The 56,196-nt window shown below is 71.0% G+C and carries 53 protein-coding genes (1 of these 53 only partly in view); 31 read left to right on the forward strand and 22 right to left on the reverse strand.

What is annotated here, in order from left to right; translation table 11 throughout:
* The first annotated feature begins 316 nt into the window (after positions 1-316).
* Positions 317-1,318, forward strand: coding sequence for a proline racemase family protein (locus CA984_RS04155; RefSeq protein WP_086568434.1), 1,002 nt, complete (start codon positions 317-319; stop codon positions 1,316-1,318).
* A 220-nt stretch (positions 1,319-1,538) separates the two neighbouring features.
* Here CA984_RS04155 and CA984_RS04160 read toward each other — a convergent pair whose 3' ends face one another.
* The 3 genes from CA984_RS04160 to CA984_RS04170 all read right to left on the reverse strand — a co-directional run bounded on the left by CA984_RS04160 (position 1,539) and on the right by CA984_RS04170 (position 7,590).
* Positions 1,539-2,018: a hypothetical protein gene (locus CA984_RS04160; RefSeq protein ID WP_086568296.1), complete on the reverse strand. Its 480-nt coding sequence runs from the start codon at positions 2,016-2,018 to the stop codon at positions 1,539-1,541.
* Between the two features lie 368 nt (positions 2,019-2,386).
* Entirely contained in the window at positions 2,387-5,896 is a 3,510-nt protein-coding gene (locus CA984_RS04165) for a S8 family serine peptidase (protein WP_086568298.1), read from the reverse strand.
* A 539-nt stretch (positions 5,897-6,435) separates the two neighbouring features.
* Complete coding sequence (locus tag CA984_RS04170) at positions 6,436-7,590, reverse strand: methyltransferase (protein ID WP_086568300.1); 1,155 nt, start codon at positions 7,588-7,590, stop codon at positions 6,436-6,438.
* Between the two features lie 76 nt (positions 7,591-7,666).
* Here CA984_RS04170 and CA984_RS04175 point away from each other — a divergent pair, with 76 nt between their 5' ends.
* A complete protein-coding gene (locus CA984_RS04175; protein WP_086568304.1) occupies positions 7,667-8,323 on the forward strand; it encodes a hypothetical protein in 657 nt (218 codons plus the stop codon).
* A 72-nt stretch (positions 8,324-8,395) separates the two neighbouring features.
* On the opposite strand, the gene CA984_RS04180 is transcribed toward CA984_RS04175, so the two are convergent.
* Both CA984_RS04180 and CA984_RS04185 read right to left on the reverse strand, forming a co-directional pair.
* Positions 8,396-9,664, reverse strand: coding sequence for an aminotransferase class V-fold PLP-dependent enzyme (locus CA984_RS04180; protein ID WP_242675721.1), 1,269 nt, complete (start codon positions 9,662-9,664; stop codon positions 8,396-8,398).
* Between the two features lie 136 nt (positions 9,665-9,800).
* A complete protein-coding gene (locus tag CA984_RS04185; RefSeq protein WP_165781095.1) occupies positions 9,801-10,667 on the reverse strand; it encodes a glycerophosphodiester phosphodiesterase in 867 nt (288 codons plus the stop codon).
* Between the two features lie 673 nt (positions 10,668-11,340).
* On the opposite strand from CA984_RS04185, the gene CA984_RS04190 reads away from it, so the two are divergent.
* The 7 genes from CA984_RS04190 (at position 11,341) to CA984_RS04220 (ending at position 17,185) form a co-directional block, all read left to right on the forward strand.
* Complete coding sequence (locus CA984_RS04190; RefSeq protein WP_242675722.1) at positions 11,341-11,751, forward strand: ArsR/SmtB family transcription factor; 411 nt, start codon at positions 11,341-11,343, stop codon at positions 11,749-11,751.
* A 23-nt stretch (positions 11,752-11,774) separates the two neighbouring features.
* On the forward strand, positions 11,775-12,836 hold the full coding sequence (locus CA984_RS04195; protein ID WP_086568315.1) for a cation diffusion facilitator family transporter: 1,062 nt from the start codon (positions 11,775-11,777) through the stop codon (positions 12,834-12,836).
* A 184-nt stretch (positions 12,837-13,020) separates the two neighbouring features.
* A complete protein-coding gene (locus tag CA984_RS04200; RefSeq protein WP_086568318.1) occupies positions 13,021-13,863 on the forward strand; it encodes a transporter substrate-binding domain-containing protein in 843 nt (280 codons plus the stop codon).
* A 31-nt stretch (positions 13,864-13,894) separates the two neighbouring features.
* Positions 13,895-14,542 carry an amino acid ABC transporter permease gene (locus tag CA984_RS04205; RefSeq protein WP_086568321.1) on the forward strand — a complete coding sequence of 216 codons (648 nt, stop codon included), beginning with the start codon at positions 13,895-13,897 and terminating at the stop codon, positions 14,540-14,542.
* Positions 14,539-15,339 (forward strand): amino acid ABC transporter ATP-binding protein, encoded by an 801-nt coding sequence (locus tag CA984_RS04210; RefSeq protein ID WP_086568323.1) that lies wholly within the window; start codon positions 14,539-14,541, stop codon positions 15,337-15,339. Before CA984_RS04205 ends, CA984_RS04210 begins: the two co-directional genes overlap by 4 nt.
* Before the next feature lie 348 nt (positions 15,340-15,687).
* A complete protein-coding gene (locus tag CA984_RS04215) occupies positions 15,688-16,296 on the forward strand; it encodes a DivIVA domain-containing protein (protein WP_086568325.1) in 609 nt (202 codons plus the stop codon).
* 70 nt (positions 16,297-16,366) lie between these two features.
* On the forward strand, positions 16,367-17,185 hold the full coding sequence (locus tag CA984_RS04220) for a ZIP family metal transporter (protein ID WP_133061547.1): 819 nt from the start codon (positions 16,367-16,369) through the stop codon (positions 17,183-17,185).
* 122 nt (positions 17,186-17,307) lie between these two features.
* On the opposite strand, the gene CA984_RS04225 is transcribed toward CA984_RS04220, so the two are convergent.
* Positions 17,308-17,508 (reverse strand): MbtH family protein, encoded by a 201-nt coding sequence (locus tag CA984_RS04225; RefSeq protein ID WP_086568330.1) that lies wholly within the window; start codon positions 17,506-17,508, stop codon positions 17,308-17,310.
* Between the two features lie 195 nt (positions 17,509-17,703).
* A complete protein-coding gene (locus tag CA984_RS04230) occupies positions 17,704-18,651 on the reverse strand; it encodes a methionyl-tRNA formyltransferase (protein ID WP_086568332.1) in 948 nt (315 codons plus the stop codon).
* An 85-nt stretch (positions 18,652-18,736) separates the two neighbouring features.
* Here CA984_RS04230 and CA984_RS04235 point away from each other — a divergent pair, with 85 nt between their 5' ends.
* The 3 genes from CA984_RS04235 to CA984_RS04245 all read left to right on the forward strand — a co-directional run bounded on the left by CA984_RS04235 (position 18,737) and on the right by CA984_RS04245 (position 21,464).
* Positions 18,737-20,071, forward strand: a complete 1,335-nt coding sequence (locus CA984_RS04235; protein ID WP_086568334.1) for a lysine N(6)-hydroxylase/L-ornithine N(5)-oxygenase family protein — start codon at positions 18,737-18,739, stop codon at positions 20,069-20,071.
* Positions 20,072-20,196: 125 nt separating this feature from the next.
* Complete coding sequence (locus CA984_RS04240; RefSeq protein WP_086568337.1) at positions 20,197-20,847, forward strand: class I SAM-dependent methyltransferase; 651 nt, start codon at positions 20,197-20,199, stop codon at positions 20,845-20,847.
* Positions 20,848-20,954: 107 nt separating this feature from the next.
* Positions 20,955-21,464, forward strand: coding sequence for a hypothetical protein (locus tag CA984_RS04245; RefSeq protein WP_133061548.1), 510 nt, complete (start codon positions 20,955-20,957; stop codon positions 21,462-21,464).
* Positions 21,465-21,591: 127 nt separating this feature from the next.
* Here CA984_RS04245 and CA984_RS04250 read toward each other — a convergent pair whose 3' ends face one another.
* A complete protein-coding gene (locus tag CA984_RS04250; RefSeq protein WP_086568342.1) occupies positions 21,592-22,500 on the reverse strand; it encodes an alpha/beta fold hydrolase in 909 nt (302 codons plus the stop codon).
* A 107-nt stretch (positions 22,501-22,607) separates the two neighbouring features.
* Between CA984_RS04250 and CA984_RS04255 the strand changes: the two genes are divergently transcribed.
* Positions 22,608-23,285 carry a winged helix-turn-helix transcriptional regulator gene (locus CA984_RS04255; RefSeq protein ID WP_086568344.1) on the forward strand — a complete coding sequence of 226 codons (678 nt, stop codon included), beginning with the start codon at positions 22,608-22,610 and terminating at the stop codon, positions 23,283-23,285.
* Positions 23,286-23,392: 107 nt separating this feature from the next.
* Here CA984_RS04255 and CA984_RS04260 read toward each other — a convergent pair whose 3' ends face one another.
* Positions 23,393-23,869: an SAM-dependent methyltransferase gene (locus CA984_RS04260; protein WP_086568346.1), complete on the reverse strand. Its 477-nt coding sequence runs from the start codon at positions 23,867-23,869 to the stop codon at positions 23,393-23,395.
* A gap of 39 nt (positions 23,870-23,908) precedes the next feature.
* On the reverse strand, positions 23,909-25,291 hold the full coding sequence (locus CA984_RS04265) for an NsdA family TPR-like regulatory protein (protein WP_086568437.1): 1,383 nt from the start codon (positions 25,289-25,291) through the stop codon (positions 23,909-23,911).
* 232 nt (positions 25,292-25,523) lie between these two features.
* Here CA984_RS04265 and CA984_RS04270 point away from each other — a divergent pair, with 232 nt between their 5' ends.
* Together CA984_RS04270 and CA984_RS45875 are read left to right on the forward strand one after the other, a co-directional pair.
* A complete protein-coding gene (locus CA984_RS04270; RefSeq protein ID WP_133061549.1) occupies positions 25,524-25,916 on the forward strand; it encodes a hypothetical protein in 393 nt (130 codons plus the stop codon).
* Positions 25,917-26,154: 238 nt separating this feature from the next.
* Entirely contained in the window at positions 26,155-26,304 is a 150-nt protein-coding gene (locus CA984_RS45875; protein WP_165781096.1) for a hypothetical protein, read from the forward strand.
* Between the two features lie 133 nt (positions 26,305-26,437).
* Here the strand turns inward: CA984_RS45875 and CA984_RS45880 are convergent, their stop codons facing one another.
* On the reverse strand, positions 26,438-26,614 hold the full coding sequence (locus CA984_RS45880; RefSeq protein ID WP_165781097.1) for a hypothetical protein: 177 nt from the start codon (positions 26,612-26,614) through the stop codon (positions 26,438-26,440).
* Between the two features lie 344 nt (positions 26,615-26,958).
* Here CA984_RS45880 and amcB point away from each other — a divergent pair, with 344 nt between their 5' ends.
* The 4 genes from amcB (at position 26,959) to CA984_RS04290 (ending at position 29,692) form a co-directional block, all read left to right on the forward strand.
* Complete coding sequence (gene amcB, locus CA984_RS04275) at positions 26,959-28,047, forward strand: cyclophane-forming radical SAM peptide maturase AmcB (RefSeq protein ID WP_086568351.1); 1,089 nt, start codon at positions 26,959-26,961, stop codon at positions 28,045-28,047.
* Complete coding sequence (gene amcA, locus CA984_RS04280) at positions 28,044-28,229, forward strand: multiple cyclophane-containing RiPP AmcA (RefSeq protein ID WP_086568353.1); 186 nt, start codon at positions 28,044-28,046, stop codon at positions 28,227-28,229. Before amcB ends, amcA begins: the two co-directional genes overlap by 4 nt.
* A 62-nt stretch (positions 28,230-28,291) precedes the next feature.
* A complete protein-coding gene (locus CA984_RS04285) occupies positions 28,292-28,954 on the forward strand; it encodes a pentapeptide repeat-containing protein (protein WP_086568355.1) in 663 nt (220 codons plus the stop codon).
* Positions 28,955-28,981: 27 nt separating this feature from the next.
* Entirely contained in the window at positions 28,982-29,692 is a 711-nt protein-coding gene (locus CA984_RS04290; RefSeq protein WP_086568357.1) for a hypothetical protein, read from the forward strand.
* A 104-nt stretch (positions 29,693-29,796) separates the two neighbouring features.
* Here the strand turns inward: CA984_RS04290 and CA984_RS04295 are convergent, their stop codons facing one another.
* Positions 29,797-31,011 (reverse strand): acyl-CoA dehydrogenase family protein, encoded by a 1,215-nt coding sequence (locus tag CA984_RS04295; RefSeq protein ID WP_086568359.1) that lies wholly within the window; start codon positions 31,009-31,011, stop codon positions 29,797-29,799.
* 77 nt (positions 31,012-31,088) lie between these two features.
* Here CA984_RS04295 and CA984_RS04300 point away from each other — a divergent pair, with 77 nt between their 5' ends.
* Entirely contained in the window at positions 31,089-31,346 is a 258-nt protein-coding gene (locus tag CA984_RS04300; RefSeq protein ID WP_133061550.1) for a hypothetical protein, read from the forward strand.
* Here CA984_RS04300 and CA984_RS04305 read toward each other — a convergent pair.
* Positions 31,309-32,265: a glucosyl-3-phosphoglycerate synthase gene (locus CA984_RS04305; protein WP_086568365.1), complete on the reverse strand. Its 957-nt coding sequence runs from the start codon at positions 32,263-32,265 to the stop codon at positions 31,309-31,311. The two genes, CA984_RS04300 and CA984_RS04305, sit on opposite strands and share 38 nt — an antisense overlap.
* A 130-nt stretch (positions 32,266-32,395) precedes the next feature.
* On the opposite strand from CA984_RS04305, the gene CA984_RS04310 reads away from it, so the two are divergent.
* Entirely contained in the window at positions 32,396-34,492 is a 2,097-nt protein-coding gene (locus CA984_RS04310) for a hypothetical protein (RefSeq protein ID WP_086568367.1), read from the forward strand.
* Here CA984_RS04310 and CA984_RS04315 read toward each other — a convergent pair.
* Positions 34,477-35,946, reverse strand: a complete 1,470-nt coding sequence (locus tag CA984_RS04315; protein ID WP_051864654.1) for a helix-turn-helix transcriptional regulator — start codon at positions 35,944-35,946, stop codon at positions 34,477-34,479. The two genes, CA984_RS04310 and CA984_RS04315, sit on opposite strands and share 16 nt — an antisense overlap.
* 240 nt (positions 35,947-36,186) lie before the next feature.
* Here CA984_RS04315 and aceA point away from each other — a divergent pair, with 240 nt between their 5' ends.
* On the forward strand, positions 36,187-37,479 hold the full coding sequence (gene aceA, locus CA984_RS04320; protein WP_086568370.1) for an isocitrate lyase: 1,293 nt from the start codon (positions 36,187-36,189) through the stop codon (positions 37,477-37,479).
* Positions 37,480-37,723: 244 nt separating this feature from the next.
* On the opposite strand, the gene mihF is transcribed toward aceA, so the two are convergent.
* The gene (mihF, locus tag CA984_RS04325) at positions 37,724-38,032 is read right to left on the reverse strand and encodes an integration host factor, actinobacterial type (protein ID WP_031163488.1); all 309 of its coding nucleotides are present in this window, start codon (positions 38,030-38,032) and stop codon (positions 37,724-37,726) included.
* Between the two features lie 162 nt (positions 38,033-38,194).
* Between mihF and CA984_RS45885 the strand changes: the two genes are divergently transcribed.
* Both CA984_RS45885 and CA984_RS04330 read left to right on the forward strand, forming a co-directional pair.
* Positions 38,195-38,368 carry a hypothetical protein gene (locus CA984_RS45885; RefSeq protein ID WP_165781098.1) on the forward strand — a complete coding sequence of 58 codons (174 nt, stop codon included), beginning with the start codon at positions 38,195-38,197 and terminating at the stop codon, positions 38,366-38,368.
* A gap of 393 nt (positions 38,369-38,761) precedes the next feature.
* The gene (locus tag CA984_RS04330) at positions 38,762-39,049 is read left to right on the forward strand and encodes an HU family DNA-binding protein (RefSeq protein WP_086568373.1); all 288 of its coding nucleotides are present in this window, start codon (positions 38,762-38,764) and stop codon (positions 39,047-39,049) included.
* Positions 39,050-39,534: 485 nt separating this feature from the next.
* On the opposite strand, the gene CA984_RS04335 is transcribed toward CA984_RS04330, so the two are convergent.
* The 4 genes from CA984_RS04335 to CA984_RS04350 form a co-directional block, all read right to left on the reverse strand.
* Positions 39,535-40,269 carry a DUF7873 family protein gene (locus tag CA984_RS04335; RefSeq protein ID WP_086568440.1) on the reverse strand — a complete coding sequence of 245 codons (735 nt, stop codon included), beginning with the start codon at positions 40,267-40,269 and terminating at the stop codon, positions 39,535-39,537.
* A gap of 78 nt (positions 40,270-40,347) precedes the next feature.
* Positions 40,348-41,163, reverse strand: coding sequence for an ABC transporter ATP-binding protein (locus tag CA984_RS04340; RefSeq protein ID WP_086568375.1), 816 nt, complete (start codon positions 41,161-41,163; stop codon positions 40,348-40,350).
* A 106-nt stretch (positions 41,164-41,269) separates the two neighbouring features.
* Positions 41,270-42,829 (reverse strand): serine/threonine-protein kinase, encoded by a 1,560-nt coding sequence (locus CA984_RS04345; protein ID WP_242675727.1) that lies wholly within the window; start codon positions 42,827-42,829, stop codon positions 41,270-41,272.
* 223 nt (positions 42,830-43,052) lie between these two features.
* Positions 43,053-44,168 carry an alpha/beta hydrolase gene (locus tag CA984_RS04350; RefSeq protein WP_086568379.1) on the reverse strand — a complete coding sequence of 372 codons (1,116 nt, stop codon included), beginning with the start codon at positions 44,166-44,168 and terminating at the stop codon, positions 43,053-43,055.
* Positions 44,169-45,207: 1,039 nt separating this feature from the next.
* Here CA984_RS04350 and CA984_RS04355 point away from each other — a divergent pair.
* The 3 genes from CA984_RS04355 to CA984_RS04365 are packed head-to-tail and all read left to right on the forward strand — an operon-like array spanning position 45,208 to position 47,581.
* Positions 45,208-45,981 carry an ABC transporter permease gene (locus CA984_RS04355; protein WP_086568382.1) on the forward strand — a complete coding sequence of 258 codons (774 nt, stop codon included), beginning with the start codon at positions 45,208-45,210 and terminating at the stop codon, positions 45,979-45,981.
* A 42-nt stretch (positions 45,982-46,023) separates the two neighbouring features.
* A complete protein-coding gene (locus CA984_RS04360) occupies positions 46,024-46,812 on the forward strand; it encodes an ABC transporter permease (RefSeq protein ID WP_086568384.1) in 789 nt (262 codons plus the stop codon).
* A 4-nt stretch (positions 46,813-46,816) separates the two neighbouring features.
* Entirely contained in the window at positions 46,817-47,581 is a 765-nt protein-coding gene (locus CA984_RS04365) for an ABC transporter ATP-binding protein (protein ID WP_086568387.1), read from the forward strand.
* A 17-nt stretch (positions 47,582-47,598) separates the two neighbouring features.
* Here CA984_RS04365 and CA984_RS04370 read toward each other — a convergent pair whose 3' ends face one another.
* Entirely contained in the window at positions 47,599-48,075 is a 477-nt protein-coding gene (locus CA984_RS04370) for a hypothetical protein (protein WP_086568389.1), read from the reverse strand.
* A 105-nt stretch (positions 48,076-48,180) separates the two neighbouring features.
* On the opposite strand from CA984_RS04370, the gene CA984_RS04375 reads away from it, so the two are divergent.
* Together CA984_RS04375 and CA984_RS04380 are read left to right on the forward strand one after the other, a co-directional pair.
* On the forward strand, positions 48,181-48,735 hold the full coding sequence (locus CA984_RS04375) for an MFS transporter (RefSeq protein WP_242675725.1): 555 nt from the start codon (positions 48,181-48,183) through the stop codon (positions 48,733-48,735).
* A 115-nt stretch (positions 48,736-48,850) separates the two neighbouring features.
* Positions 48,851-49,612, forward strand: coding sequence for a YcnI family copper-binding membrane protein (locus CA984_RS04380; protein ID WP_086568396.1), 762 nt, complete (start codon positions 48,851-48,853; stop codon positions 49,610-49,612).
* 60 nt (positions 49,613-49,672) lie between these two features.
* Here the strand turns inward: CA984_RS04380 and CA984_RS04385 are convergent, their stop codons facing one another.
* Positions 49,673-51,958, reverse strand: a complete 2,286-nt coding sequence (locus tag CA984_RS04385) for an AfsR/SARP family transcriptional regulator (protein ID WP_165781100.1) — start codon at positions 51,956-51,958, stop codon at positions 49,673-49,675.
* 424 nt (positions 51,959-52,382) lie between these two features.
* Here CA984_RS04385 and CA984_RS04390 point away from each other — a divergent pair, with 424 nt between their 5' ends.
* Positions 52,383-53,621, forward strand: coding sequence for a hypothetical protein (locus CA984_RS04390; protein ID WP_086568401.1), 1,239 nt, complete (start codon positions 52,383-52,385; stop codon positions 53,619-53,621).
* Between the two features lie 13 nt (positions 53,622-53,634).
* Positions 53,635-55,713: a tetratricopeptide repeat protein gene (locus tag CA984_RS04395; RefSeq protein WP_086568404.1), complete on the forward strand. Its 2,079-nt coding sequence runs from the start codon at positions 53,635-53,637 to the stop codon at positions 55,711-55,713.
* Positions 55,714-55,862: 149 nt separating this feature from the next.
* Here CA984_RS04395 and CA984_RS04400 read toward each other — a convergent pair whose 3' ends face one another.
* A protein-coding gene (locus CA984_RS04400) for a flavin reductase family protein (RefSeq protein ID WP_086568406.1) crosses the window boundary here: on the reverse strand, positions 55,863-56,196 show its 3' portion. Its footprint extends 185 nt past the window's final position; 334 of the gene's 519 nt are visible here — the last part of the coding sequence; its start codon lies beyond the right edge, outside the window — the gene reads right to left on this strand; it ends in the stop codon at positions 55,863-55,865.

Genomic DNA, 56,196 nt, shown 5'->3' on the forward strand with positions numbered 1-56,196 from the left:
CCCCTCCCCCGGGCTGCTCCTTCCACCCCCGCTGCGCCCTGGCCCGGGACGTCTGCCGGACCGAGGCCCCGCCGCTGGAGATCCACGGCCCCGGGGAGAGGAAGGTGGCCTGCCACTTCCCCGGCTGACGGCCCTCTGCTCGCGGGCCCCTGCTCGCGGCGCCCCGACCGACGGCGTCACACCTTTGACCACGGTGCCACCGAACAGCACGCGGAAAGGGCGGGGCAGGCCGTCGATTCTTGACGTAAAGGCCAGCTGTTTCCCGCAAAAGTGCCACATATATCTGTGTTCAGACGATGAAGACATTGGAGGGATGATGCGCACCAAGCGGATCTTCCACGCGGTCGACTCCCACACCGAGGGCATGCCGACCCGCGTGATCACCGGTGGCGTCGGGGTCATCCCGGGGGCCACCATGGCCGAGCGCCGCGTGCATTTCCGGGAGCATCTCGACCACCTGCGCACCCTGCTGATGTACGAGCCGCGCGGGCACGCCTCGATGAGCGGTGCGATCCTGCAGCCGCCGACCCGCCCCGACGCGGACTGGGGGGTGCTGTTCATCGAGGTGTCCGGCTACCTGCCCATGTGCGGGCACGGCACGATCGGCGTCTCGACCGTGCTGGTGGAGACGGGGATGGTGCCGGTCTCCGAGCCCGTCACGACGGTGCGCCTGGACACCCCCGCCGGGCTGGTGGTCGTGGACGTCGCGGTCGAGGACGGGGTGGCCAGAGGGGTGACCCTGCGCAACGTCCCGGCCTACAGCGACCGGCTCGACGCGGTGGCCGAGGTGCCGGGATTCGGGAGCGTCCGCTACGACCTGGCCTACGGCGGCAACTTCTACGCCATCGTCGACCTCGACGACTACGGGCTGCCGTTCGACCGCAAGGCCAAGAACGAGATCGTGGCGGCCGGCCTGGCGACGATGGACGCGATCAACACCGCCGACGAGCCCGTACACCCCGAAGACCCCCGGATCCGCGGCGTCGGGCACGTCTACTTCACCGCTCCGGGCTCGGACGCGCGGCATTCGCGGCACGCCATGGCGATCTACCCCGGCTGGTTCGACCGCTCCCCCTGCGGCACGGGGACCAGCGCCCGCATGGCCCAGCTGCACGCGCGCGGCGAGCTGGAGATCGGCGCGGACTTCCTCAACGAGTCCTTCATCGGCTCGACCTTCACCGGGCGGCTGGTCGAGCCGGCGACGGTGGCCGGTCGGCCGGCGGTCGTCCCGACGGTCACCGGACGGGCCTGGATCACCGGCACGGCCCAGTACTTCCTGTCGCCCGACGACCCCTTCCCCGCCGGATTCACGCTGTAGCCGCACCACCGGGAATCCGCGTTCGTGAACCTGCGCGACCTCCCGCTGAACCCGAACGGCAAGACCGACAGGAAACGCCTGGCCGATCTTCTCTCCCGGCTGTCCGGCGTCCGGTGACGGTCACCTGCCGTCCGTGGCCGGGTGAGCGCGGGGGCGCGCGACCGTGACCGCGCGCAACCTCGGTCGCACGCCCCCGCTCATTCAGCCGTCCCGGTCCGGATCAGTAGACGACCGGCACGTCGACGGAGACGGAGTTCGGGCCGGGCAGGGGCGTGCCGCCGCCGCCGGGGCCCGCGGGGCCGGGGGTGATCACTACTTTGGCGCGGACCGTGGTCCCGGAGGCCACGGTCGTGGTGACGCCCTCGACGGTGAAGGAGTTGTTCCAGATGCTCAGTGCCCGGCTCCCCGAGCCGAGCAGGGCGCCGCCGACGATCGTGCCGGAGACCTCCGCGCCGACGTTGCGGGGGTTGACCGGGGGCTCGGAGATGCCGAGGGCGCCGACGATCCCGTAGACCCGCACCTCGCTGCCGGTGACGTCCACACACGCCTTGACGTTCAGACCCTGGATCGGGCCGCCGGTGCTGCAGGTGGTCGTCGTCGTGAGAGTCGCGGCCGAGGCGGGAGCGCTCATGGCGAGCCCGCCCGCGATGGCGGCCCCGGCCATCAGGAGCGCGAGACCACGGTTGACGATCTGGTTCATCGAGTTCCTCCGTTGGGATCGGGTGCCCGGCCCCATTGCCGGGCGCCCGTGATTTATAAGATTTCACATGTCACATTGCACTCCAACGATCTCTGGGTGAATTGCAGGGAAATTGCTCAGACTGCCGTGGAACGCTGCAATCCTGCGGCGCCGTGCAATGAAACGCCGGGCGGGAGCGGTGTTTCCGCGCCCGCCCGGCCGCCGGCGCGCCACGGCGGGCCGGATCACGCCACCCGCGCCGGCGGCCCGCCCCCGAAAAGCGCCGGCCCGCCACGCCACGGAGGCGGGACGGGCCGGCGGTGGTCCGGACCGCTCCGGAGCGCTACGGAGCGGCGCTTTGGAGCGCTACGGAGCGGCGGTTCGGGCCGCTACGGAGTGGCCTTGTCGGGACGCTCGGAGATGCGGATGGCGTTGACCATGGGATTGCCGACCCGCTCGGCGAAGCGCACGTTGAGCTGGCCGTCGGTGACCTTCACCGTGTACTGCCGGTTGACGGCGGTGTAGGTGCCGGTCTCCAGAGCCAGGTCCAGCGCGGGGATCGCGAGCTGGCCCTCGACGAGGACGTCGAAGACGCGCTTGCCCGCACGTGTGTCCCGGGTGTCGGCGAAGCCCAGCTCGACGGTGTAGGTGCCGTTGGGCACCTGGTCGAACCGGTACTCCAGCATCGACTCCCGAGCACTCCTGAACAGCGCCTGCTCGGTGGTGCCCTTGATCGTCTTGCTGGTCGTGCTCGTCTTGTTGCTGCCCACGTAGCCGTGGCCGCCCGCGCTGTACTTGCGGTCGGCGGTCCAGCGGTCGCCGACGGCGTCGACGACGTCCTTGGTGCCGCCCGCGTCGACGGCGACCTGGTGCCTGGGCACCACGACCGTCACGGTGATCTCGATCTGCGGGTTGCGGCCGCTCGCCGAGCGCACCAGCAGCTTGCCGGTGCGGACGGCGCCCGGCTGGACGCCCGCGCTGGAGGCGGTGACCTTCAACGTCACCGACTTGCCCGAGCCGAGCTCGCCCGCGGCGGGCGTCACGCTCAGCCAGCCCTGGGCGGGATCGGTCACGACGGTGTAGGTCGTGGCGCCTCCCAGGTTGGCCAGATCGACGGTGCCGGTCCTGGTGGACTCGGCCGGCATCACCAGGGTCAGCTCACCGGCCGAGGCCGTCACCCGGCCGGTGGCCAGAGCGGTGTCGACCCGGGTCAGGGTCCCGGCGGTGACGGTGACCTCCTGGGTGAAGGTCCCGTAGTTGTCCTTGGAGACCTCGACCTGGTAGTCGCCCACCAGAACCTGCCCGAGGAACGTGCCGCTCTCCCCGGTGGTGAAGGTCGCCACGTCACCCACCTTGACCGTCGCGCCCGCCAGCGGCTTGCCGTCGTTGGCGTCGGTGACGGTGCCGGTCAGCAGCCCGTGCCGGCTCGCGGCGAAGGTCAGGCTCTGGCCGTCGGCGAGCGCGGCGCTGTTGTGGGAGTACTGCAGCGCGTCTGTGCCGCCCGGGCTCTCGACGCCCACCGTGGCGCTGGTCCCGGAGGCGCGTTCGCTGGTGATGCCGCGGTAGCGGAATCCGATCGAACCGTCCTCGCCGAGCAGCGTCGAGAAGGAGATTCGCGGGGCGGCGTCGGAGTAGAACCGGGCGTTGCGCCATTCGATGACGAAGGTGCGCTTGGGCGCGGTTCCGATGGTGGCGGTGTAGACCCCTGACTGGTCGTCCAGCACCAGGTCGTCCCAGTAGGGATAGATCGCCGCGTTGGGCGCGGCGGCGGAGGGCAGGGCGCTGTTGCCGGCCGTGGTGCTGCTGGCGGCGAAGTTCAGGAAGCCGTTGCTGCTGATCCAGCCGCTGGTGTAGCCGCTCCCGTAGAACGGGAAGGTGAACGGCAGCGTGACCGGCTGGGCCGCGTCGTCGCCGGTGAGCGAGTGCTTGTCGGTGCCCGCGACGTACGCCTCGGCGGCGGCGGCGCAGGTGTAGCCGAAGGAGTCGGCCCGGCGCGGCAGGTCGACGTCCTTGGTCAGGTCGCCGTTCACCGTGATCGGCACGGTGAGAGCGCCCGCGCACCGGGAGACCGGGGTGATCCTCAGCTCGTGGCCGCCGTTCGGCAGCGTGAGCCGGTACCGTCCGGCGGCGTCGGTGACCGCGCTGACCGGCGTGCCCACCGCGGCCACCGTGGCGCCCGCCTCGGGCGCGCCCGCGGCGGTGACCGTCCCCGACACCGTGCCCGCGGGCCGCTGCGTCAGCGGCACGTCCTTGGTGACGCTCTGGTCGGCCACGACGGTGACGGTCGCCGTCGCGTCCTCGTAGCCGAACTTCTTGACGGTGATCTGGTAGTCGCCCGCCAGCAGGCGCGGCAGCGCGTACGTCCCGTCCTGCCCGGTGGTGACCGTACGGCTCAGCGGACCGGTGACGGTGAGGGTCGCCGCGGCCACCGGCGTGCCGCCGGAGGTGACGGTGCCCTGCAGCGCGCCGAGCGCCCCGACCGGGGCGGCCTGGACCGCGGCGAACGTGTCGAGCTTGCCTTCGCCCCAGACGTTGTTGTCGGCGGCGGTGCCGCCGCAGCGGGTGTCGTCGACGTCGACCGCGGTCCGATCGAGCAGCTCCCGCGTGGCGGCGATGTCGCCCTGCAGGGCCGGCGAGGCGGACCACATGAGCGCCACGGTGGCCGCCACGTGCGGGCTGGCCATCGACGTGCCGGAGAAGGAGTCGTAACCGCCGGGCACCGACGAGCGCACGTTGACGCCGGGCGCCGCGAGGTTGGGCTTGATCTCGCCGTTCTCACCGGAACCGCGGGTGGAGAAGCTCGCGATGGCGTTGTTGACGTCGAAGGCGCCGGCGCTGTAGCTGGAGCCGTACTGGCCGGGCGAGCCGCTGGAGTTGCAGCCCGCGCCGGTGACGTTGCCGTTGGAGAAGGCCGGGAAGATGCCCGCCGCCACCCACGCCTCGACGATCTCCTTGTACCAGGCGTCGAAGCCGGCGCCGCCCCAGGAGTTGTTGACGATGTCCGGCGCCAGGTCGGGGCGCGGGTTGTCGCCGTTCAGGTCGGTGGGCGCGAGCACCCACTGCCCGGCGGCGAGCAGCGAGGCGTCGGAGCAGCTGTTGGTCTCGCAGCCCTTCGCCGCGATCCACTTGGCGCCGGGGGCGACGCCGATGGTGTTGGCGCCCTCGCCACCCACCATGGTGCCCATCGTATGGGTGCCGTGGTCGTTGTTGTCGCACGGCGCGGCGCTCGGGCACACACCCGCCGGGTCGAACCAGTTGTAGTCGTGCTCGACGCTGCCGTCGGCCTTCTTGCCGCGATACTGCGCGGCCAGCGCCGGGTGGTCGAACTGGACGCCGGAGTCGATGTTGGCCACGACGACGCCCTCACCGCGGGTGCCGAGCTCGCTCCAGACCCTCGGGGCGTTGACGCGGTCGATGTTCCACTCGACCGCGTCGACCTTCGCCGTCTCCTTGCCCGGCAGCGGCTCGGGCAGCTTGGTGACGCGGCCGGGCTCGATCCGCTCCACCTCCGGCAGCTTCGCGATCTCCTCGGCCAGCTTGGCGTCGCCGGTCACCTGGACGGCGTTGGCGATCCAGAACGGCGTGAAGTCGGCGTGCTCGGCGGTGAGGAGTTTGCGCAGGCCCGCCTGCGATGACGTGGCGACCTCGGTCTTGGCCCGGAAGACCTGCCTGGCCTTCTCGGTCTTGGTCTTCGCGCTGCGGGCCGCGCTGAGGTCGGCGTCGCTCTTCAGGCGCACCCAGAAGGTGGCCTTGTCGTCCGCGGCCAGCTCCGCCTGGACAGTCTTGTGGATCTTCTCGGGGTCGGGCGCGGCCTGGGCCACGCTCTGGGGGAGCATGAGCGCGAGGGCGGCGACGGACCCGATCAGGACCGCTCGCCAGTGCCGGGGGGTATGGGACACACGATCTCCTTCACGCCGGGCGGGAGTGTCCCGCCGGGGAAAGCGACGTGGGATGCACATGATCTTTACATCCCACGTGGAGAATCGTGAATCGATCTTGTCGATTTTTCAAGCTTTTGGATGGTTAAAATACGATGTACCCGAGATCACCGGCGGAGGCCGCAGCCCGGCCGGGTGCTCGATCAGCCATGACGGCGCCTCGGACCAGGGAAAACCGCCCGGTCGACGATGTGCGCCGTACGCTCACACGCGTGTTCCGCGCCCCACGAGCTCCCGCGATCGTCACGCGAACGCCCCGAATTTCCACAGTTTTTCGCAATTGTCACACTGACGTCGTGAAAGTCCAGAGATTCCCATAAACGTTACGCGGACGCCCCGAATGTCGGGAGTTTCACTCAATCGTCGCGCGGACGCCCCAGGTGTCTGGAGAGCGGCCTCGATCGACCGGACGCTCTGCGGCACACGCCGGGCGCGCTGACCGCGGACACCGGTGCCGACGGTCAGGGCGCCTGGGCCGCGCCCGGACGGGAGCGGGGCGATCAGCTTTTGACGGCCCGCAGGATGACGAACTTCGGGTCGCTCGTGACGACCTCGCAGTTACCGAAGATCCGGCGCAGCTTCACGTGGTAGCCGAGGTGCCGGTTGCCGATCACCCACAGTTCGCCGCCACGGCGCAGCGCGGCGCGCGCCCCGGTGAACATGCGCCAGGCCGTCGCGTCGGTCGTCGCCTGGTGGGTGTGGAACGGCGGGTTGTTCAGCACCAGGTCCACCGTCCCGGCCGGCACACCCGACAGGCCGTCACCCACCACGAACCGCGCCCTGGTGTCCGCGCCGATGTTCGCCCGGAACGTGGCCTCCGCCGAGGCCACCGCCTGGTAGGACTCGTCGATGAACATCACCTCGGCTCCGGGGTTGGCCAGCGCCGCGGCCACTCCGACCACCCCGTTGCCGCAGCCCAGGTCCACGACGCGCTCGGGGCCCCGGCGGCTGGGGAGGTTCCGCAGGAGGAAGCGGGTGCCGATGTCGAGGCGTTCGGCGCAGAAGATGCCCGCGTGGTTGGTGACGGTCAGGCCCGAGGCCGCTCCGATGCCGGTGGGCAGTGCGTAGCTCCGCGGCCACGGGCCGGCGTCCCGGACGGCCTGAGGGGCCGGTGAGCAGAAGATGAGCCGCGCCTTCCTGGCCGCCAGCGACGTCCGGGTCGGCCCGAGGATCCGCTCGAACAGCTTCAGGGTCGAGGTGTGGATCTCGGTGACCATCCCCGTGCCGACGACGACGGTGCCCGCGTGGACGTGGGGCGCGAGCCGGTGCAGCTGATCCTCCAGGAGCGCGAGGCTCTTGGGCACCCGGATCAACAGCACGTCGATCCGGTCCGGTGGCGTGTCCCTGGTCGACAGCAGTCGCACCATGTCCGCGTCGACCCCGTTGCGCTTCAGGTTGCCCCGGGTCGCCTCCTGGGTGAGGAAGGAGTCGGTGATCTGCGTGGGGCGGTGACCGGCCAGCGCGGTGACCAGGGCACCCCACCGGTCGCCCACCACGACCACGGTGCCCGACAGGTCCGTCGGCTCATCGTCGATTCCGTCCAGGTGCCGCAGCAGGTATTCGTCGGAGGCGTCCCAGGCGCGGAGCATGTCACGGGGATCATCGGGGAAGCGGGTGAGGTCGAACTCACCCCTTGACGTCGTCAAACGGTTCATCGTGCCCTCAGGCTAGCCGAATCCCCCGTCACCACGGAGAACGCCGTGATGCCGCCGTCCGCGATACGGTTCCCTCGTGCCCCGATCGACCGAAGCCGGACCGTCCGCCTCCCCCGTGACCGCCGACGACCTCGACCGGGCCGTCCGGCTCGCCGTCGGCATCCTCCGGGAGGCGCCCCCGGAGGCCTGGGACGAAAAGGCCGGCTCGCTGGAGTGGGGCTGCTGGGAGACCGTCGAGCACCTCAGCGACGACCTCTTCGCGTATGCCGCCCAGCTGGGCCTCAGGACACCGCCCCTGGACCGCGAGGTGCCCTTCGTGTGGGAGAGCCGGAGGCCCGGAGGCCCCCGGAACGCCGTCCACGCGGACCGCGCGGCGGGGCCGGCCGGGCTGTTGCAGGTGCTGGAGGCGAGCGGCGCGCTGCTGGTGGCCATGGTGCGCACGACGCCGTCGCGGGTCCGCGCTCACCATGTCTTCGGGGCGTCGGACCCGGAGGGCTTCGCCGCGATGGGGGTGGTCGAGACCCTGGTGCACACCCACGATCTGGCCGGAGGGCTCGGGCTCGACTGGGCCCCGCCCGCCGATCTGTGCTCGCGGGTGCTCACCCGGCTGTTCCCGGACGCCCCGACGACCACCGACCCCTGGACCACCCTGTTGTGGGCCACCGGACGCGCCGAGCTCGCCGGGCACCCGCGTCTCACCACATGGCGCTGGTACGGCGCGCCCCGGTCGTAGATCTCCCGGCGCCGCGGCCGGGAGACCCCGCCGGTTCCGTGGTCAGGCCGCGCCGGACGGGACCCCGCGGCGCTACCCCGTGCGCGCCGCACGGCTCCGTTCCACGATGAACGGGACGCCCCGCTCGACGAAGTCCTCGAAGTCCTCCGCCGTGTTGTACACATGCGTGGAGAGCCGCAGGAACCCGTGGCCTCTCCACGAGGTGATGGCGGTCTCGATGCCGAGCCGCACGGCGATGTCGTGCCGCAGTCCGTGGGCGGCCTCCTGATCCGCCGCCACGCCGCGCGGCAGGCGGACGAGCCGCAGGCCGCCGACGGGCGCGCCGACCGGCGCCGACGCGTCCGTTCCGGTCAGCTCGGACAGCGCCTCGGTGACGATGGCCTGCGCGTAGTCCCCGAGCTCTGCGATGTAGCGCCGTGCCGCGTCCCAGCCGTAGTGCTCCTCGACGGTGGCGAACGCGACCGGCGCGGCCAGATACGGGGTCACGTCGATGGTCCCCTGCTGGTCGAAGCGCGCGGGGAACGGTTCCGGAGCGGCCCATGAGTCGACGAGCGGGTGCAGGGACTGCGCATGCGGCCCCGAGGCGACGAGGGCCGCCGTCCCACGCGGCGCGCACGCGAACTTGTGCAGGTTGCCGACCCAGAAATCGGCGTCGATGCCGGCCAGCGGGTTCACGACGAGACCGGGCGCGTGCGCGGCGTCGACGAGCACGGGGATGCCGAGACGGCGGCCGTGGGCGGCGACGCGTCCGGCCGGCAACCGGCGGGCGGTCGCGGATGTGACGTCGTCGATGACGACGAGGGCGACGTCGTCCGTCATCTCGGCGGCGACCGCCGCGAACGCCTCGTCGTCGGTGGCGTCGAGGGGGATGTGCACGGTGGTCACGGAGCCGTCCCACCGGCGAGCAAGCCGTCCGGCCCCCATCAGGACCGCGCCATAGCCGTGGTCGGTCGTCACGATCCGCATCCCCCGCCACGCCGGCACGCTGTCGTACACCACGCTCACACCGCCGCTGGCGTTGGGGACGAGGGCCGTCGCGTCGGGGCTCGCGCCGAGGTAGGCGGCGATCTCCGCGCGCGCGGCGCCGACGCGGCCCACCAGGTCCGTGAACCATGCGCAGGGGTTCGCGTCCATGATCGTCTGGTACTCGCGTTGCGCGCGCTGAGCGGCGAGCGGGACGGCCCCGAACGATCCGTGATTGAGGTGCCGGACCGCCGGGTCGAGCGACCAGTCGGAGAGTGCGGGCTCGCCGGACGGCGTGAGCAGCGGGTCCGGACGGGGGATGCCGCCGGAACGCGCCGGACCGTCCGGTTCCGCGAGGGGCGACGCCGGCGACTTCATGCCGTCGATCATGCCAGTTCCCGCAGGAGCGAGCGCACCCACGGTGGACGGCCGCCTTGTCCGCCAGGGCCGGCGTGCCCGCCTCCGCCGGGCCGGCGGAGGCCCGGCCACCGGTGCCGCGACGCCCTCCGCGCCCTCACGGCTGGCACGCCTCCCGAGCCCATGCCAGATAGGCGGACGTCTCATTCGTGATGACGCGGTCCACCCCGTAGCCGGCCAAGCGCCGCCACGCGCTCTCGTCGTCGGGCGTCCAGGCGTAGACGGCCATGCCGTGGTCACGGTATTCGCGGGTCAGCGCCCCGCTCAGGTTGTCGTACCTGACGCCGACGAAGGAGAACTTCCCGGCGAGCGAGAGCGGCGGTGCGGTCGTGGACAGCAGGCCCTTGCGGGCGGGGATGGACCTGACCGCCTCCAGGGCCGAGGGGGAGAACGACATCAGGCTCGCCCACCGGTGGGCGCCGGACCGGTCGTAGTCGTCCTCCAGGGAGCGCAGGTCCTCGGCGTCCGGGACCTCCTTGAGCTCGACCAGCACCTCCTCCGCCCCGCCCCGGAGGAGCTCCAGGACTTCGGCCAGAGTCGGCGGGCGCTGGCCGTCCGCGGTGCGCAGCTCGCGGAACCGCGCCAGCGTCATGCCGGAGACCCGGCCCGTGCCCGAAGTGGTCCGGTCGACCGTGGCGTCGTGCATCAGCACCGGCTGGTGATCTTCGGTGAAACGCACGTCGAGCTCGACCCGCCCGGAGCCCGCCGCGAGCGCCTGCTCGAACGCCCGGGCGGTGTTCTCCGTGCCCCCGGCCCAGTAGCCCCGATGGGACACCACACCGGGTGTCCAGCATGTCGGCGGAGCCGTCCGGGCGAGACCGGGGGCCTGCCCGACCCCGCTCACGACCAGGGCCGACAGCAGCGAGACCCGCGCCGTTCCCCGCCCGATCCGCGCCCATCGGGACAGCTCTCCCCCGGCCCTTCCGGACCGGCGCACCGGTGCCCGGCCGGGACGGCCGGGCACCGGACTCCGCGCGCCGCCTCCCCGGGGTTGCCCGCCCCCGGCCGGCGGAATCGGCCCGGGGCCGGGGGCGGGCCGCCTCACGGCTACTTCCCGGCCGCTTCCCGCGAGCACGTGACGGAGGCCCTGCCGGGTCCGCCACGGAAGCAGGTGACCGCCAGCCGGCCTCTGGTGGACCGGCACGCCCCGGCGGGACGCCCGCCGATCAGCGGGACCGCGATTCGCTTCCGGATCATGATCTCTCCCCACGGTCCGCACCCTGTCGGCCGGGCCTGAGGCCGCCGGACGGTCAAGTCCCGGCACCCGGCCCGCAATGCATACGCAGAGTAGATAACCGATTACTCCACGTGCAAACACCTGAATGACTGTTCAGGCGTTCGGCGCCGCGGCGTCCGGAGCGGGCCGTACGCCGGCTCGGCGTCCCCGGACCGGCGTCGTCGCGCGGCGACCATCGCACCAACCCCCTTCTTTCACAAGAAAGGCGACAGAATATCCAGGGGATGATTTCAGCGTTCATGGCCAACAAAAGCAAGGAATATCCACTTGGAGCAAACGGGACAGAATGCCATCACCACGGATCAAGCGTTATATGAAATCCCCACAGAACAGAGCCGTAAGGGAATTCTTCTGTAGCGGGATATGGCAATGGGTAATCGCACTCTCTACGCTCCGTCATATGAGCAGAGCTTCATACGTTGTCGCCGATCCCGAGGCCTGCGCGGTGCGCATGGTGGATCCCGACCGGGTCATCGCGGTGGCCGGGACCATGCCGAAGACCGAGGTGATCGAAGAGCTGGCCCGGGTGTTCGGCCTGCTGTCCGACCCGGGGCGCCTGCGCGTGATCATCGCGCTGCTGGAAGGCGGTGAGATGTGCGTGTGCGACATCGCCGCGGCGTGCGGGCACAGCGAGTCGGCCGTCTCGCACGCGCTGCGCCTGCTCCGCGCCCACCATGTCGTACGGGTGCGCAGGTCCGGGCGGATGGCCTACCACCGGCTGGACGACTCCCACATCCGGATGCTGCTGGACCTCGGCCTGTCCCACGTCCACCACGTCCCGGCCGCGGGCTCCGCCGGTGAGACCCGCTGATGCCGGCCGCCGGAGGAGGTTCCATGGTCCTACCGCATCCCGGAGACGACCGGCACGACCACCATGACGGGCACGGAGACGTGCCCACCCCCGCGGAGGCGCAGCACCAGGCACCCGCACCGCGTCACGGGCACGGGCACGGGCATGGGCACGCCGTCGCGGCCGACGCGGACCGCCGGTATCTGACCGCCGCCCTCGTCCTGCTGGTCGTCTTCATGGCGGGCGAGGTCGTCGTCGGGTTCCTCGCGCGGTCCCTGGCGCTGATCTCCGACGCCGGGCACATGCTCACCGACTCCGCTTCGATCGTGTTCGCCCTGGTGGCGATGCGGCTGGCGACCCGCCCGCCACGCGGCGGCTTCACCTACGGGCTCAAGCGCGCCGAGATCCTGTCGGCGCAGCTCAACGGCGCGACTCTCCTGCTGCTCGCCGGGTTCTTCCTCTACGAGGCGATCCGGCGCCTCATCGCGCCGCCCGAGGTCGAGGGCGGTCTGGTGCTGGCCACCGCGCTGGCCGGCATCGCCGTCAACCTCGCGGCGACCTGGCTGCTCAGCAGGGCCGACAGGTCAAGCCTCAATGTCGAAGGCGCCTTCCAGCACATCGTCAACGACCTCTACGCCTTCATCGCCACCGCCCTGTCCGGGCTGGTGGTGCTGCTGACCGGCTTCGCCCGGGCGGACGCCATCGCCACGCTCATCGTGGCGGCGCTCATGCTCAAGGCGGGGTACGGCCTCATCCGCGACACCGGGCGGATATTCCTCCAGGCCGCGCCGTCCGGCCTGATCCCGGCGGAGATCGGCGCACGGCTCGCCGGCCAGCCCGACGTCGCCGAGGTCCACGACCTGCACATCTGGGAGCTCACCTCCGGCTACTCCTCACTGTCGGCACACGTGTTCGTCCGCCCCGAGGGCGACTGCGCCGCCGTACGGCGCCGCCTTCAGAGCCTGCTCGCCCGCTCCTACGAGATCACGCACACCACCCTCCAGGTCGATCCCGCCCCGGACGGCGGAGCCGGCGAGGGCGGGTGCGTCGACGCCGGCCACTGCGCCGATCCGCACGGCCCGCATTACCGGTCGCCGCGCGGCTGAGCCACCCGCCCCCTCAGCAGTCCGATCCGAACACGCTCACCCGCCGAGGAGAACACCGGAGAACGATGACCACCGAGAGAAGTCATTCGATGACAGAACGCGAGAGAGACGGCATCGCGGCGCACGGAGTGCCGCCCCCGCACCCCGGAGGTCGTGTCCCGGCGGCCGTGGAGGTCACCGCACGATGACCGGGGGCATCCTCCGCCGGCCGGTCGCCGGCGTCCTCACCTCAGTGGTCCTGGCGTGCCTGACGTCCACCGCGTGTTCCGGCGCGCGGAGCGAGGACACGCTGGAGCGGGTGCGCGCCGCGGGATCCCTGCGGGTGGCTCTCACCCAGGCCAACCCGCCGTGGAACTTCCTCGACAGCGGCAACCGCCCGATGGGCTACGACGTGGACATCGCCCGTGAGGTGGCCAGGCGGACGGACATCGGCCGGGTGGAGTTCATCGGGTCCGACTTCGCGAGCTTCGTCGGAGGCATCCGGGCCGACCGGTTCGACATCGTCATCTCCGGCCAGACGGTCACGGCGGCGCGCAGCGAGCAGGTCGACTTCTCCCGGCCCTACGGCGTCAACCCCGTCGCCGTCTTCGTCCGTACCGGCGAGACCGCCATCGGCGGCCTCGCCGACCTGGCCGGCAAGAGGATCGCAGTGTCCGAGGGCACCGTGCAGGCCGACTTCGCGCGCACCCGGATCCCGGGCGCGGACGTCAGGACCTACCGGAACGCCACCCTCGGCCTGACGGACCTGTCGCGCGGACGTGCCGACGCCGCGCTGGTCTCCCGGTTCCAGGGGGTCTACCTGGCCGCCAGGAACGGCCTCACCGTCACGCCCGTGGGCCCGGTCCTGCGGCGCTACGTCCTCGCCATGTCCTTCCGCAAAGGATCGCCCGCCTTCAAACGGGCCGTCGACGGCGCCGTCGGCGACATGATCGGCGACGGCACGCTGTCGGCCATCTCCCGCCGATGGCTCGGCGGCGTCGACATGGCGGCCGAGCTGCGCGGACTGCCGGCGGACCAGGCCGGCTGAGACCCCGAACGATCGGAAGGGAGTGCGATTGATGGACCTGCTCACCCTGTCGTTGCCCAGCCTGCTCGGAGGCCTGGCCGTCACGGTCCTGCTCGGAGTGGTGTCGTTCGCGCTCGGCTCCGTGCTGGGCGGCCTCGTCACCCTGGCCAGGATCTCCCGGCATCGCGCGCTCAGAGTGGCCGCGGCCGCCTACGTCTCGGTGTTCCGCGGCACCCCTCTCCTCATCCAGATCATGCTCGTGTACTTCGGGCTCCCCCAGCTCGGAATCCAGCTCCCGCCCATCCCGTCGGCCATCCTCACTCTCACCCTCTACGCCGGCGCCTACCTCAGCGAGAACCTCCGCGGCGGCATCCTCTCCGTCGACAGGGGCCAGTGGGAGGCCGCCGGTTCGATGGGCATGACATACGGCCGGGCGCTGCGCCGGGTCGTCCTCCCCCAGGCCGTCCGGGTCGCCACCCCGGCCATCGGCGGCCGCTTCGTCTCCCTGATGAAGGACACCTCCCTCGCCTCGGTGATCACGGTCGTGGAACTGACCCGGGTGGCCGAGAGCGCCGGCAGTTCCTCCTTCCGATACGTCGAGGCCTTCGTGATGGCGGGCATCGTCTACTGGTTGGTCAACACCACCCTGTCCGTCGGGCAGGAAGTGCTGGAACGGCGGATGGGGAGGGCGTACACATGACCAGGACCGTCGCCATCGACGCGCGGGGCCTGCACAAGCGCTTCGGTGAGCTGGAAGTGCTCAGAAGCGTGGACCTGACCGTGCACAGCGGCGAGGTCGTAGTGATCATGGGCCCGTCCGGCTCCGGCAAGACCACCCTCCTGCGCTGCCTGAACCTCCTGGAGGAACCCGACGCCGGCAGCGTCACCGTCCACGGCCGGACCGTGGACTGCTCCTCCGCGCGCCACGGTCGCGCCCGCAACCGGTTGATCCGTGACATCCGCACCCGCACGGCGATGGTGTTCCAGCATCTCAACCTGTTCCCGCACATGACCGCCCTGGAGAACGTCATCGAGGGGCCGATCTCCGTCCGGCGCCTGCCACGCTCCTACGCGGTCGAAGCGGGCGAGCGCCTGCTGGCCCACGTCGGCCTGGCCGACAAGCGCGACGAGTATCCCGCCCGGCTGTCCGGCGGCCAGAAGCAGCGGGTCGCCATCGCCCGGGCACTCGCCATGGAACCGGAGGTGATCCTCTTCGACGAACCGACCTCGGCGCTCGACCCCGAACTGGGCGCGGAGGTGCTCCAGACCATGAAGGACCTGGCCGCCTACGGCATGACCATGGTGATCATCACCCACGAGATCGCCTTCGCCCGGGAGGTCGCCGACCGGGTGGCGTTCATGGACGCCGGCTACATCCTCGAAGAACAGCGACCGAACGTCTTCTTCAACAATCCGGCCACCCCTCGCGCCAGAGCGTTCCTCCGCCTCATGGCCGACACGGACGGCCCCCCACCGGGACTGGAGAAGACGGGCTGACCGGCCGGAAGGCCCGGAAGGCCGCCCCTCCGGAACCGCCGGCGCCGTACCGCGTTCAGCCGATCGCGACTGTCCCGCCGGAACCACCCGGAACGACCAGGCGGACGCGTCCCCGTCCCGCGGCGCGTTTCAGGCGGCAACGCGTTTCCACAAACCTTCCAGAAGATGTGAAAGTGCAGATTTTCCCGGTCTTCGGAGAAGAAATCGGAGGTCTCCCGTGGAGCAGTTCCCCGACGCCATTTCCCTCTCCCCCATTCTCATTCGGGCCGCGCCGGCATTTCCCCTACCGCCCGTCCGCCATACCCGTTCACCCCTGAAGGCATCTCGAAAGGTCCGGTGAGGCAATTCATGAGCGAAGGATGCAGGGGATCCGGAGAACACGGGCACGCTCTCGTGCCCACGGCCGAGGGCGTGCCCGTGATGCGTCTCGGCTCCGCCGGCGGCGGGGACAGGCTGCTGACCCCGCACGACGTGCGCAACAAGGTGTTCCCCACCGTCCGCCTCCGCGAGGGCTACGACCTCGCCGAGGTGGACACCTTCCTCGGCGAGGTCGAATCCACTTTGATCAGGGTCCTGTGGGAGAACGAGCGGCTGAACGCCCAGCTGAACGCCGGCCGTGCTCCTCTGCAGATCCCGCCGTCGGCGGGTGACAGCGCGGCGCGGATCGTCACGCGCGCCCAGCGGTCCGCCGACGAGGCGATCAGCCGGGCCGAGCAGGAGGCCGGGGTGATCGTGACGGAGGCCCGCGCCCTCGCGGAGACCATCGAGCGCGAAGCTCTCGACAGGGCCGCGGCTCTGGAGCACGACGCGCGGGAGAAGCACCGCCAGGCCACGGAGGCCCTCGACAGCGCCTACGCGGCGCAGCAGCGCATGATCGACGACCTGCAGGACCTGCTCCACCATCACGGCGGCCGGGTGAAGGAGACCCCGGACGGCCCTCTGGCCGACGACCGCTGACCCTGTCAGGAGGGCGTCCCCGGGCGCCCTCCCCCATCCTTCCGCTGCCAGCTTGCCAAGGGGTGTTGAAATGCTGCCGACATGTTGGACACAGGCCGTCGGACCGGTGCTGGAGAGGGGAGAGCCTCCCGGCGGCGGAGCGTGGATCGCGGTGATACTGGTCTCGGCGTCGACCCTCGCGGGCGCGTGGCTCGCCCGGCGCGAATCCAAGCGCCTGGCCGTCTGGCTGGCGGTCGCGTCCGCGGTGATGATGATCATCGCCCTTACCGACATGCTCCCCGACGCGTGGCAGGACGCGGTCGAGACCGGGGTCCCGCTGTGGGTGATCGGGATGGCGGCGGCGTTCGGCTTCCTGGTCATCACCTACTTCACCCGCAAAGGGTGCGCGTGCCCGTCGGACTCCGGCGGGCGGCCCGCCGGGCTGCACGCTCCCGGCCGCCACCGCCGGCTGAAGGAGGCGGTCAGCGCGGCGCTGTTCGGCGGGATGGGGACCGCCGCCGCGCTGACCACTCATCGGGCCATCGAGGGGGCGACCCTGGCGCTTACCGCTTCCGCCGTCGTCATCGTCGCTCTGATGGTGCACTCCGCCAGCGAGGGGCTGGCGCTCGCCGCGCTGCTGGACATGGCCGGCCAGCGCCTGGCTCCGTGGCTGGTCGTCGCGTGCGTGAGCCCGGCGGCCGGCGTCCTCGTCGCCACCGTCAGCCCCCTGCCGGGCCAGGTGGTCCCCGTGCTGCTGGGGATGGTGACCGGCGTGCTGCTGCGCACCGCGATAGTCGGGCTGAAACTCGCCGCGGGCAGACAGGAGAACGGCCGGCTGACGAGGGGGCAACTGGCGGTCGCCGCCACCGTCGCGATCGCGGTGGGGGTGCTCCTCGCGATGGCCCACTGATGCCGTGCGCCTGGAATTCACCGGCGACGCCGCCGCGGAGACGGGGCAGCCGGAGCCCTGACCGGGCACACCGCGCGAAGGGACCGGGCCACGGAGTGCCGGCCCGGCCCCTTCGCACGCGGCTACGGCTCGATGAGGCTCTTCGGGCGCATGTCGGTCCAGTTGGCCTCGATGTGCTCCAGGCACTCCTGGCGGGTGCCCGGGCCGTGGGCGACGGTCCAGCCCCCCGGGACCTCGGCGAAGTCGGGCCACAGACTGTGCTGTCCCTCATCGTTGACCAGGACGGTGTAGACGCCCTCGGGGTCGTCGAACGGGTTGCTCATGCCGGATTCTCCTCTGCTGTGCGTAGGGGGTGGCGGCCGTCGCCCGGACGCGGACCACCAGGGCTTCCACCACCCGGAACCGGGTCTCGCCGAGGTCCCGGACCGCTTTCTCGGTCAGCGGCCCGGGGCGAAGGACCGGGAGGCGACGGGTTCAGGCCCGGCGGCGGGCGCTCTCCGGCGGGCTGAGCGCCGCGTTCACGGCTGCGAGGTGAGATAGCCGCCCATGGTCCGGAAGTAGTCGGCGGCCGCGTGCTCCGTGCCGTCCTCGGTGCGCAGCCGCCTGAGGACCAGTCCGGGCCGCTGCCCGCTCCGCGCGTCCGCGCCGGCGACGATGACCACCCCGTCCCCCTCGCGGATGAAGATGCGCCCGGGGGTGCCTCCGTAGCGGGCCTGCGACACCGCCGCCGACACGATGCGGATCCGCTCCCCGCGGTGGTAGGTGAACGCGCTGGGATACGGGTCCGACTGGGCGCGCACCAGCCGTTCCAGATCCTCCGCCGGCCAGTTCCAGTCGATCCGGCCGTCCTCGACGGACCGCTTGTGGAAGAAGCTGGCCTTGCTGCGGTCCTGCGCGATCCACCGCGCCCTGCCCGACGCGATGAGGTCGAGCGCCTCGCGCACGATCGGCTCGATCAGGTCGACCGTCCGGTGGAACAGGTCGGTCGCGGTGTCGCCCGGCCCCACCGGCACGGCCCGCTGCAGCACGATGTCGCCCGCGTCCAGCTCGGCGTTCATGCGGTGCGCGGTGACGCCGACCTCCTTCTCCCCGTTGATCAGGGCCCAGATCAGCGGGGAGAAGCCCGCGTAGGCGGGGAGCAGCGAGTCGTGGACGTTGAGTGTTCCGTGCGGCGGCAGGTCGAAGATCTCCGACGGCAGCCAGGTCCGCCAGTTGTTGGCGACGATGATGTCCGGCGCCGCGTCGCGGAGGGCGGCGAGCAGCTCCTCGTCGTCGGGACGGTGGCGCAGCAGCACCGGGACGCCGTTCTTCTCGGCGAGTTCGGCGACCGAGTCGTCCCAGATCTTCTCGTAGGCGTGGTCGCTCCTGGGATGGGTAACGACGAGGACCACCTCGTGGTCGGAGTCCAGCAGAGCCCGCAGCGTGCGGTGGCCCCACGTCTGGTAGCCGAACATGACGACCCGCATGGTGGATCCTCTCCTCGAAACACATCATTGCAAGGCAAGGCTAACCTTATTTAAAATATGACGCGCAGAGGGAGGCGATGCCGCGGTGAACACACTGCGTAGTGGGCCGGACAGCATCTACGACATCCTGGGGGTCGGTTTCGGACCGTCGAATCTGGCGCTGGCCATAGCCGTTGAGGAACACAATGCGACGGTTCCCGCCGGAGAGCGGTTACACGCCGGGTTCCTGGAGAGACAGCCGCACTTCGGCTGGCATCGGGGGATGCTCATCGACGACGCGACGATGCAGGTCTCCTTTCTGAAGGACCTCGTCACAATGCGTAATCCAACAAGTGAGTTCAGTTTCCTGTGCTACCTGAAAGAGCGGGGCAGGCTGGCGGACTTCCTCAACCAGAAAACCCTGTTTCCGCTGCGTATCGAGTTCCACGACTATTTCGAGTGGGCCGCCGCCCGGGTGAACCACCTGGTCGACTATTCCGCCGAGGTCCTGGCCGTCGAACCGGTGGTGACGGAGGACGGGGAGATCCGCTGGCTCGACGTGATCAGCCGTCACCCCGACGATCCGGGCCGCACCGTGGTGCGCCGGGCCCGCAACGTCTGCGTGGCCACCGGCCTGGAACCCCACCTGCCGCCGGACACCGTCCTCTCCGACCGGATCTGGCACAACAGCGAGCTGATCCCGCGCGTCGCCGAGCTGGCCGGCACCGGCGCCCCGGTCCGGCGCGCCCTGGTGCTCGGCGCCGGGCAGAGCGCCGCCGAGGCCGTCGACTACCTGCACCGCTCCTTCACCGGGGCGGAGGTCTACGCGGTCTTCGCCAAATACGGCTACACCCCGGCCGACGACAGCCCCTTCGCCAACCGGATCTTCGATCCCGAAGCGGTCGACGTCTACTTCAACGCCCCGCCCGGGGTGAAGCAGTCGCTCTTCGACTACCACCGCAGCACCAACTACTCGGTGGTCGACACGGATCTCATCCAGTCCCTCTACGCGACCGCCTACCGCGAGAAGGTCCAGGACCGGGAGCGCCTGCACATCCTCAACGTCTCCCGCATCCGGGAAGTACGCGCCCTGGACGACCGCCTGGACGTCACCGTGGAGTTCCTGCCCACCGGCGAGCGGACGGTCCTCACCGCCGACGTCCTCGTTCACGCCACCGGCTACCGCTCCCAGGACATCGGCGCCCTTCTGGGCGAGACGGCCAAGCTCTGCCTGCGTGACGACGAGGACGCCGTCCGCGTCGGCCGCGACCACCGCGTCGAGACCGCCCCTCAGGTCACCGCCGGCATCTACCTCCAGGGCGGCACCGAACACACCCACGGCATCTCCTCCACCCTGCTGTCCACCACCGCGGTCCGTGCCGGCGAGATCCGCGACTCCCTCCTCTCCCACCGCGCGCCCGCCGCGACCGCCCTCGCCTGAACGGCTCCGCGGGCCGGGACGGCGTCACCGTCCCGGCCCGCGGAGCAGGGCGGCTCGGGGCGGCGCCCGCGGTGAGTCCGGGACGAGGCCCCGGCCCCTCCGGTGATCTCCTAGCATGGTCGCTCATGACCGAGCCGGACTTCCTCACCGCCACCCGCGCCGCCTACGACACCTCCGCCGCCCTCTACGCCGAGACCATCCCCGAGCGTTTCCACGCCGACCCGCTCAACCAGGCGATGATCTCCGTCTTCGCCGAGCTGGTCCGGGCCGCCGGTGACGGCCCGGTGGCGGACGTGGGGTGCGGCCCCGGCCACGTCACCGCGCATCTGCGCTCCCTCGGAGTGACCGCCTTCGGCGTCGACCTGTCGCCGGAGATGGTCGCGCTCGCCCGCGGCGCCCATCCGGGGCTCCGCTTCGAGGTGGGGCTGATGGACGCACTCGAGGTGGAGGACGCCTCCCTGGCCGGGGTCCTCGCCAACTACTCGATCATCCACACCCCGCCCGAGCGGCTGCCCGGAATGCTCGCCGAGTTCCACCGCGTGCTCGTGCCCGGCGGCCACCTGCTCCTCGCCTTCCAGGGATACGACGACCCCACCGAGCTGGCGGAGGCGTTCGACCACAAGGTGTCCCTCGCCTACCGGTACTCTCCCGGCCGCGTGGCCGAACTGCTGCTCGCAGCCGGGCTCGCCGAGGTGGCCCGGCTGGTCATCGCTCCGGACGAGGACCCCCAGCGGGGCTTCCCGCAGGCCCACCTCCTCGCCCGCCGTACGGCCTGACCGGCCCGGACGCGCCGGCGTGGCGGGCCGTCTCTCGCGGCATGGGCGGTGGGGCGTCACAACTGCGATCCAATCGGTTTCCAAGCGGACCAGATCAGGCTGAGGGCATGACAAACTCATGGCGCCGAACCGCCGCCGTCACAGGACTCCTTCTGGTGCTGCCGCTGACGCAGGCGGCACCCGCCGACGCCCACCGCGGCTCCGGCGAACTGATCGTCCGCCTCGCCAGCCTGTATGCCGCCGACATCTCCGAGTCCGGCCACGACGAGCTCTACATGCTCCGCAGCGGCAACGGCCTGGTCTGGCCCAGCCAGTATCCGGGGATCAGCGTCGCGCAGAACGACTGCATCGTCTTCGACTCCACCAGGGCCGCCTGCCCGCCCGGCAGCAACGAGCGGCTGGCGGGAGACCACAACATCAACTGGGCCACCCTCACGGCCGCCCCGAACGAGCAGCTCACCCTGGAGCTGAAGGAGGAGGACCTGATCGGCGACGACAAGCTGGGCTCGGTCCGCATCACCGCCGTCGCGGGCAGGAGCTGGGAGGCGACCTGGGCCAAGTCCGGCGACTTCGAGTACCGCTTCGCCTACGGCGTCGGCACGAACCCCTGGCCGTGACCGTCCGCCGACCACTTCTCGGGGGCGGGCGGGACAGGCGTCAAGGAGCACTGCGCGGACCGGACGCCGCCGGCGGCCGACGTCGCGCGGGCGAGGGCGCCGCCCTCGCCCGCCTCATCTCCACCCCTCACCCGCGCGGGCCCCGCCCGGTGTGCGCGCCGATCGCGGGGATGACGGTGTCCCAGACCTCGTACGGCGGCATCTGGTGGCCCATCCCGGGCAACGGGATCAGCGTGGCGCCGGGGATCTCGCGGGCCAGTGCCTCGGCATGGCCGTACGGGAAGAGCGGGTCGGCCGTGCCGTGCAGCACCAGGGTCGGCGCGGTGATCTCGCCGAGACGGGGCCGGACCGGCTCGCCCCCCTCGATCATCCAGTGGTTGGACGCGGCGGCCGGGACCGGACTGCGGTCGAAGGCGCGGCCCGCGGTGCGGCGGACCCGCTCCTCGTCGACGGGGATCGTGCCGGCGAAGACGCGTTCGGCGGCGAGGAAGTAGCCGATCACCGCGTCGCGGTCCGCCCAGTCCGGGCCGGGCGCGGGCTCGGCGAACGTCTTCGCCAACTCCTCGCTCATCGGGGGAAGATCGGGGTTCTCCGGGCCGCCGGGGCCACCGGGGCTGGTGGAGATCAGGGTCAGCGTCAGCACCCGCCCGGGATGCCGTACGGCGAGGCGCTGCGCGAGCCCGCCGCCCATGGAGACGCCGACGATGTGTGCCGAGGCGAGGCCGTACCCGTCGAGCACGCCGAGCGCGTCGGCGAGCAGGTCGTCCTGCGTATACGTGGGTGCGCCGACCGGGAACGTGGTGGAGCGGCCGGTGTCGCGGGTGTCGTAACGGATGACGTGCCGGCCGGCTGCGGCCAGCCGGGCGGCGAAGTCGTCGTCCCACCAGTCCATGGAGGCTTCCGCCCCGGATACGAGCAGGATCGGGGGTGCGGCCGGGTCGCCGAAGGCCTGTGTGGCCAGGTCGACGCCGTTGGCGCGGACGATCTTCTCGGGGACGGCCCGGAACGGGCTCGACGCCGGCGGGACGGTGCTCACGAGATGCCTCCTGGCTGAGGTGACTTGGCCCGCGCCGACTATACTTCGAAATTCGAAGTTCTTGCTACGATTTTCGAAGTAGCGGTACGACGGCAAGCGAGGTGGCGATGGGATCCGAGAAGAACTCCCCCGGCAGGGCCGGGAGGCGGACGTACGGCCAGGCGTGCCCCATCGCCCATGCCCTCGACATGATCGGCGAGCGCTGGGCGCTGCTGGTCGTACGCGAACTGCGCCTCGGCCCGCGCCGCTACGCCGATCTGCAGGCCGCCCTGCCCAGCCTCGGCCCCAGCGTGCTCGCGCAGCGGCTGCGCGACCTGGAGGCGGTCGGCGTGCTGCGCCGCCGCGCGCAGCCGCCCGCGGCCACCAGGCTGTACGAACTGACCGAGTGGGGCACCGAGCTGGAGCCGGTCTTCGCGGCACTGCGGACGTGGGGCATGCGCTCACCCGTCGTGCCGCTGGAGGGCGACATCAGCGCCGACACCGTGTTCCTGGGGCTGCGGGCGTTCTTCGTCCCGCGGCCGGACGATCCGTGGTCGGCGACCTACCTGATCCGACTGGAGCGGGACGTCTACCGGGTCGAGGTCGCCGAGGGCGAACTGACGGCGGTCGCACGCGGCGAGACCCCGGACCCCGCGGACGTGCACGTCGCGAGCGACTACCGCACGCTCCAGTCCGTCCTGAGCCACGAACGCCCGCTGGAGTCGGCGATCGAGGACGGCACGCTCACCGTGACCGGGGACGTGGACGCGGTCCGGCGGCTGGTCGGCGCGGTGCCGCCCCGCTGATCCGGCGGCCGACGACGAGGGCTACGGGAAAGACCTCCGGTGGCGTCGCCCGCTGCCACGTCATGCGGACCGCGTGGCCTCTACGCGGGAGAAGACGCCGCCCACGTTCAGCTCAGTGCACCATCCCAGTAATCCTTGAGCATCTCGCCCGGCCAACTGGGCTCATACACTTCACCGCGCGGCCCCATCTCCTTGAAGTACGGCGCCAGGTCGAAGACGGGGCTGCCGTCGATCGCGTCTAGGTCGGTCACATGAATATCCAGACCATCAACCTTCAAAAGCCTCGGGAAGGACTGTGCGAGCTGATTCGGTCGGCGGTGGTTGCGGTGGACAAATGTTCCTGTAGCTGGCCATTTAGGGTCATTTCGCGGGCTCCGAGCGTGCAGAGCGACATCATCAGGCGAAGCCTGGTGGAAGTGCCAGACGACCAGCAGGTGGGAAAACTCCTCAAGTCCCTGGACAACCTCGACGGGGAAGTCAGGGTTCAGACGGATAATCGCCGTTTCACCCCAGCGATCGTCGGTCGGCTCAGTGCGTCCGCCGACAACGATGCCGATGGGCTTGATCTCCAGCGACTGTGCCATGCGCGCGCCCTCATTCCTTCGCCGTGACTCGTGACGGGATCAATCTACGTGGGTCAGATACGCGGCGGCTCGCGCGTCCAGCTCAGCGACCGCCGATATCCCGCGGCGCCGGTATGGGGAGAGAAGGTTGCGCATGTCAACGACCGCTTGCCGTGCCCGCCCTGAGTAGATGCCCTCCTCCATTGCGTCCAGAGCGGTGCTCCAAGTGGCACACGCCTCTTCCACGCCACCGGTGGCGACCTGCGTCGCTCCCAGGTATCCGAGCGTCACTACGTGCGTGCGGCGGAAGGCGTCCCCTCGGGTCCGGACACTGCGTCGAAACTGGCGGATAGCGCCCTGGCGGTCACCGCAGTCCCGCAAGGTACATGCGGTCTCGTGCGCCAGCGATGCTTCCCCGAAGAAGAACGTGCGCTGCGGTTCTTCGATGTCCACGCCGGCTGAGGCGAGATCGTCCTCAGCCCTCAGCAGGGCCTTGGCCGCTGCCTGTTTGCTGCCGCTCGCGGCCAGAGCGCGGGCGTGAACGACGCTGAGCAGCGCCCGCTCTCGGGGCGTGGCCATGGCATAGCGCCGGCCCTGCACGGAGGCCGTTGACAGATCGAGGCCCTGCGCGAAGAACCCGAGGTCGATGGCTTGATGCGCCATGGCGCGCAGGATGTGACCAGTCAACGGCGCATTGTCAGCACGAGCGGCCAGCTTCACGCCCAAGATGAAGTATCGCTGTGCCAGAGCGTGTTCGCCGTTGTCAAACCCCATCCAACCTGAAAGGTAGGCCAGCTCCGCGGCGGCGGAGAACATGTCACGCCGTACCTGTTCATCGGGAAACGTCCCGTGCAGGAAAGCAGCGACGTCCGACTGTAGGTACTGCACCAGGGCCTTCCTGCCGTGACCGCCGCCGCGTCGCTGATCGATCCGGGAGAAGGCCGCGGTGAGCTCCTGAACGGTCGCCACATCACCGCACCCGACACGCTGGCGTTTCGTCGGCGCGGGCGGCTGCCCCGCCATCTTCTCCCACCACCCCTGGCCTGGCAGGGCGAGGGCGGCCACGGAGTACACCGCACCGCTCAGAAGGCTTCTGCGGTCTGAGTCCACGTCCGTTCTCCCCAGGTCGGTCAGCGCGATCAACGGATCGACGCGCCACTCCAGCGCTTCCTGCACCGGCGCATTGGGAACTGCGAACCCGAGCTCATCTGGTGTGACGACACGCTTCAGACGACGGGACAGCGCCTGACACAAGATTATGGGTGCCGCGCCTGACGCCTTTGTCCCTGCGACCCACATGCTGATGTGGGAACGGCCGATGCACGCGTAATCGAGCAGGTTGCTCTCCTGGGCGACACGGTTGAACGCGCTCGCTGCTTGGGCCCGTGACCAGCCCGCCTCCTGGATAAGGATGGCAAGTCGCTCATTTCGTTCGCGCGCCATAATGCGCCTCCGCATGTCAAACGGATCTTTGACCACTTTGATCGACCTGCGTCTGCGGTAAATCCAGCTCCCGCGTTGTGCTGATCACCATAGTCGCCGGCATCGGCGCTCTTAAGACGAATGACCAGAAGTCCCTTAGCCCGAACTCAACAAACAATCTTTGACCACTTTGACCACCCTGCGGCCCTTGACCCCATCCTTAACCTGCCCTGGTCTCCGTAATTTGAGCAGCGTGGATGACGAGCGCGCCGCCCTCGAGCGGCCACAGACACCGGCCGAGATGCGGCCACCCACCGTATGTCGTGCCGAGGAAATGGCACTCGTACTCGCACGCCAACACGACATCGTCGCTGACGTTCACCAGCTCACCTCTGGCCGTGCGCTGGTGTCGGTGCGCCGCGGGCTACTCGTCTACGTAGACGACGAGAACTACAGATGGACCAGCCCGGACAGCAGCCAGCGCGGCGGACCGCTACTCACCTACGCATCGCAGCCGACCAGCGCCGCCGGGCGGGTCGCTCAGCACTACGCGATGCTGCGTGACTTCCCTGCTGATGAGCTGCTGGGCAGCCGTCTGCCGCTGCTCGCTGATGTGCTCCTGGCTCATCATGTCTGCCCCATCTGAACTGCGGAGCTGTAGGCCGATGAGACGCCGTACGGATGCCTTGCAACGCGCAGTCGGGGCCGTTTCACACAGCACGCTCGGAACACTTTTCCCGCCAAACAGGTGGACCCGCCTGGCGCTTGCCACGTCCGGACGGGCCCTTGGTCGGATGGAGGTCCGATCCATGGAAGATGGTAGATCCACGCCGCCCGAGTCCGCGAGCCCCATGATTCCAGGCTGGCGACTGATCCTCAGCGACATGGGACGCCTCTGGGCCGTCCGCGAAAAGGCGTTCCCCTCAGGCGCGTTGCGTGCCGGAGCGGAACCCACCGTGGACGCCGACACGGCCGGCGAGCTGGAGGCCGAGGTCGAACGGCAGGAGAAAATCGCCAGGCAGGTGGTCTCGTGACCGAGCAGCCCCGCACACCCGGACGACACCGCGCCGGCCTGTCGTCCGCCACCGTATATCGCCGCCTGTGGGACGGCCCGTCCCGCGCCGCCGCGCCGTCCCATCCTCGGGCGGCCCGAGGTAGACAACCTGTTCACACATCGGAGAGATCGTTGAACTTCAGATGCATCGGGAACATCGCCTTCATCATCGGCACCCTGGCGTTCGCCGCATGGGTCGTAAGCTCACCAGCCTCAATACCGACGCCCGCCCTCGCGGGGATGATTGTGCTGTGCGCGGTGGGCTTGATCGCGACGTTTCTCCCCCTCATTCATAGGCGATCCCGGTAACAGAGCGCTTCGCCGATCCCCGACTGTGCCACTGCATCAGGGCCCGCAGACCTCGACGAGCTGCGCGCGCTGATGGCCGCCGCTGAACCCTGGCGGGCCTCGTCTTCCCTCACCGGCTGGCCCACTTCCCACCCCCGCCGGCGAGGCCCGCCAGGCACAACCCCGTGGCCACGAGTCGAACCGTCCTTCATCCCCGCGGGGTGCGCGGAGGGCGACGACCCTCTCGTGGCCACGGGCACCACGACCCCTTCCCCCTTCATGAAAGGAACGCACGAGATGGAAGGACGATTAGAGTTCGATCGGTGGTTCGGCCGACCGGGGAACACTGGTCTTACAGCCGACCACGCTATGCAACCTCGATTGTGTGTACTGCTATCTGCCGTTCCGGCGCCTCCGTCGTGAGATGTCCCCCGAGGTCGCCCATGCTGTTGCCGCCTCGGCTGCGGCCCTGACCGACTCCAGCAGCCAACTGGACATCGTGTGGCACGGCGGAGAGCCCTTCACCCTGGGCCGGCGCAAGTTCGAGGAACTGCTCGCGCCGTTCGAGAAGCTGCGTCACGCGGGCCGGATCCAACACAGCGTGCAGACCAACGCCACCCTCATCGACAACGAGTGGTGCGACCTGCTCTCCCGGTACCAGATCCGCGTCGGCGTCAGTATCGACGGCCCGACGGCCCTGAACGCCCGGCGGGTGGATCTACGCGGCAGGCCTGCCGTCGACCGGGTCGTGCGCGGCATCGGCCGCCTGCGTGACCACGGCATCCGCTTCTCCCTGATCGCCGTCGTGGGGGCCGAAGGCATCGGGCAGCCCGAGTCGCTCCTGGACTTCCTCGCGAGCCTGGGGCCGCACACCATCGGCCTGAACGTGGAGGAGATGGAGGGCGTCAACAACCAGCGATGCGGGATCACCCGGGACCAGGCCGAGCGGTTCTGGAAGCGCGTCATGGACTGGCGCAGGACCCACAGTGAAGGGCCCGCGCTGCGGGAGCTCGAACGGCTCACCGATTACCTGCACCTTTCCCGCAGCGGGCAGAGCGACCAGTGGTGCAGATACGGCCTCGATCCGATTCCGACAGTGTCGGTGGACGGAGACGTGGTGCTGGCATCGCCCGAGCTGGCCGGCATCAGCGACGACGCCTACGGCGACTTCGTTGCCGGGAACGTCCGCTCTCAGAGCATCGTCAGCATGTTGGACCAGGCGCACCGGCTGCGCTACGTCGCCGAGTTTATGACCGGCCTGTCCCGGTGTCAGGCGGAATGCGAGTTCTTCGACTTCTGCCGCGGCGCGCAGGCATGCAACCGCTACTTCGAGAACGGCAGCTTCGCCACCACGGAGACCGACTACTGCCGACTCACCCGTCAAGCCCTCATCACCGCTCTGTACACCTCAACCAAAAAGGAGATCGCGGCATGACCATGCTGGAGTGCCTGACCACCACGGATGCGAAGGTGGTCGGCGACCTGATCGGCACCAGCACCCTCGAGAACCCCGACCCGACGCAGGCCGCCAAGTTCGACAACAAGCCGAGCTGGGACAACGGCAAGGGCGGATTCAACAACAAGCCGAGCTGGGACAACTGGAGCAAGAAAAAGTAGCAGACGACCGTCGTGGGCGCGGCGCCCCGCGCCCACGACGGGACCATACGGAAGGCACGACAATGGACACACGCACCGTACGCCGGACGAGCGTTACGCTGCCCGACCTGTATGACACCGACCTGGACGAGGTCGATTCACTCGAAGGCGAGCACGGCAAGCTGCGCGACTTCCGATACGCCGACGCCCGTCTACGCGAGCTGCCCCTGTCGGGAACCCAGCTCATGGACGGACGCGTCACCGGCCTCACCACCCAGCGGGCCCGCCTGGAAGAGCTGCGTCTGCACTCGGTCGAGTTCTCCGGCTGCGACCTGTCCGGCCTCCGCTGGGAGGACAGCAAACTCTCCCGCGTCACGTTCACCGACTGCAAGATGCTCGGCGCCATGTGGGCGAACGTCACGCTCGACGACGTGGTCTTCGAGCGGTGCAAGCTCGACCTCGCCGCCTTCACTCGCGTACGCGCCATCGGGGCAGTCATCTTCTCGTCCTGCTCCCTGCGTGAGGCGAGGTTCTCCGCACCCGACCTGAGTGACGTGGCGTTCGACGGGTGCGACCTGCACCTGACGGAGTTCGACGGCGGCACCTACCGTGACTGCGATCTGCGCGGCAACGACCTGTCCAGCCTTCGCGGCGTGAGCGCACTCAAGAAGATCATCATCGATCGGCCGCAGCTCCAGGGCCTCGCCCAGGCGTTCGCAGCCGAGCAGGAGATCACCTTCGATTAGGACCTCGGCAATCAAGGAGGCGGAGACATGGGCGTACGGCTGCGGTTCGACCAGTTCAGCGACATCCATGGACGCATCGAGATCGGGCACGTCAGGCAGGCGGGCGACGCGCCGGGCTATGACGACGGCGTGGCCGTCGTCCCCCAGGGAGACTGGATACCCCTCAGCAGCGCGGAAGCCGACCGTCTCCGGCCCGACGCCGCCGCCCCACCCAACATGATGATCGAACTAGTTAGCCAGGATTTGCCGGTCTTCACCTCCGACGATCTCCAAGCCCGTGTGGACGCCGCGGCCACTCTCGACCCGCTGGGTGGCCGCTGGCCACGCAGGCGGCACGTCTCCACGCGCAGCCCGGCCGGGCTGCTCACCTCCACCGAGGACACGACGATCAGCCGCAGGATCGGACTGCACGTGGACAACTGGGATCGGCTGCCATACCCGGTCCGGCAAGACAGCCGCCGCCGGCTGTGCATCAACTTCGGGCCGGGAACCCGCTACCTCCTGGTCGGCGACCGGGACATCCTGGAGATCTGCAGGGCGCTCGGCCGTGACCAGGAGCAGCACTACCCGCACACCGACGACGTGCGTCAATACGTCGCCGACGGGCACCCCCTGCGATGCCTGCGCATCCACCTGGAGCCCGGCCAGGGATATATCGCACCCACCGAGCTCGCGCCGCACGACGGCTCCACAAGCGATATCCAGGCGTGGTCACTGGCGGCCTTCTGGCTGGGTTGAGAACGCAAAAGAGCGCCCCGCCCCTCCCTTGATGGGAGACACCGTTGGCGAATTGATCACTTTGGCGCAGCACACCAGGCCGAGGGCCGCGAAGTGCGAGGTTCTCACCGCACCGGCAGGCCGGTGACCGCGCGGCCGATGATCAACCGCTGGATCTCCGACGTCCCCTCGAAGATGGTGAAGATCTTGGCGTCCCGGTGGAAGCGTTCGACCGGGTGGTCGCGGGTGTAGCCGGCTCCGCCGAGGATCTGGATGGCCTGTTCGGTGACCCAGACCGCCGCCTCGCCCGCCACCAGTTTGCACATCGAGCCCTCGGCCTGGCCGAAGGCGCGGTTGTTGCGGGCCATCCAGGCCGCGCGCCAGGTCATCAGGCGGGCGATGTCGACGCGGGTGGCCATGTCGGCCAGCAGGAAGGCGATCGCCTGGTTCTCGCCGATCCTGCGGCCGAACTGCTCGCGCTCCCGGGCGTAGTCACGGGCGTACTCGTATCCCGCGCGGGCGATGCCCACCGCCATCGCCGCCACCGACGGGCGGGTGGTCTCGAAGGTCCGCATCGCGGCCTGCTCGCCGGCGCGCTCGCCGGAGCGGACGCGTGCCAGCCTGGCGTCGAGCTTCTCCCTGCCGCCGAGCAGGCACGAGCCGGGCACGCGCACGTTGTCGAGGATCACCTCGGCGGTGTGGGAGGCGCGGATGCCGTGCTTGCTGAACTTGCGCCCCATCGCGAGCCCGGGCGTGCCGGGAGGGATGACGAAGGAGGCCTGGCCCCGGGTGCCCAGCGAGGGGTCCACCGAGGCGACGACGACGTGGACGTCGGCGATGCCGCCGTTGGTGGCCCAGGTCTTCACGCCGTTGATGATCCAGTCGTCGCCGGAGGGGACGGCGCGGGTGCGGATGGCCCCCACGTCGGAGCCGGCGTCGGGTTCGGAGGCGCAGAACGCGCCGAGCCTGACGTCGTCGGGGGTGCCGAACATCTGCGGCAGCCACTCCCCCATCTGCTCGGGGGTACCGCCCGCGGACAGGGCCGCGGCGGCGAGACCGGTGCCGACGATGGACAGGCCGATCCCCGCGTCTCCCCAGAAGAGCTCCTCGAAGGCCACCGTCAGGCCGAGGCCGCTCGGTTCGAACCACTGCTGGGCGAAGAAGTCGAGCGAGTAGAGCCCGATCTTGGCGGCCTCCTGGATGACCGGCCAGGGCGTCTCCTCGCGCTCGTCCCATTCGGCGCCGGCCGGGCGGACGACGGAGCGGGCGAAGTCGTGCACCCAGTCGCGCACCTCTCGCACGTCGTCGCTCAACTCCGGGCAGAAGCCGGTCTCGCTCATCGTGCACTCCTCCCAGAAAGCGTTACCACCGGTAACACCCCCTACTTTACCGACGGGCGGCCCCCTCCGCGCAACCCGTGACGGACGCGCGCCTACGGGGTACGGCCGGCACCGGCGAGGAGAAGCTGTCCGGTCGCGTCATGGACGCCGTGCTGAACGAGACGGCCGGGGTCATGGCGGGGCCCGGCGGCGGCCCCGTGGGCTACGTAGGCACCGCCGGCCGTACGGCGCGGCTGCCCCCGCACACCGCCGGCCTCTCGCGGTACGGTGAGGCCGGGCCGCGCGCCGTACCCGCGATCATCGTTCCGGCGCGGCGGAGTATCCGGGGATGGTGATCATCGGGGGACGTTCGGCCACGGCCACGTCGCGGACGGTCGCGTGATGGCCGGTCGTGCCCCGGCGGAACTGGGCCAGCCGGAGCGACGGCGTGTGCAGCGAGACCATCATGTTCTGGCGTTCGAGACGGGACCAGGAGGTCTGCAGGATCTGGGAGGCCATGCCGCCCAGCGCCTCGGTCGACTGGTGGGAGTGGACGCGGCGGCCCAGGTCGACCTGGGCGAGGGCGTCGAGGCCGGCCAGGTCGAGCAGATCGATCAGCAGGCCCAGCTCCACGCCGTAACCGGTGACGAACGGGACCCGCTCCAGCACGGACCGGCGTCCGGCGTACTCCCCCGCGAGGGGTTGCACGAACCCGGCCAGCAGCGGCCAGTGCAGGTTGAGCAGGGGCCGTGCGACGAGCTCGGTGACCCGGCCGCCACCGCTCTGCACATTCTGCAGCGGCCGGTCGTAGCAGCCCTTGACGTAGGCCACGCCCGGGTCGGCGAACAGCGGGCCGAGCAGCCCGGTCACGAACGACGTGCGGAACTCGCGCAGGTCGGCGTCGATGAAGACCAGCAGGTCACCGGAGGTCGCGGCGAGGGACTTCCACAACGCCTCCCCCTTGCCGTCCATCGGCTTCAGGTCGGGCAGGATGTCGTCCTGCGCGATCACCCTGGCCCCCGCCCGCGCGGCGCGCACGGCGGTGTCGTCGACGGACCGGGAGTCGATGACCACCAGCTCGTCGACGAGGGGCACTGTCTCCATCAGGTCACGCCGGATCGCGGCGACGATCTCCCCCACCGTCTCCGCCTCGTCGCGGGCGGGCAGCACGACGCTGACCGTCGTGTCGCCCTTGGCCTCCAGCAGCCATGGCATCGACCAGTCGTCCGATGATGAAGTGTGCCCACGCAGCCATGCCTCCACCTCAGGCAGCACAGCCCACCCTTTCCATCACCTCGGAACTCACGGCTATCACCCTATGCGGCGCCGATTGTCACCGGGTACCCGATCCCGGCCTGTCCCCACAGATGGGAAGATCGGTGCAGGGCGACGCGAGGGGGGCGGCATGGAACCGGTGGCGGTGATGAGGGCGGCCCGTACCGTCCGCGACGAGCTTGACGATTTGCTGGGCGCGGCCTCCGTCGAGCTGCGGGAGCGGCTCGATCCGCTGCTGGCCGAGGAGGGCAGGCAGGATCCGGGGCCGCTGGCCGACGTCATCGTGATGCTCCTCGCCCAGTACGGCCCCGCCTGGGAGCGGTTCGCCCTGCTGCGCCGCCTGAACGAGCAGGCCCTGACCGAGATGCCGGACCTGTCGTCACCGGGCCTCACCGGCCCTGCCCTGCCGACCGGCCTCACCGGCCCGCCCCCGGAACCCGGTCCTACCGGCCCTGCCCTGCCGACCGGCCTCACCGGCCCGGCCCTGCCGCCGGGTCCCCCTGACCCGGATGGCCCGGATGGCCCGGACACGCAGCCAGGTTCCGCGCTCCCGGACCCGCTGCCGCCGGGGCACACGAGTCCGGCTCCGCCTCCCGGTCACAGTCATACGGACCCGGCTCCGCCGCCCGGCCCCGCCGGTCCGGGGCACCCGCCGTACGGACCCGCGAGTCCGGGACACCCGCCGCACGGTCAGGACGGGCCGGGGGCCGGTCAGGCGCCGGCCGGCGCGGCCCCCGGCCACGGACCCCAGCCCCCGCGGGGAGCGTCCCTCGCGCCCGACCGTGGCCACTCCGTGCTCGGCCGGCTGACCGGGGCGTTCCGCAGGCGGCGCAGGCAACCGGCTCCCACCGGGCCGGAGTGGGAGGCGTTCCCGCTGATCGAGGCGCCCGGCGAGGTGGTGGCGGGCTGGGGGATCGAGATCGAGGTCGGCCTCTCCCCCGGAGGCGACTCATCCGGGACCGGCCGGTTCCCCGACGCCGGGGCCCCTGCCGGAGCCGACGCCCCGGCCGGAGCCTCTGCCGCCTCCGGAGCGGTGCCCGGCGGCCAGGAGGCGCCTTTCACCCACGAGCCGGCCGACCTGGACATCCAGGTCATCGCCGAGGGGTTCGAGGCGCCGGGCGGGTGGCGGGTGCGGCTCCGCGTCGACGGGGCCTCGCCGTACCCGAGGGCGACGGTCCGCCTGGTCGCCCTCCCGCAGGACCAGCCGGCGGTCGCCCGGCAGATCCAGGTGGTCCACTCGGCCGGCGGTCAGGTGACCGGGTTCGGCGTGCGCGCGCTCGCGGTCCTCGACTCCCCCGGTCAGCTCGGCCGGGAGAGCGTCCCGCAGCCGGTCGCGGGCACCCGGGTGCGGGTGGCCGGCAGCGGGGAGCCCGCGGACGTCACGGCGGTCATCGTCCACGGCGACCGGCCGGGGCTGCTGTGGTGGACCTACCAGTCCCCGCACTTCACCACCCCCGACCAGGCGGAGCCGTGCGACCTGGGGATGCGGACCTCCGAGTTCGGGCGGCATGTGGCGGAGCGGGCGCGGACCGTCGAGGACATGGGCCGGCAGGTCGCCTCGGAGATCCCGCGAGGATTCTGGGAGCTGCTGAACGCGGTGGCCGGGCGCGTGGCTCCGCGCCGCCCGAGCGTGCTGATCCTCTCCCAGGAGCCGCACATCCCCTGGGAGCTGGCCACGCTGGAGCATCCGTTCGACCGTTCCGTCCCCGCCTTCCTGAACTGCCAGACGGTGACCGGCCGCTGGCCCCTCGGCGGGCGGCGTCCCGAGCTGCCTCCGCCGGTGCGCGCACGAGGCGACAGCATGGCGGTCGTGTACGGCGGGGCGGAGGTCCATCCGCTGGTCACCGCCTACGGCGCCGCCCGGGTCACCCCGGTGCTCGGCGACGTGCTGGCGATGCTGGGCGACCCACCGGACATGATCCACTTCACATCCGGCGGCTCGGCGTTCGACGCCCTGAGCCGAGGCATGGGCGAGGGCCCGTTCGTCTTCCTCGAGGAGCCCGGAGACTGCCAGGCGTTCCTGCTCGCGGGCGCGAGCGGGGTCGTCGCCCCCCTCTGGCCCGTCGGCGACGGCCTGGCGCCGGAGTTCTACCGCCGCTGCCTCGGCGGCGAGCCGCCGGCCGAGGTGCTGCGCTCCCTGCGCTGCCAGGTCCCCGCCACGGGGCCCGCCTACCAGTTCTTCGGCCACCCGTCGCTCGTCCTGTCGCGGGGTCACTCGAGCGCGTGACGCTCCAGGAAGGTGTAGACGTCGGCCTCGTCCACGCCGGGGAAGGACCCGGGCGGCAGGGCTGCCAGGACGTGGGAGTTGCCGCGGGCCGAGGGCCAGGCGTAGCCCTCCCAGCGCTGGGTGAGCTCGGCGGGCGGACGGCGGCAGCAGTCGCCGGTGGGGCAGCCGGACTTGGTGCGGTGGGTGGTCTCCCTGCCGCGGAACCAGCGTGATTCGCGGTACGGCACGCCGAGGGTGATGGCGAAGTCCCGCTCCCGGGAGGGATCGACGTGGGCGACGCAGAAGTAGGTGCCGGTGGGCGAGTCGGAGTACTGGTAGAAGACGGAGAACCTGTCCGGGGAGCGGAAGACCTGCCGGCCCGACCACTGCAGGCACATCCGCTGGCCCTCGATCGCGCCCTGCTCGTCGGCGGGGAAGACGATGCCGTCGTTCTCGTAGGCCTTGTAGATGATCCCGCCGGCGTCGTTGCGGACGAAGTGGCAGACCAGGTCCAGGAAGTGGGTGGCCAGGTTGGTGAAGCGGTGCGCGGCCATCTCGTAGGAGACGGCGAAGACGTCACGCAGGTCCTCCACGCTCAGCGCGCGGTCCTGTTTGGCCTCCCTCAGGTACGGCACGGCGGTGGCCTCGGGCACCAGCACGGCGGCGGCGAAGTAGTTGGCCTCGGTCCGCTGGCGGAGGAAGTCGGCGAAGTCGCGGGGCTTGTGGTGGCCGAGGGCGAGGTGTCCGAGGGTCTGCAGCAGGATCGTGCGCGGGGTGTGCATGCCGAGCTGCTCGTGCTTGACGTAGATGCGCCGGTTGCGCAGGTCGGTGATGGAGCGGACCGTGCGCGGCAGGTCCTGGACGGTCCGCACGGTGTAGCCGAAGTGGGTGACCAGGGCCTGGACGGTGCTCTGCGACAGCGCGCCGGTGCGGTAGCCGACCGCGGAGAGCGCCTCGGCCGCGGCCTTCTCGATCTCCTCGAAGTAGTTGCCCCGCTCGCGCTGCATCCGGCGGAGCTCGGCGTTGGCCACCCGCGCCTCCTCCGGGGTGGCGGTGCCCTTGGCCTGGCGTGAACGCAGCTCGCCGTACAGGCCGAGGATGTGTTCGAGCACGTCGTTGGGGACGCGCGCGGAGACCTTCAGCCTGGCCAGGCCGAGTCCGGCGTACAGCGGGTCGCGCTGCGCCTCCTCCAGGGCCATCTCCAGTTGTGCCCGCCTGCTGGGCGCCTGGCGGCGGAGCAGCTCCTCGACCGGCACGTTGAGCGCGGTGGCGAGGGACTTCAGCAGGGACAGCTTCGGCTCGCGCTTGCCGTTCTCCAGCAGGGAGAGCTGGCTCGGCGCGCGGCTGACGCGTTCGCCCAGGTCGGAGAGGGTGAGACCGCGCTGTTTGCGCAGGTGTCTCAGGCGCTGGCCGAACGCGATGAGATCGAGCTCCTGCGTCAAGGACAGCGGTTCTTCACCGACCAACGATGCCATAGCACGATGTTAAACGAAATTTCCGTAGTTATTTCAACGCTCCCCCGGACCTGGTGATCCACATCGCGGGATTGGTCTAGTCCATAGCGCAAACTCTTAAATTCTTCTCTGCTGAATACCGATAATTCTTCGCTTTACGAGAAAAACAGAAGTTTTTTCACCAAGATCGGCCTTGTTTGCCCGTTTCGCCCGAGCACACACTCAGAGCAAGGCACCCAGGGGACGACAAGGAGTGAAAAAATGAACGATCGCCTCAAGGGAGCCGCAGACGAGCTGCGGCGCGACTGGGAGACCAACCCCCGCTGGAAGGGCACCGAGCGGACCTACACGGCCGAGGACGTGGTCCGGCTCCGGGGGTCCGTCCAGGAGGAGCACACCCTCGCCCGGCTCGGCGCCGAACGGCTGTGGGAGCTGCTCACCACCGAGGACTACGTGCACGCGCTCGGCGCGCTGACCGGCAACCAGGCCGTGCAGCAGGTGAAGGCGGGCCTGAAGGCGATCTACCTGTCCGGCTGGCAGGTCGCCGCCGACGCCAACCTCGGCGCGCAGACCTACCCGGACCAGAGCCTCTACCCGGCGAACTCGGTCCCGGCCGTCGTGCGCCGCATCAACAACGCGCTGCTCCGCGCCGACCAGATCACCTGGTCGGAGGGGAACGAGGACGCGCCGCACTGGCTGGCCCCGATCGTGGCCGACGCCGAGGCGGGCTTCGGCGGCGTGCTCAACGCCTTCGAGCTGATGAAGGGCATGATCGCCGCAGGTGCGGCGGGCGTGCACTGGGAGGACCAGCTCGCCTCCGAGAAGAAGTGCGGCCACCTGGGCGGCAAGGTCCTGATCCCGACCGGCCAGCACGTCAAGACGCTCAACGCGGCCCGCCTCGCGGCCGACGTCCTCGGTGTCCCGTCTCTGATCATCGCGCGGACCGACGCCCAGGCCGCGACGCTTCTGACCACCGACGTCGACCCCCGCGACCAGGCTTTCACCACCGGCGAGCGCACCGCCGAGGGCTTCTACCGCGTCCGCAACGGCGTCGACTCCTGCATCGCCCGGGGTCTGGCCTACGCGCCCCACTCCGACCTGCTCTGGATGGAGACCTCCCTGCCGGACCTGGACGTGGCCCGCGAGTTCGCCGAGGCCGTCAAGGCCCGCTACCCCGACCAGATGCTGGCCTACAACTGCTCGCCCTCGTTCAACTGGAAGAAGCACCTGGACGACGCGACCATCGCCAAGTTCCAGCGCGAGCTCGGCCACATGGGCTACAAGTTCCAGTTCATCACGCTGGCGGGCTTCCACTCGCTCAACTACTCGATGTTCAACCTGGCCCAGGGCTACGCCGAGGAGGGCATGACCGCCTACGTCGAGCTCCAGGAGGCCGAGTTCGCCGCCGAGTCGCGCGGCTACACCGCCACCCGCCACCAGCGCGAGGTCGGCACCGGATACTTCGACCTGGTCAGCACGGCCATCGCGCCGGAATCCTCCACCACGGCCCTGCGGGGCTCCACGGAGGAGGAGCAGTTCGAGAAGGCTCACTGACCCTCCGGACCCCGAGCCCGCCCGGACGTTTCCAGGGCATGGGACTCCTTCCCGGGCGAGCTCGGTGACCAGGTCGTAGAACGAGGCCCCGCCGTACGGATATCCCCCGAGTCCGTCCGGCGGGGCCTCTCACTGCCGGGCGCCCGGCCCTGAAGCCGCCGCCCGCTCCCGGACGGTCACCCGACCCCGGAGCGGTTCAAGCGGTACGGCCCGCTGCGTGGCCGGGCCCCGCCGTACCGGCGGATCAGCCGGCGACGGCCTCGATCAGCTTGCGGCGCTGCTGGGCGCCGAGCCCACCGAGACGACGGGCCTCGTCCACGTCGGCCTCCGCCATGAGCTGGGCGGCCTTCACATTGCCGATGCCGGGCAGCGCGCGCAGCGCCTGCGACACCTTGATGCGCTTGGCGATGTCGTCGTCGCGGCCCAGCAGCTGCTCAAGGCTCACAGAACCGGCTTTGACCTCGGCCAGAAGCTTGGCACGGGCCGTGCGGGTCTCAGCGGCCTTGGCAAGGGCGGCCTGACGCTGTTCGGGGGTTAGCTTAGGCAGAGCCATGTTGACTTCTCCTCGATTACTCGGATTATGACGTTCTGTTACCCACAGCAACTCGGCTAATCATCGCCTAACTGTGGGAAAAGTAGCGCGTCCGGTACAGACCATCACGATATGCCCAGACGGTTACCCCGGCCTTACCTGACTCTTCGTAGCCTCGTCCTCATGGGTATCTGGCGAGGACCGGACGGCATCGAAGTCGAGGCGATCATGCTCAACGATCTCCCATGCCTGCGTGTGACCCAGCGGATCGGTGGACAGCGGATGGTGCTCGCCTACTGCATGGACGTGCGGGAGGTCGGCCGGCTCGTGAACCTGGCCGAGCTCGTCGAGACCTAGGGTCCGTCCTCCGGACGATCAAGTATCGATCACAACCGAGTCCGATTCGGTATCGGCGTGAACTTCTGGGACTCCTGAGACGTCGGTCTAGACAGGGAGGCCCGTATGGGAGTTCTGGACGGCCTCGTTGACGAAGACCTCCGACTGGAGTTCCTCCTCGTTGAGGCCCTGTACGAGGAGGCGGAACGGCTGGCCGCCCAGTCCGACCGCTGAACTGCGAAATGCCCGCCGCCTCGCCGGGGCGGCGGGCACTCCTCACCGCCGGACCGCCGCAGGCCGCAGGGCCCTCTCGGGGCGCGATCACCCCCAGATCCCGGCCGCCCTCCGGTGCGGAGGACCGCGGGAGGAGGACGGGGCTCGATGGATCCGGCCCCGATGGCGTTAACTATGGCCATGAACAAGCGCGAGCTGATCGAGAAGGCCGCGGCTGAGGCGGGGCTCAGCCGGCGGCAGACCGCCGCCGCCCTGGAGGCGATCCTGGGGACCATCCAGACGGCCGTGGCGGCCGAGGACAAGGTCGCGATCCCCGGCTTCGGGTCCTTCGAGATCGTGCACAAGCCGGCGCGGACCGGACGCAATCCGCAGACCGGCGATCCCCTGGAGATCGCCGAGACCTGGACGGCCAAGTTCAAGCCGAGCCCGGGGTTCCTGGGCCTCATCCGGCAGCGCAAGAAGGACTGACCGCTCCTCCTCCCCCGAGCGTCGACGCCGCGCGCCGCCGTACGGAAGCAGGACGCCGCACCGGAACCGGAGCGGGGCGGAGGCGGGCCGGGACAGGCGACGGCCCCCGGGGAGGTTGTCCATTCCCCGGGGGCCTTGGGTGCCGCCATGTCGCGGCGTCAGCGCGTTTAAGAGGGCCGGTCATCTCTGACGATGTCGTGCTCTGCCATTAAGCTACGAACGCATGTGGAGCGCCCAGCGGGACTCGAACCCGCACCCGACGATCACTGCCCGCCCTCGGTCGATCTGACGCTCGGCGGCGAATGCTGAACCTGGAGCGAGAGTCTGAGCTTGAGCGGCTGCCTCTGCCAGTTGGGCTATCCCGGCGCGGAGAGTGCCGGGAGAGGGAATCGAACCCTCACTTGGACCGCGTGTCAGGCTGACATTTCAGTTTCAGCTTCCGCGCTTTCGCGCGTCCCCGCGCTCCCACGGGGAGTCTTGAGAGGCTACCCCAGGAGGTAGCCGAATATCCTGTCACCGATGCGCCGGTCGGCGACCTCGGTGCCGTTGGCCTCCTCGCGGGCGAACTTCACGGCGTCCTGCAGCTTGGTGACCCGCTCCAGGAGCTCGTTGATCCGCTTGCGCGGGACGGCGCCGGAGAAGGCGACCTTGGTCCAGAAGCCGACCACGATGTCCTCGTGGTAGACCTCGACCTGGGCCGGGTGCTTGTCGGTCGCCTCGGCCTTGACGTGGTTGCGGGGCACCTTCTTGGTCCGGGTCGTCTTGACCGGCTCGGTCCGCCAGCAGTCGGTCGACTGGTCCAGCGTCCACGTCTCCGCCGCGTCGAGCACGGGCAGCTTGGAGACGAAGGTGTGCAGATCGACGAGCTGCTTCTCCAGGAAGAGCAGGTAGGTGACCGGCACGTTCTCCAGCAAGGTGGTGCCGTCCACCATGACGTCGGCCCGCGCGACGCAGTTCGCCCAGTCCTTGGTGGCGGTCACGTCGAACAGCCTGGTGAGCGCGGTGCCGAGCTGCTTGAGCAGATCCTCCGCCTGGACCTGCACGCGCGTCGACTCGGCCGGCAGGTGCTCGCCCTCGTCGTCGACCGGCTGATAGGTCCGGGAGATGCCCGACAGCAGAGCGTTCTTCTGGATCGTGTGATACGCGTCGGTCACCTTGCGCTGGGTGTCGGACTTGACGCCCTTCTCCACGGCGAGGATCTGGTTCAACTTGGTCGCCATGGAGGTCACGATATCGGGAAGATCACCCCGTACTCACCTGCTTTTAACGGCGTACGGCTTCCGCTGACGCCGTACGGCTCAGCGGCGTACGGCGCGGGCGTACCAGCGCCCGTCGAGGTTGTCGATCCGCAGCGGACGGCCGAAGCACTCCGACAGGTTCTCGCCGGTCAGGATCTCCGCCACCGGACCGGCCGCGTGGATGCGGGTGTCACGCATCAGCAGGGCGTGGGTCGTGGTGGCCGGGACCTCCTCCAGGTGATGGGTGACGGTGACCGTGGTCAGCGCCGGGCGGGTCGCGGCGAGGTCCTCCACGGCGGTGATCAGATCCTCGCGGGCGGGCAGGTCGAGACCGGCGAACGGCTCGTCCAGCAGCAGCACCACCGGGTCGGCCATCAGCGCCCTGGCCACCCGGACCCGGGCCCGCTCGCCCTGCGAGCAGACGCGGAAGAGCCGGTCGGCGAGGTCCTTGCAGCCCATGTCCGACAGCAGGCTGTGAGCCCGCTCGTGCTGGGCGGGGCCGTACCGGTCCCACAGGGGGGCGCTGGTCCCGGTGTGACCGGTCAGCACGACGGTGTGCGCGGTGGCGCCCTCCTCCTCCAGCAGGTCCTCGTCGACGAGCCGCTGACTGGCCGCCACCAGGCCGATGTGACGGCGGAGCTCCCTCAGGTCGACCCGGCCCAGCCGCTGGCCGAGCACCGTGGCGGTGCCCTCGGTGGGATGCCGCACGGCGGCGGCCAGCGACAGCAGCGTGGTCTTACCCGCCCCGTTGGGCCCGAGCACCACCCAGTGCTGGCCGTACTCCACCCGCCAGTCGATGCCGGCCAGCAGGGTCCGGCCGACCGCCCGCACGCCGACACCGCTCAGCTCGACCACACCGGGCACGGACTGGTCCACTGGTCTCCCCCTATGACTCGATACGCGCCGATTACCTTAACCGATGCGCCGCTGCCCCCCTGGCCCGTCCGGGCGACGGCCGCCCTCGGCGGGATCGGGGGCCGTCTCAGCCGCCGATCTGGACCGAGGGGCTCATGCTGGGCGGCGGCGAGGGCACCGTCACCGTGACGGACGGGGTCGGCGAGGGCCCCGGGCTCTCCCCGTCACCGGTCTGCGGGATCTGGGTGAAGGAGGGCTTGGGGCTGACGCCCGGCGTCGCCGGACAGTCCCGATCCTTGTTGCCCTGGCCCTGGCCCCTGCCCCTGGCCTTGGCCGTCACGTCCGCGCAGGTCTGCGACCCGCCCCCGCCGGAGGGGCCGCCGTCATCCTGTGACCGGCCGGGCCGGGGCTCCTCGCGGCCGTCGCTCACGGGAGGCGCCGAGACGGTGTGGGTCGTGGTGACCAGGACCGTGGAGGGCGTCGTCACCCGCGCGGGCTGCCGCCTGCCGCCGGGCGGCCGGGTGCCCCGGGAGATGGAGCCCATGGTGCTCTCCTGAACGGGGATCACCATCGGCGCCAGGTCGGGGACGCCCGCGCCGTCGCCGGCTCCGGCTCCGCCGCTCCCGGCGGCGACCACCGTGACGGCCGCCATGGAGAGCGTGGCCAGCGCCGCGAAACTCGCCTGCGACAGGTGCGCGGCCCTGCGCGGCGCCGCCCTGCGGGAGGTCCTGGCCGGGACCTCGGACCCCTCCCACGGCCGCGCGGAGGCGGGCCGTACGGGGCCGGTCTCGGACGGGTGGGGCACCGGCGTCCAGATCTCCGCCAGCACCTCGGCGACCGCCACGCGAAGGTCCCCCGGGGCTCCGACGCCACCCGCCGCGAGCAGCGCGCCGAGCAGGTCGGCGGCCCGGGGCCGGCGGGCGGGCTCCTTGGCCAGACAGGCCTCGACGGCCGGGCGGAGCAGCGCGGGCACCGAGGCGACGCGCGGCTGCTCGACCATGATGCGCCGGGCCAGCGCGTCGGGCTCGCCGGCCCCGAAGGGGTGGTGGCCGGTGGCCGCATAGGCGATCAGGCAGCCCCAGGCGAAGACGTCCGAGGCCGGCAGCGCCGGGCCGCCGGTGAGGCGCTCGGGGGCGACCCAGCCGGGGCTGCCCATGACCTGCCCGGCCTGCGTGTGCGCGGCCAGGGCGTCGACGTCCCTGGCGATGCCGAAGTCGATCACCCGGGGACCGGTGCGCGACAGCAGCACGTTGCCGGGCTTGAGATCGCGGTGGACCAGCCCCACCTCGTGCACCGCCACCAGCGCGGCGGCCACCCCGAGGGCGACACCGTAGGCGAGGTCCGGGGTGAGCGGGCCGTGTTCGGACACCACCTGGGACAGCGCCGGCCCGGGGATGTATTCGGAGACCAGGTAGGGCCGGTCCCGGTCGGTGCCGTCCTCGACCACGGCGGCGGTGCAGAAAGGCACCACCCGCCGGGAGAATTCCACTTCCTCCGCGAAACGGGCGCGGAGCGTGGGATCGTTGAGATGCACCGGATGTGGCGTCTTGAGCGCCACCACCCCGCCCTGCGGATGCTCGGCCAGGTAGACCACGCCCATGCCGCCGACGCCGAGACGGCCGAGCAGGAGATACCGGCCGATGATGACCGGGTCCCCGACCGTCAGCGGCCGCACCCCGGGCGGCATGCCGTTCAAGGAGCCAGTTCCGCCACGCGCCATCCTGGTTGAGCCTCTCGTGTACGCACTCCGGCAAGCACACTGTGGCGGGATGAGGGAGGCCTTCGCCGCCGACCTGTCATAAGGGATATGAACAGGTAAGGCGAATGATCCCTCGGGGTAAGTCACCGGTGATGTCCGGGATGCCTGCCGGTACCGGATGTGACGGCGTGACCGGGGAGCAGATCGCCCCTCAGGCCGCGGCGGAGCCGGGGAGYTCGGGGTCGGAGAGCCCGGGGCCGAGGCCGGGGCCAAGGTCGGGGAGGTCGGGGCCGAGGCAGGGGTCAGGGCTGAGGCCGGGGAGTTCGGGGTCGGAGAGGTCGGGGCCGGGGCCAAGGTCGGGGAGGTCCCGTGCCGGGAGATCCCGGACGGCCGCGAGGAAGCGGGCGATGTGCCGGAAGACCTGGCGGGCCTCGGGGACGAGGTCGGCGAGGATGGCGAAGACGTGGGGCATGCGGCGCCACTCCTCGTAGGTCACCGGCACCCCGCCGGCGCGGGCCCGCTCGGCGACGCGGCGCCCCTCGTCGCGGAGGACCTCGGTGGAGCCGGTGACGATCATCAACGGCGGCAGGCCGGTGTAGTCGCCGAAGACCGGGGAGACCAGGGGGTCGCGAGGGTCGAGGCGGGCGGTCCAGCGGCGGGCGAGCCAGCCGACCCGGCCCGCCGGGATCATCGGGTCGAGCAGGCGGTTGACCCGGCGGGGCGCGTCGGTGAGGTCGGTCCACGGCGACAGGCACACCGCCGCCGAGGGCAGCGGCAGGCCCCTGTCACGCAGCGCCAGCAGCGTGGCCAGGGTGAGGTGGCCGCCCGCGGAGTCACCGGCGAACAGGATGCCGGCCGGATCGTAGCCGCGCTCCAGCAGGCACGCGTAGGCCGCTGCCGCGTCCTCCAGGGACTCGGCCAGCGTGTGCGCCGGCCCCTGGCGGTAGTCGACGGCCAGCACCGGGCACCCGGCGGCGGCCGACAGACGCCAGGTGATCGGCCGGTGCGTCGCCGGGGAGCAGAGGAAGTAGCCGCCGCCGTGGAAGTACAGCACGGCCCTGCCCTCGTCGAGCCCCTGCCCGGCGCGGACCCACTCGCCGGAACACGTCCCGAGCGGTTCCTTCACGATGCTCACGTGGGCGGGGACGGGGAGCGGCACCCTGTCCGCCAGCGCGACGATGCGGGAGGCCGCGACGACGCCGATGTCGGCTCTGAGCAGCAGGCCGGAGATCGGTTTGAGGGTGCCGCGCATCACCGTGTTGAGGGCTGCGGCCTGCCAGCTCACGGGGTAGCCGGGGCAAACGTCCACGTCGATCTCATCGTGCATGCGGACCTCCGGTAAGGAGGATTCCCGCAGAACATCCTTCTACTCCGACGGTGACCCTATCGTGACGAACAGGCCTTGCACACCCGGCGACACGCTCCTTGACGACAGGTCTGTCCACCGTACTCCACTCCGCGCATAAGGCAGCCGACGGCTCGAAAACGCCGCCTGCCCGGCGGGAAGGCCGGGTGACCACCCGGACAGAGACCGTCGCTTACGGCCGGCGGATCGAGCCGGGCAGGGCGAGATCCCTCCGGGAGCCCCGGAGCCACCGGAGCAGACCAATTCCTCTAGGGGAATTATGAATATATAGGCGAAATGTCGGAAAAATGGAGATTTGGCTGGTCCGTGCTTCGCGCGGCTCCAGAACAAGGGCCATGAGCCCCACCGGGAGGAGACATCCATGAACTCCAGACGGCCGGCGGCGCTCGGCGCGGCGATCCTCGCCGCGGTCGCTCTCTGGCCGCCGGGGATCTCGGCGGCGTCGACGATCCCGGGCCCCGCCAAGGCGGTGGCCGCCGCCTCTCCTCAGCGCGACATCCTCAGCCTCAGGCCCTGCCAGCGCAAGGGCCCTCTCATCTGCTGCAGATCCTGGAAGGGCGTCAGATGCCACAGAAGCCAGCGGGAGCGCCGCAGAGGGTTGGACGACCTTCATGACGAATGGCGCGACCGTCACAGAAGACAGGACCACAGCCAGGGGTGGGGTGACCGCTACGGAGGTTGGGGGGATCTCCACGGAGACCTGACGGGATCGCAGAGAAGCGCGGGCCTCGGAAGCGGCCGTCCGGCCGTCCTGGCGTGATGCGACATACGCTGCCGCCCCGAGGACCCATCGCACCGCCCGCGTCCGAGGCGCCGGCCACCTCACGCACCCACCGGCCGGGAAGGACCACAGGACAAGGAGATTCCCCGTCCACTCGCCATCCGGGCCTCCGACCGGCCGCCGTCCGGCCGCCGGAAATTCCGTTGCCGCCGCCGGGAGGGTCGAGCAGGATAGGAGGGTTGCCCTGACGTCCTTGAGGAGGCCGCCTTCCTGCTCTATGTGCGCATCGCCGGATACGGCTTCCGCCGCCATTCCGCCTACCGCGCCGCCGCCCTCGCCGGAGCCTTCACCAACACCGTCTTCGGGATCCTCCGCGCCTACGTCCTCATCGCCCTCTGGGAGGCCCGCCCCGGGCTCGCCGGGTACGACATCGCCGACGCCGTCACCTTCTGCTTCCTCAGCCAGGCCTTCATCGGCCCCATGCAGCTCTTCGGCGGCGGGCTGGAGCTCTCCGGACGGGTCCGTACCGGAGACATCGCCGTCGACCTCGTCCGGCCGGCGTCGCTGCAGATGTGGAGCCTCGCCGACGACCTCGGCCGGGCGTGCTACCTGCTCCTGCTGCGCAGCCTGCCGCCGACGGTCGTCGGCGCCGCGCTGTTCGGCCTCGTCACGCCGGTTTCCCCGGTGACCTGGGTGTTCTTCGCCGCGAGCTGCGCGCTGGGAATGGTCGTCAGCTTCGCCTGGCGCTACCTGATGGCCCTGTCGGCCTGCTGGGTCGTCGACGACCGGGGCACCCAGTCGCTGTCGCTGCTGATGACGCTCTTCTTCAGCGGCATGGTCCTGCCGCTGAACCTGTTCCCCGGCTGGCTCGGCTCCCTGGCCGGCGCGCTGCCCTGGTCGGCGATGGTCCAGGTCCCCGCCGACGTCTACCTCGGCAAGCGGGACGTCCTGGAGGCGCTGGGATTCCAGGCCGCCTGGGCGGCGGCGCTGCTGGCCCTGGGCGCCCTGGTCACCCGGGCCGCCCGGCACAGGGTCGTGATCCAGGGTGGGTGACGGCGCGACCGCCACGGGACGCGGGAAGGGGACGAGCCCCTGATGGTCAGGACCTACCTGCTGCTGGCCTGGACATGGCTGAGAGCCTCGGCTCAGTATCCGGGACAGCTCGCCACGATGGCGATCGGCTCGTTCGCCGTCAACGCGCTGGACGTCCTGGCGATCTGGGTGATCTTCGAGCACACCGGGTCGCTGGCCGGCTTCGGCCTGGCCGAGGTGATGTTCCTCTACGGCAGCGCGGGCCTGTCGTTCGCGCTGAGCGACATGCTCTTCGGCAACGTCGACCGGCTCAGCCAGCACATCAGGACCGGCACCTTCGACACCATGCTGATCCGCCCGGCGAGCGCGTTCGTCCAGATGGCCGTCGACCGCTTCGGCGTGCACCGCTTCGGCAGGACGGCCCAGGCCGCGGTCGTGCTCGGCATCGCCCTGTCCCAGCTCGACCTCCCCTGGAGCAGGGCGTGGATGATCCCGGTGATGGTCGTGTGCGGGATCGTCATCTTCGCCTCCGTCTTCGCTCTCGGCGGCGCGCTGCAGTTCCTGCTGACCGACGCGCCCGAGGTGGCCAACGCCTTCACCTACGGCGGCGGCACGCTCACCCAGTATCCGCTGAGCGTCTACGGCGGCGAGCTCGTCCGGGGCGTCACGTTCGTCGTGCCGCTGGCGTTCGTGAACTGGCAGCCGGGCCTGTTCGTGCTGGACCGGCAGGACCCCTTCGGCCTGCCGTACGGGCTGCGCTTCGCCGCGCCCCTGGCGGCCCTGATCCTGGCCGCCGTCGCCGCGTTCGCCTGGCGGGCGGGCATCCGCCGCTACCGTTCAACGGGGAGTTGATCGCATGATCGAAGTCGACCGGGTCGGCCGCTCGTTCACCGTGGGCCGCCGCCGCACGCGCACGACCGTGCACGCCGTACAGGATCTGTCCTTCACCGTCGAGGCCGGGGAGTTCGTCGGCTACCTCGGCCCCAACGGCGCGGGCAAGTCCACCACCATCAAGATGCTCACCGGCATCCTCGCGCCCACCTCGGGCCGCATCCAGGTGGCCGGGCTCGACCCGGCGCGCCGCCGTACGGCTCTCGCCCGGAAGATCGGTGTGGTTTTCGGCCAGCGGACGACCCTCTGGTGGGACCTGCCCCTCAAGGACAGTTTCGAGCTGATCCGACACCTTTACAAAGTAGATCGAGTTGACTTCCGCCGCAGGCTGGACGAGCTGACCGGCCTGCTGGACCTCGCCGGGTTCATGAACACCCCGGTCCGCCAGCTCAGCCTCGGCCAGCGCATGCGCGGCGACGTCACCGCCGCCCTCCTGCACTCCCCCGCCGTGCTGGTGCTCGACGAGCCCACGATCGGCCTCGACGTGGTCAGCAAGGCCGCCATGCGCGAGTTCCTGCGCCGCCTCAACGCCGACCACGGCACCACGGTCCTGCTCACCACCCACGACCTGGGCGACATCGAGAAGCTCTGCCGCCGCGTGATGCTCATCGACCACGGCCGCCTGACCTTCGACGGCACCCTGGACGACCTGCGCGCCACGGTCCCGGAGGAGACCTCCATCGAGGACGTGGTCGCCCGCCTCTACACCGACGGGAGCGTGAGCCCCTGACGGCCGCGCGGAGCCGCTCAGTGATAACCCTCGTCGTTGGAGTGCTCGTAGCCGTCGTCGTCCTCGCGCACCCGGCCGGACCAGCGGGAGGGCATGAGGACGGGGACGAAGAGCGCCACGCCGAGGAGGGCGTAGACGCCGCCGGCGAGCAGCGGGGCCGCGCCCCGGCCGGCCGGGGCGAGCGCCGGGTGGAGGGAGACGGCGTCGGCGATCAGTCCGGCGGCGCGCTTGGCGTCGAGGGCGTAGACGACGTTCCAGGAGAGCAGGACCATCGACGGGACGAAGGCCGCCAGCGGTGAGATCCGGCCGGCGACCACCAGGCCGAACAGCAGGCCGATCCCGGCCATGACGCCCAGCACGATCCAGATCCGCGGACCGCTCTCGCCGGAGAGCGCGACGGCGTCCGCACCGGCCTCCTGCACCGCCCAGCCCCCGCCGACCAGCAGGGCAGCCGTCATGACCAACCCCACGAACAGCCCGAAGAAGTGCCGCATCACTACCGCCTCGGCTGGTTGCGCTTGTCACGGTCGCGGCAACCCTAGCGACAAATGCCATTAAACGGCAGGCGTTGCGGGGTGCGTGAGAGCATATGTATCACCATGCATGCCCGACTCCCGTTACGCCTCACGCGGGCGGCCGCCTTCTCGGCCGTCTGCGTGACGCTCGCCGCTCTCGGCCATCTGGCCGCGGGCGGCTCGGGACCCGCGCCGTGGGCGATGGCCACCGGAACCGTGACGGTCACGGCCCTGGCGGTCCTGCTCGCCGGACGCGAACGGTCTACCGCCACGATCAGCGTGGGACTGTCGGCCATGCAGCTCTTCCTGCACGAGCTGTTCGCCTACGGCGACCCCTCGGGGATCTCGCTGACCGCACACCCCCATGGGCAGGGGCTGGGCGAGGACCTGGGCATGCTGGTCGCACACCTCACCGCCACGCTGATCACCGGCTGGTGGCTGGCACGCGGCGAGGGCGCCCTGTGGGCGCTGCTCCGCGCGGCGCGAGGGCGTCTGGGCGCGGCGCTCCGGCTGCTGCCCTGTCCCGTGGCTCCCTCCGCTCCCGCGCGCGCGGCCGTCCCCGCCGTCGTGCCCGTCCCCGCGCGGGCCGTCCTCCGTCACACCGTCAGCAGGCGTGGTCCTCCACTTCCCGCCCGCTGACCCTCCTCCCACCCCTTTCCCGCTCCGCACGCCCCGGCGTGCTCGAAGCCACCCCCTTTCCCGCTTCGCGCGCCCCGGCGTGCTCGAAGCCCATGCATCGAAGTGGAGAACCCCCGTGTCCCTTTCCTCTGCCTGCCGCCGTGCCGTCGCCGTGACCGCCGGCGTCACCGCCCTCACCCTCGGTCTGGCCCTGCCCGCCCTCGCCCACGTGACCATCAACCCCGGCAGCGCCGAGCAGGGCGGCTTCAGCAAGGTCGCCTTCCGGGTCCCGAACGAGCGTGACGACGCCTCGACCAACAAGGTCGAGGTCGCCTTCCCCACCGACCACCCGCTGCCGTTCGTCTCGGTCAAGCCGCTGCCGGGCTGGGAGGTCAAGGTGACCGAGAGCAAGCTGCCCAAGCCCGTAACCACCGAGTACGGCGAGATCACCGAGGCCGTCACGAAGATCACCTGGTCCGGCGGGAAGATCGGGCCCGGCCAGTTCCAGGAGTTCGAGGTGTCCATGGGCGCGCTGCCCAAGGACACCGACCACCTCGTCTTCCCCGCGACCCAGACCTACAGCGGCGGCGAGGTCGTGAAGTGGGACGACGAGCCCAAGGCCGACGGTTCCGAGCCCGAGCGCCCGGCCCCGGTCCTGAAGCTCACGCCCGCCTCCGCCGGGGGCGACGGCCACGGCGCGGCCTCCGCGACCCCGGCCGCGGTCCCGTCGGCCGCGGCGGCCACCCTCGCCGCGCCGACGGTAGTCCCGGTCGCGGCCTCCGGAGCGGACTCCTCCGACGGCACCGCCCGCCTGCTGGGCGGCGCCGGCCTGCTGGCCGGGCTCGCCGGGCTCGTGGTCGGCGTGCTCGGCCTGCGCCGCGGCAACCGCGTCTCCTGAGGCGCCCGATCAGAGGCGACGGCCCCGCGGAGAGGACTCCGCGGGGCCGTCGCGGTGAGGTCAGGTCGCCGGCGCCGTCCTCTCCCGGAGCGCGTCGAGGCGGGCGGCGGTGTCGGCCTCTCCCGGAGCGTCGCGGATCTCGGCGAAGAGGGCGCGCGCGTGGTTCAGGGCGTCCAGGCACTCCTGCCGCCGCCCCAGGTGGTGGTCCAGCTCGCCCAGGCCGCGCAGCATGACGGCCTCGCCGCGCCTGTTGCCGGTGGCGCGGCAGGCCAGGAGCGCCGAACGGTGGGTGACCCCGATCTCGGCCCACGGCGTCCGTATGATCGCGGCGTTCAGCGTGGCGGCGGCCAGCTCCCAGGCCAGCTCGTCGTGGCCCAGGCCGGCCGCCTGCAGCACCGCGGCGACCAGACAGGGCCGCTCGCTGTCGAACCAGGCCAGCGGGTCGGCGAGCAGCGGCTCACGGACGGCCGCCGGCGGCGGCCAGCGCGGCGACCGCCCATAGAGCGGCGCCCGGACGGTGTACGGCAGGCGGCCGTCGGCGTCCTGGGCCAGCGCGAGCAGGATCGCCAGGGCACGGATGACGACCGTCCTGACGGTGGCCTCGCTCTCCTCCCTGAGCGCCAGCTCCCGGGCGTAGCGGCGCACCAGCTCGTGGAAGCGGTAACGGGGCTGGCCGACGGCGTCGACCCCGGCGGTGTCCAGGAAGTAGGCGTCGGCGAGCGCGTCGATGAGGTCCTCGGCCGATTCCGTGGACGCCTCCAGCACCCCCGCGACCAGCCACGGGGCGAAGGTCGGAAGGTCCAGCAGCCCGAGCAGGCGCAGGGCCCGCTGGGCGGGCTCGTCGAGCCTGCGGTAGCCGAGCGCGAGGGTGGCCCGCACGTCCGAGAGCTCGTCGAGGCCATGCCGTTCGTCGGCCATGCGGCCGGCCATCCTGGCGAGCGTCCAGTGGGGGCGGGCGGCGAGCCGGGTGGCGGCGGCCCGGATGGCCAGCGGCAGCCGGCCGCAGAGCCGGACGAGCTCGGTGGCGGCCTCGGGCTCGGGCGCGACCCGCTCCGCGCCGACGATCACCGCGAGCAGGTCGCCGGCGTGGTGAGGTTCCAGCAGGTCGAGGTCGACGGCGTGCGCACCGGGCCAGCCGGCCATCCGGGACCGGCTCGTCACGATGACGGAGCAGGAGGGCGAGCCGGGCAGCAGCGGCCGTACCTGGGCCTGGTCGGCGGCGTCGTCCAGCACGACGAGGACACGGCGGCCGGCGAGCTGCGTGCGGTACAGCTCGGCGCGCTCGTCCGCGTCCTCGGGGATCGCCTGGCCGCCGATGCCCAGCGAGCGCAGGAACCGGGTGAGCACCCGGGAGGGGTCGGCCGGCTGCTCGGCGGAGCCCCGGAGGTCGGCGTAGAGCTGGCCGCCGGGGAAGTCGCCGCTCATGCGGTGCGCCAGGTGCACGGCCAGCGTCGTCTTGCCGACGCCCGCCCTGCCGGTGATGGTCGACACCGGGATCGGTCCAGGCCTGCGGTCGGCGATGAGAGCGCCCAGCTGCTCGACCAGCTTCTCCCTGCCGGTGAAGTCGGCGATGTCGGCGGGCAGCAGGGACGGGCAGGGCGGCTCGGCGGCGGCGGCGACGCCCTCGTAGCGCGTCTCCTGGCGCAGCACCTGGAAGTAGGCGTCGCGGAGCTGGGATCCGGGGTCGACGCCCAGCTCCTCGGCCAGCCTGAGGCGGATGAGCCCGTACTCGGCCAGCGCCTCGGCCTGCATCCCGGACGCGGCCAGGGCGAGCACGAGCGAGGTGTGCACGGCCTCGTTCAGCGGCTCGGCGGCGGCGACCGCGCGCAGTTGCGGGATGACGTCGGCCGACCGGCCGAGCCGCTGCGCGGTCTTGGCGGCCTCCAGCAGCGTGTCGATCCGCTCGTGCTCGATGGCGCGGACCCAGGGGTGGCCGCGCAGCACGTGGTCGAGGTCGGCCAGACATGGCCCGTTCCACATCCGCAGCGCGGAGAGCAGCAGTGCCAGGGACTCCTCGGGGGACGCGGCCGAGCGGGCCCCCGCCACCCCCGCGCGGAAGCGGACCAGGTCCACGTCGCACCGGTCGAGCCGGACCACGTAGGCGGCGCCCATCCCCGCCAGCCAGGTCGAGGCCGAATAGGCGCCCTTGCCCGGATCGATCTGGCGCCGCAGCCTCCCCACGTAGGTCTGTACCAGGTTGACCACCGACTCGGGGGTGTCGTCGCCCCAGAGCGTGTCGATGATCTCCTGACGTCTGACCGGCGATCCGGCCCGGAGCAGGAGCAGGGCCAGCACGGCCCGTTGCTTGTCCGAACCGATCTTGACTTCGGTCTCTCCCCTCCACATCCGGAGTGGACCAAGCAGGCGGAACCGTATGTCCGTCATATTCCCATCCAGGTCAGACCCGCAGCGGATGGCGCAAACCAGAGAATCATACGATTTGACCTAGTCATGTGCGAGGGGCTGACCTGTCAAAGTGCGGCCACTGGAGCCGCACTGGCACCCCGCTGTATTCCCCCACCTCCGCAGGGGATCTCCCGTCCAGTACGGCGTCGGCGGCGCTCCAGCACCACCGGTCATGGTGATGCGGAACCTTCGACGCAGGGAGGGGGTGCACAGATGAAGAAAATCAAGATCCGTAAGGTCGGCCCGATCCGCCTGACCGCCGCGGCGTGCTCGATCTACAAGGTGCCCAACTAGGCGGGACCCCCGTGCGGGTGCCTGCCGGCACCCGCACGACTCCTTCCGCCCTCATGCACGGAAAGGCCCCGTGGTGACCGCGAGTGCCGGCTACGACCCCGACCGACCGCTCCCGCTGCACCAGCTCGTCTACCTCGCCGACGGCGAGGAGGTGACGGTCGGCAGGCCGGACATCGACTCCTACGGCATCTTCCCCGCCGACGGCGCCGAGATCGTTCGCAGGCTGGAGGCGGGCGCCACCCCGCGCGACACGGCCGCCTGGTACCTGGACGAGTACGGCGAGGGCGTCGACATGGACGACGTGATCGCGGCCCTCGGAGAGCTGGAGTTCGTCAGGCCGGCGGACACGGCGGAGACGGCGGCGGAGCCGGCCCCGGCCCCGGTGCGCTGGCAACGGCTGGGCGCGGCGCTCTTCTCGCCCCCGGCCTGGATCGCCTACGCCGCGCTCACCGCGTGGGCCCTGGTCGCCATGGTCCGGCGGCCCGACCTGGCGCCGACCTACAACCACGTCTTCTTCACCGACTACTACACCGTCGTCCAGGCCGCGCTGTTCGTCTTCGCCATCCCCCAGCTCCTGCTGCACGAGGCCTTCCACGCCCTGGCCGGACGGCGCCTGGGGCTGCGCTCCACCCTGACGATCGGCCGCAGGCTCTACTTCATCGTGCTGGAGACGTCGCTGCCCGGCCTGGTCGCCGTGCCGCGCCGCAGGAGATACCTGCCGATCCTCGCCGGGATGCTGGCCGACGTGCTCGTCATGGCCGTGCTCACCCTCGTCGCCGACCTCACCCGGGAGCCCTCGGGCGCCTTCTCCCTCGGGGGGAAGGTCTGCCTGGCGATCGCGTTCGCGGTGCTGATCCGGGTGGTCTGGCAGTTCTCCTTCTATCTCCGCACCGACCTGTACGTGCTCATATCCACCGCCCTCGGCTGCGTCGACCTGCACGACACCGCCAAGCAGTACCTGCGCAACCGGGTCAACCGGCTGCTGGGCCGTACCGGGCACCTGGTCGACGAGTCGGGCTGGCACGAGACCGACCGGCGTACGGCGCGCTGGTACTCCTGGCTGATCGTCGTCGGCTACGCGGTGAGCATCGGCTCCTTCGCCCTGGCGGCCGTCCCGATCGGCTACCGGATGCTCGTGGGGGTGCTCGGGCGGTTCACCGGCGGCGGCGAGGTCGGCTGGGAGGAGCTGCTGGACTCGGCAGTCTTCTCCGGCCTGGTCGTCCTGCAGTTCGTGATCATCGCCTGGCTGATGATCCGTGACCGCCGGCAGCGGCGCGCGCAGCGGCGGCTCGCCCACGTCATCGCCTGAAGGGACTCATCACATGGGCAACCACTACTGGCTCAGAGGCGCCCGGCGCCGCGACCGCGACCGCTCCAGGGACGGGCTCGACCTGCCGCCGACGCTGGCGGTGATCGACGCGCACCGGCGGCTGCGGGGCCCCTACACCGCCGCCGGCACGCTGATCCGGTCGATCGCCGCGGAGGCCCTGGCACTCCGTCCCGAGCTGGGTCCCGCCCACAACATCGAGCTGCTGACCAGCACGCCGGAGCTCGCCGGCGTCGTGCCCTCGGCCTGGTCGACCCTGGAGTGGAGCGTCGGCGAGAAGGAGCGCACGCGTTTCTACTCCCGGCTGCACACCCTGAACGTCTCCAACGGCCTGGCCGAGTTCCTGCGCGACTATCTCGCCGCGACCGGCGGCGGGCCGCGCACCCTGGTCCTGGAGAACATCCACGAGGCCGACCCGACCGACCAGGAGTTCGCCGCGGTGCTGCTGCGCCGCAGCGACCTGGGGCAGCTGACCGTCGTGGTCGGCACCGGCCCCGACCCGGTCGCCGACCCGCCGGGCGAGATCGCCGTCTCGCTGGCGAGCGTCCTGGCGGCCTGCGCCGAGCCCGTCGACTGCCCCGCCTCCCCCGCCTCCGCGGTCGGGGAGGCGTGGGACTACGTGGCCGGCGACGGCACCGGTGACGACCCGGACCTCCTCGCCGCCTACGAACGGCTCCCGCGAGAGGAGCGCGCCCGCCTGCACGACGAGCGCGCGGCGCTGCTGGCCGGCCGGGGAGAGTTCTCCCTGCTGCTCGGCGCCGTCCCCTACCACGCCGAGCACGGCAGCGACCCTCGCGGGGCGGGGCTGGACGCCATCCGGAAGGCGCTCCAGCACTGCAAGGACATCGGTCTCTACCAGGCGGCCGTCGAGCTGGGCCTGCGCGCCCGCGCGATCGTGGACCGGACCGCGCAGGAGGAGCTCTGGTGGTACTTCACCAACTCCACCAGCACCTGCATGGCCTCGCTCGGCCGCGCCGACGAGGCGAACGCGATCTACGACGAGGCCCGCGGGGTGACCCAGGACCCGGTCGTGCACATGGACCTCGCCTACGGCACCGCGATGCTCTACGCCCGCCACTACCCCGAGGAGCGCCGGGACTACCAGCAGGCCAGGTCCTGGATGAACCTGTCCGTCGCGATCGCGTCGCTGCTGGGCGACCGGAAGGAGCGCGCCTTCCACTCGGTCTTCGCCAACAACGGGCTGGCCCTGGTCGAGGTGCGGCAGAAGAGCTCCGACGTGGCCCTGCGGCTGCTGGAGGACGGGATGGCCCGGCTGGACCGGGAGCTCGAAGCGGACGAGCACGCCCTGCACCGCGCCGTGCTGCGCTACAACCGCGCCCAGGTGTTCGGCATGACGGGCCGTCTGGAGGAGGCGCTGGCCGACTACGCCATGGTCGTCGAGCTCGACCCGGAGTTCCCCGAGCACCACTTCAACATCGGCAACATCCTGCGCCGCCTGGGCCGTAACGAGGAGGCCGTCGCCGCCTACGAACGCGCTCTGCGGCTGTCCCCGCCGTTCCCCGAGGCCTACTACAACCTCGCCGACGCCCGGCTCGAACTCGGCGACGTGCCGGGGGCGGTGGCCGACTTCGCCTACACCATCGAGCTGGATCCCGGCCATGTGGACGCCCACGTGAACCTGGCCGGGCTGCTGCACGAGCTGGACGACGCCGAGGCCGCCTGGCGTGTCACGACCGCCGGGCTCGCCCTCGCCCCGGACAACGCCCACCTGCTCTGCCTGAAGGGGAAGCTGCTCGCCGAGCGGGGCGACGCCGACGCCGCCCGCGAAGCCCTGTCGGCGGCGCTCCGGCGGGACGACACCCTGGCTGAGGCGTGGGCCGCCCGGGGTGAGCTGGCCTTCGAGGCCGGCGACCTGGCCGGCGCCGCCGGAGACCTGGACCGGGCGGTCGAACTGGCCGGCACGCCCGCGATCCGGTTCAACCGGGCCGTGGTCTACCAGGAGGCGGCGCGCTACGCCGAGGCGGCCGAGGACTACGGGGCCGTGCTGGCGGCGATCGACGACGTGGAGGCCCGGGAGCGGCTGGACGCCTGCCTGAAGGCCGTCGCGATCTGACGCCGCCCCCGGCCGGATCCACGCCCGTGAACGGACCTAGGCGGGGCGAGCGGGCCTACGCCGGGCGAGCAGATCGACACCGGGCGAGTGGATCTCACCGCCCGGCCGGATCCACGCCGGGTGAGCGGGTCTACGCCGGACGGGCGGGTCTACGCCGGACGGGCCAGGACGGGCCGGACTCCGGCCCGGTCCGCCGCCCGGCCCGCCCCGGCGAACTCGCCGTAACCGCCCGCGTGGAAGACCAGCGGCTCACCCTCCGAGCGCTGGAAGTATCCGACCTCGCCGACGAAGATGACGTGGTCGCCTCCGTCGTGGGTGGTCAGCGTACGGCAGGCGAAGTGGGCCAGGGCCCCGGCGAGGAGCGGCGGCCCGCCGGGGCCGGGACGGGTCTCCACCCCGGCGAACTTGTCCGGCAGCGGCCTGGCGAACCGCTGTGAGAGGTGGCCCTGCCCCGCGGCCAGGACGTTGACCGCGAACCGCCCG

This window comes from Streptosporangium minutum (assembly GCF_002149035.1).
GTDB classification, from domain to species: Bacteria; Actinomycetota; Actinomycetes; order Streptosporangiales; family Streptosporangiaceae; genus Streptosporangium; species Streptosporangium minutum.

Excerpts from the sequence above, each read along its gene's own strand:
- CA984_RS04155 (WP_086568434.1), top strand. The coding sequence starts at position 317 with ATGCGCACCAAGCGGATCTTCCACGCGGTCGACTCCCACACCGAGGGC.
- CA984_RS04160 (WP_086568296.1), bottom strand. The coding sequence starts at position 2,018 with ATGAACCAGATCGTCAACCGTGGTCTCGCGCTCCTGATGGCCGGGGCC.
- CA984_RS04170 (WP_086568300.1), bottom strand. The coding sequence starts at position 7,590 with ATGAACCGTTTGACGACGTCAAGGGGTGAGTTCGACCTCACCCGCTTC.
- CA984_RS04180 (WP_242675721.1), bottom strand. The coding sequence starts at position 9,664 with ATGAAGTCGCCGGCGTCGCCCCTCGCGGAACCGGACGGTCCGGCGCGT.
- CA984_RS04190 (WP_242675722.1), top strand. The coding sequence starts at position 11,341 with ATGAGCAGAGCTTCATACGTTGTCGCCGATCCCGAGGCCTGCGCGGTG.
- CA984_RS04195 (WP_086568315.1), top strand. The coding sequence starts at position 11,775 with ATGGTCCTACCGCATCCCGGAGACGACCGGCACGACCACCATGACGGG.
- CA984_RS04200 (WP_086568318.1), top strand. The coding sequence starts at position 13,021 with ATGACCGGGGGCATCCTCCGCCGGCCGGTCGCCGGCGTCCTCACCTCA.
- CA984_RS04205 (WP_086568321.1), top strand. The coding sequence starts at position 13,895 with ATGGACCTGCTCACCCTGTCGTTGCCCAGCCTGCTCGGAGGCCTGGCC.
- CA984_RS04210 (WP_086568323.1), top strand. The coding sequence starts at position 14,539 with ATGACCAGGACCGTCGCCATCGACGCGCGGGGCCTGCACAAGCGCTTC.
- CA984_RS04215 (WP_086568325.1), top strand. The coding sequence starts at position 15,688 with ATGAGCGAAGGATGCAGGGGATCCGGAGAACACGGGCACGCTCTCGTG.
- CA984_RS04220 (WP_133061547.1), top strand. The coding sequence starts at position 16,367 with ATGCTGCCGACATGTTGGACACAGGCCGTCGGACCGGTGCTGGAGAGG.
- CA984_RS04225 (WP_086568330.1), bottom strand. The coding sequence starts at position 17,508 with ATGAGCAACCCGTTCGACGACCCCGAGGGCGTCTACACCGTCCTGGTC.
- CA984_RS04230 (WP_086568332.1), bottom strand. The coding sequence starts at position 18,651 with ATGCGGGTCGTCATGTTCGGCTACCAGACGTGGGGCCACCGCACGCTG.
- CA984_RS04240 (WP_086568337.1), top strand. The coding sequence starts at position 20,197 with ATGACCGAGCCGGACTTCCTCACCGCCACCCGCGCCGCCTACGACACC.
- CA984_RS04245 (WP_133061548.1), top strand. The coding sequence starts at position 20,955 with ATGACAAACTCATGGCGCCGAACCGCCGCCGTCACAGGACTCCTTCTG.
- CA984_RS04255 (WP_086568344.1), top strand. The coding sequence starts at position 22,608 with ATGGGATCCGAGAAGAACTCCCCCGGCAGGGCCGGGAGGCGGACGTAC.
- CA984_RS04260 (WP_086568346.1), bottom strand. The coding sequence starts at position 23,869 with ATGGCACAGTCGCTGGAGATCAAGCCCATCGGCATCGTTGTCGGCGGA.
- CA984_RS04265 (WP_086568437.1), bottom strand. The coding sequence starts at position 25,291 with ATGGCGCGCGAACGAAATGAGCGACTTGCCATCCTTATCCAGGAGGCG.
- CA984_RS45875 (WP_165781096.1), top strand. The coding sequence starts at position 26,155 with ATGGGACGCCTCTGGGCCGTCCGCGAAAAGGCGTTCCCCTCAGGCGCG.
- CA984_RS45880 (WP_165781097.1), bottom strand. The coding sequence starts at position 26,614 with ATGAGGGGGAGAAACGTCGCGATCAAGCCCACCGCGCACAGCACAATC.
- amcA (WP_086568353.1), top strand. The coding sequence starts at position 28,044 with ATGACCATGCTGGAGTGCCTGACCACCACGGATGCGAAGGTGGTCGGC.
- CA984_RS04285 (WP_086568355.1), top strand. The coding sequence starts at position 28,292 with ATGGACACACGCACCGTACGCCGGACGAGCGTTACGCTGCCCGACCTG.
- CA984_RS04290 (WP_086568357.1), top strand. The coding sequence starts at position 28,982 with ATGGGCGTACGGCTGCGGTTCGACCAGTTCAGCGACATCCATGGACGC.
- CA984_RS04295 (WP_086568359.1), bottom strand. The coding sequence starts at position 31,011 with ATGAGCGAGACCGGCTTCTGCCCGGAGTTGAGCGACGACGTGCGAGAG.
- CA984_RS04310 (WP_086568367.1), top strand. The coding sequence starts at position 32,396 with ATGGAACCGGTGGCGGTGATGAGGGCGGCCCGTACCGTCCGCGACGAG.
- CA984_RS04315 (WP_051864654.1), bottom strand. The coding sequence starts at position 35,946 with ATGGCATCGTTGGTCGGTGAAGAACCGCTGTCCTTGACGCAGGAGCTC.
- aceA (WP_086568370.1), top strand. The coding sequence starts at position 36,187 with ATGAACGATCGCCTCAAGGGAGCCGCAGACGAGCTGCGGCGCGACTGG.
- mihF (WP_031163488.1), bottom strand. The coding sequence starts at position 38,032 with ATGGCTCTGCCTAAGCTAACCCCCGAACAGCGTCAGGCCGCCCTTGCC.
- CA984_RS45885 (WP_165781098.1), top strand. The coding sequence starts at position 38,195 with ATGGGTATCTGGCGAGGACCGGACGGCATCGAAGTCGAGGCGATCATG.
- CA984_RS04330 (WP_086568373.1), top strand. The coding sequence starts at position 38,762 with ATGAACAAGCGCGAGCTGATCGAGAAGGCCGCGGCTGAGGCGGGGCTC.
- CA984_RS04335 (WP_086568440.1), bottom strand. The coding sequence starts at position 40,269 with ATGGCGACCAAGTTGAACCAGATCCTCGCCGTGGAGAAGGGCGTCAAG.
- CA984_RS04345 (WP_242675727.1), bottom strand. The coding sequence starts at position 42,829 with ATGCCGCCCGGGGTGCGGCCGCTGACGGTCGGGGACCCGGTCATCATC.
- CA984_RS04360 (WP_086568384.1), top strand. The coding sequence starts at position 46,024 with ATGGTCAGGACCTACCTGCTGCTGGCCTGGACATGGCTGAGAGCCTCG.
- CA984_RS04365 (WP_086568387.1), top strand. The coding sequence starts at position 46,817 with ATGATCGAAGTCGACCGGGTCGGCCGCTCGTTCACCGTGGGCCGCCGC.
- CA984_RS04370 (WP_086568389.1), bottom strand. The coding sequence starts at position 48,075 with ATGCGGCACTTCTTCGGGCTGTTCGTGGGGTTGGTCATGACGGCTGCC.
- CA984_RS04375 (WP_242675725.1), top strand. The coding sequence starts at position 48,181 with ATGCATGCCCGACTCCCGTTACGCCTCACGCGGGCGGCCGCCTTCTCG.
- CA984_RS04385 (WP_165781100.1), bottom strand. The coding sequence starts at position 51,958 with ATGTGGAGGGGAGAGACCGAAGTCAAGATCGGTTCGGACAAGCAACGG.
- CA984_RS04395 (WP_086568404.1), top strand. The coding sequence starts at position 53,635 with ATGGGCAACCACTACTGGCTCAGAGGCGCCCGGCGCCGCGACCGCGAC.